Source organism: Streptomyces sp. CB01373 (genome assembly GCF_002803075.1).
Classification (GTDB): domain Bacteria; phylum Actinomycetota; class Actinomycetes; order Streptomycetales; family Streptomycetaceae; genus Streptomyces.
Window position 1 is genome coordinate 160,478 of sequence record NZ_NNBK01000005.1, and the last position, 55,820, is coordinate 216,297.

55 protein-coding genes and 1 riboswitch are annotated in these 55,820 nt (G+C 71.0%); of the genes, 28 read left to right on the forward strand and 27 right to left on the reverse strand.

The window, feature by feature from the left end; translation table 11 throughout:
- Positions 1-251, reverse strand: a 251-nt coding sequence (locus CG719_RS36305; RefSeq protein WP_324838195.1) for an alcohol dehydrogenase catalytic domain-containing protein, incomplete at its 3' end; no start/stop codon positions are given.
- A gap of 156 nt (positions 252-407) precedes the next feature.
- Positions 408-1,631: an NAD(P)-dependent malic enzyme gene (locus CG719_RS09625; RefSeq protein WP_100568115.1), complete on the reverse strand. Its 1,224-nt coding sequence runs from the start codon at positions 1,629-1,631 to the stop codon at positions 408-410.
- Positions 1,632-2,175: 544 nt separating this feature from the next.
- Between CG719_RS09625 and CG719_RS09635 the strand changes: the two genes are divergently transcribed.
- Genes CG719_RS09635 through CG719_RS09645 form a run of 3 tightly spaced genes read left to right on the forward strand, consistent with a single transcriptional unit; the run spans position 2,176 to position 4,897 of the window.
- Complete coding sequence (locus CG719_RS09635; RefSeq protein ID WP_100568116.1) at positions 2,176-3,126, forward strand: ABC transporter substrate-binding protein; 951 nt, start codon at positions 2,176-2,178, stop codon at positions 3,124-3,126.
- A gap of 32 nt (positions 3,127-3,158) precedes the next feature.
- A complete protein-coding gene (locus CG719_RS09640) occupies positions 3,159-4,094 on the forward strand; it encodes an amino acid ABC transporter permease (RefSeq protein WP_100568117.1) in 936 nt (311 codons plus the stop codon).
- Positions 4,095-4,144: 50 nt separating this feature from the next.
- A complete protein-coding gene (locus tag CG719_RS09645; RefSeq protein ID WP_100568273.1) occupies positions 4,145-4,897 on the forward strand; it encodes an amino acid ABC transporter ATP-binding protein in 753 nt (250 codons plus the stop codon).
- A gap of 68 nt (positions 4,898-4,965) precedes the next feature.
- Here CG719_RS09645 and CG719_RS09650 read toward each other — a convergent pair whose 3' ends face one another.
- Positions 4,966-5,742 (reverse strand): class I SAM-dependent methyltransferase, encoded by a 777-nt coding sequence (locus CG719_RS09650; RefSeq protein ID WP_100568118.1) that lies wholly within the window; start codon positions 5,740-5,742, stop codon positions 4,966-4,968.
- Between the two features lie 99 nt (positions 5,743-5,841).
- Between CG719_RS09650 and CG719_RS09655 the strand changes: the two genes are divergently transcribed.
- The gene (locus CG719_RS09655; protein WP_100568119.1) at positions 5,842-6,471 is read left to right on the forward strand and encodes a CGNR zinc finger domain-containing protein; all 630 of its coding nucleotides are present in this window, start codon (positions 5,842-5,844) and stop codon (positions 6,469-6,471) included.
- Here the strand turns inward: CG719_RS09655 and sodX are convergent.
- Complete coding sequence (gene sodX / locus CG719_RS09660; protein WP_100568274.1) at positions 6,375-6,809, reverse strand: nickel-type superoxide dismutase maturation protease; 435 nt, start codon at positions 6,807-6,809, stop codon at positions 6,375-6,377. The genes CG719_RS09655 and sodX overlap by 97 nt on opposite strands.
- A 146-nt stretch (positions 6,810-6,955) precedes the next feature.
- On the opposite strand from sodX, the gene sodN reads away from it, so the two are divergent.
- From sodN to CG719_RS09675, 3 genes are all read left to right on the forward strand, one after another.
- A complete protein-coding gene (gene sodN / locus CG719_RS09665; RefSeq protein WP_100568120.1) occupies positions 6,956-7,351 on the forward strand; it encodes a superoxide dismutase, Ni in 396 nt (131 codons plus the stop codon).
- Positions 7,352-7,561: 210 nt separating this feature from the next.
- Positions 7,562-8,104, forward strand: a complete 543-nt coding sequence (locus tag CG719_RS09670) for a DUF1707 SHOCT-like domain-containing protein (RefSeq protein ID WP_100568121.1) — start codon at positions 7,562-7,564, stop codon at positions 8,102-8,104.
- A gap of 111 nt (positions 8,105-8,215) precedes the next feature.
- Complete coding sequence (locus CG719_RS09675) at positions 8,216-8,845, forward strand: class I SAM-dependent methyltransferase (RefSeq protein ID WP_100568122.1); 630 nt, start codon at positions 8,216-8,218, stop codon at positions 8,843-8,845.
- 225 nt (positions 8,846-9,070) lie between these two features.
- Here CG719_RS09675 and CG719_RS09680 read toward each other — a convergent pair whose 3' ends face one another.
- The 3 genes from CG719_RS09680 to CG719_RS09690 all read right to left on the reverse strand — a co-directional run bounded on the left by CG719_RS09680 (position 9,071) and on the right by CG719_RS09690 (position 12,573).
- Complete coding sequence (locus CG719_RS09680) at positions 9,071-9,700, reverse strand: GNAT family N-acetyltransferase (protein WP_100568123.1); 630 nt, start codon at positions 9,698-9,700, stop codon at positions 9,071-9,073.
- Positions 9,701-9,873: 173 nt separating this feature from the next.
- Entirely contained in the window at positions 9,874-11,040 is a 1,167-nt protein-coding gene (locus CG719_RS09685) for a family 2 encapsulin nanocompartment cargo protein polyprenyl transferase (RefSeq protein ID WP_100568124.1), read from the reverse strand.
- A gap of 126 nt (positions 11,041-11,166) precedes the next feature.
- Positions 11,167-12,573 (reverse strand): family 2B encapsulin nanocompartment shell protein, encoded by a 1,407-nt coding sequence (locus CG719_RS09690; protein WP_100568125.1) that lies wholly within the window; start codon positions 12,571-12,573, stop codon positions 11,167-11,169.
- Between the two features lie 220 nt (positions 12,574-12,793).
- On the opposite strand from CG719_RS09690, the gene CG719_RS09695 reads away from it, so the two are divergent.
- Positions 12,794-13,711 carry a 1-aminocyclopropane-1-carboxylate deaminase/D-cysteine desulfhydrase gene (locus tag CG719_RS09695; protein ID WP_100568126.1) on the forward strand — a complete coding sequence of 306 codons (918 nt, stop codon included), beginning with the start codon at positions 12,794-12,796 and terminating at the stop codon, positions 13,709-13,711.
- Positions 13,712-13,850: 139 nt separating this feature from the next.
- Here the strand turns inward: CG719_RS09695 and CG719_RS09700 are convergent, their stop codons facing one another.
- Positions 13,851-15,446 (reverse strand): Na+/H+ antiporter, encoded by a 1,596-nt coding sequence (locus CG719_RS09700; RefSeq protein WP_100568127.1) that lies wholly within the window; start codon positions 15,444-15,446, stop codon positions 13,851-13,853.
- A gap of 77 nt (positions 15,447-15,523) precedes the next feature.
- Between CG719_RS09700 and CG719_RS09705 the strand changes: the two genes are divergently transcribed.
- From CG719_RS09705 to CG719_RS09715, 3 genes are all read left to right on the forward strand, one after another.
- Complete coding sequence (locus tag CG719_RS09705; protein ID WP_100568128.1) at positions 15,524-15,784, forward strand: UBP-type zinc finger domain-containing protein; 261 nt, start codon at positions 15,524-15,526, stop codon at positions 15,782-15,784.
- Positions 15,785-16,031: 247 nt separating this feature from the next.
- Positions 16,032-16,448 carry an anti-sigma regulatory factor gene (locus tag CG719_RS09710; protein WP_100568129.1) on the forward strand — a complete coding sequence of 139 codons (417 nt, stop codon included), beginning with the start codon at positions 16,032-16,034 and terminating at the stop codon, positions 16,446-16,448.
- A 17-nt stretch (positions 16,449-16,465) separates the two neighbouring features.
- Entirely contained in the window at positions 16,466-17,581 is a 1,116-nt protein-coding gene (locus CG719_RS09715; RefSeq protein WP_199836574.1) for an RNA polymerase sigma factor SigF, read from the forward strand.
- A gap of 56 nt (positions 17,582-17,637) precedes the next feature.
- Here the strand turns inward: CG719_RS09715 and CG719_RS09720 are convergent, their stop codons facing one another.
- Positions 17,638-18,132, reverse strand: coding sequence for a hypothetical protein (locus CG719_RS09720; protein WP_199836575.1), 495 nt, complete (start codon positions 18,130-18,132; stop codon positions 17,638-17,640).
- Positions 18,133-18,248: 116 nt separating this feature from the next.
- On the opposite strand from CG719_RS09720, the gene CG719_RS09725 reads away from it, so the two are divergent.
- Together CG719_RS09725 and CG719_RS09730 are read left to right on the forward strand one after the other, a co-directional pair.
- Positions 18,249-19,217, forward strand: coding sequence for a diacylglycerol/lipid kinase family protein (locus tag CG719_RS09725; protein WP_100568131.1), 969 nt, complete (start codon positions 18,249-18,251; stop codon positions 19,215-19,217).
- A gap of 316 nt (positions 19,218-19,533) precedes the next feature.
- Positions 19,534-19,791 carry a WhiB family transcriptional regulator gene (locus tag CG719_RS09730; RefSeq protein WP_016639615.1) on the forward strand — a complete coding sequence of 86 codons (258 nt, stop codon included), beginning with the start codon at positions 19,534-19,536 and terminating at the stop codon, positions 19,789-19,791.
- A 183-nt stretch (positions 19,792-19,974) separates the two neighbouring features.
- On the opposite strand, the gene CG719_RS09735 is transcribed toward CG719_RS09730, so the two are convergent.
- Positions 19,975-21,441: a sensor histidine kinase gene (locus CG719_RS09735; protein ID WP_100568132.1), complete on the reverse strand. Its 1,467-nt coding sequence runs from the start codon at positions 21,439-21,441 to the stop codon at positions 19,975-19,977.
- A gap of 706 nt (positions 21,442-22,147) precedes the next feature.
- On the opposite strand from CG719_RS09735, the gene nagB reads away from it, so the two are divergent.
- The gene (gene nagB, locus CG719_RS09740) at positions 22,148-22,933 is read left to right on the forward strand and encodes a glucosamine-6-phosphate deaminase (RefSeq protein ID WP_100568133.1); all 786 of its coding nucleotides are present in this window, start codon (positions 22,148-22,150) and stop codon (positions 22,931-22,933) included.
- 106 nt (positions 22,934-23,039) lie between these two features.
- Here nagB and CG719_RS09745 read toward each other — a convergent pair whose 3' ends face one another.
- The 4 genes from CG719_RS09745 to CG719_RS09760 all read right to left on the reverse strand — a co-directional run bounded on the left by CG719_RS09745 (position 23,040) and on the right by CG719_RS09760 (position 27,784).
- A complete protein-coding gene (locus CG719_RS09745) occupies positions 23,040-24,530 on the reverse strand; it encodes a glycoside hydrolase family 3 protein (RefSeq protein WP_100568134.1) in 1,491 nt (496 codons plus the stop codon).
- Between the two features lie 9 nt (positions 24,531-24,539).
- Positions 24,540-25,391 (reverse strand): carbohydrate ABC transporter permease, encoded by an 852-nt coding sequence (locus tag CG719_RS09750; protein WP_100568135.1) that lies wholly within the window; start codon positions 25,389-25,391, stop codon positions 24,540-24,542.
- A complete protein-coding gene (locus CG719_RS09755; RefSeq protein WP_100568136.1) occupies positions 25,388-26,374 on the reverse strand; it encodes a carbohydrate ABC transporter permease in 987 nt (328 codons plus the stop codon). Before CG719_RS09755 ends, CG719_RS09750 begins: the two co-directional genes overlap by 4 nt.
- Positions 26,375-26,497: 123 nt before the next feature.
- Positions 26,498-27,784 carry an extracellular solute-binding protein gene (locus CG719_RS09760; RefSeq protein WP_100568137.1) on the reverse strand — a complete coding sequence of 429 codons (1,287 nt, stop codon included), beginning with the start codon at positions 27,782-27,784 and terminating at the stop codon, positions 26,498-26,500.
- A gap of 462 nt (positions 27,785-28,246) precedes the next feature.
- Between CG719_RS09760 and CG719_RS09765 the strand changes: the two genes are divergently transcribed.
- From CG719_RS09765 to CG719_RS09800, 7 genes are all read left to right on the forward strand, one after another.
- Positions 28,247-29,011 carry a GntR family transcriptional regulator gene (locus CG719_RS09765; RefSeq protein ID WP_100568138.1) on the forward strand — a complete coding sequence of 255 codons (765 nt, stop codon included), beginning with the start codon at positions 28,247-28,249 and terminating at the stop codon, positions 29,009-29,011.
- A 140-nt stretch (positions 29,012-29,151) separates the two neighbouring features.
- Positions 29,152-29,451 carry a DUF3311 domain-containing protein gene (locus tag CG719_RS09770; RefSeq protein ID WP_199836576.1) on the forward strand — a complete coding sequence of 100 codons (300 nt, stop codon included), beginning with the start codon at positions 29,152-29,154 and terminating at the stop codon, positions 29,449-29,451.
- Entirely contained in the window at positions 29,448-31,058 is a 1,611-nt protein-coding gene (gene mctP / locus CG719_RS09775) for a monocarboxylate uptake permease MctP (RefSeq protein WP_100568139.1), read from the forward strand. Before CG719_RS09770 ends, mctP begins: the two co-directional genes overlap by 4 nt.
- A gap of 230 nt (positions 31,059-31,288) precedes the next feature.
- Positions 31,289-32,473 (forward strand): IS701 family transposase, encoded by a 1,185-nt coding sequence (locus CG719_RS09785; RefSeq protein ID WP_100568140.1) that lies wholly within the window; start codon positions 31,289-31,291, stop codon positions 32,471-32,473.
- A gap of 237 nt (positions 32,474-32,710) precedes the next feature.
- Positions 32,711-33,217 carry a GNAT family N-acetyltransferase gene (locus tag CG719_RS09790; RefSeq protein ID WP_100568141.1) on the forward strand — a complete coding sequence of 169 codons (507 nt, stop codon included), beginning with the start codon at positions 32,711-32,713 and terminating at the stop codon, positions 33,215-33,217.
- 62 nt (positions 33,218-33,279) lie between these two features.
- A riboswitch (cobalamin riboswitch) is annotated at positions 33,280-33,416 on the forward strand.
- A gap of 123 nt (positions 33,417-33,539) precedes the next feature.
- On the forward strand, positions 33,540-35,906 hold the full coding sequence (locus tag CG719_RS09795) for a ribonucleoside-diphosphate reductase subunit alpha (protein ID WP_100568142.1): 2,367 nt from the start codon (positions 33,540-33,542) through the stop codon (positions 35,904-35,906).
- A complete protein-coding gene (locus tag CG719_RS09800) occupies positions 35,906-36,919 on the forward strand; it encodes a ribonucleotide-diphosphate reductase subunit beta (protein WP_199836577.1) in 1,014 nt (337 codons plus the stop codon). Before CG719_RS09795 ends, CG719_RS09800 begins: the two co-directional genes overlap by 1 nt.
- On the opposite strand, the gene CG719_RS09805 is transcribed toward CG719_RS09800, so the two are convergent.
- A complete protein-coding gene (locus tag CG719_RS09805) occupies positions 36,832-37,086 on the reverse strand; it encodes a hypothetical protein (RefSeq protein ID WP_100568277.1) in 255 nt (84 codons plus the stop codon). The two genes, CG719_RS09800 and CG719_RS09805, sit on opposite strands and share 88 nt — an antisense overlap.
- A 93-nt stretch (positions 37,087-37,179) precedes the next feature.
- Between CG719_RS09805 and CG719_RS09810 the strand changes: the two genes are divergently transcribed.
- Complete coding sequence (locus CG719_RS09810) at positions 37,180-38,145, forward strand: helix-turn-helix domain-containing protein (protein ID WP_100568144.1); 966 nt, start codon at positions 37,180-37,182, stop codon at positions 38,143-38,145.
- A gap of 21 nt (positions 38,146-38,166) precedes the next feature.
- On the opposite strand, the gene CG719_RS09815 is transcribed toward CG719_RS09810, so the two are convergent.
- The 10 genes from CG719_RS09815 to CG719_RS09860 all read right to left on the reverse strand — a co-directional run bounded on the left by CG719_RS09815 (position 38,167) and on the right by CG719_RS09860 (position 48,422).
- Positions 38,167-39,540, reverse strand: coding sequence for a bifunctional albaflavenone monooxygenase/terpene synthase (locus CG719_RS09815; RefSeq protein WP_100568145.1), 1,374 nt, complete (start codon positions 39,538-39,540; stop codon positions 38,167-38,169).
- Positions 39,537-40,622 carry an epi-isozizaene synthase gene (gene cyc1 / locus CG719_RS09820; protein WP_100568278.1) on the reverse strand — a complete coding sequence of 362 codons (1,086 nt, stop codon included), beginning with the start codon at positions 40,620-40,622 and terminating at the stop codon, positions 39,537-39,539. Before cyc1 ends, CG719_RS09815 begins: the two co-directional genes overlap by 4 nt.
- Positions 40,623-40,922: 300 nt before the next feature.
- On the reverse strand, positions 40,923-41,573 hold the full coding sequence (gene def, locus CG719_RS09825) for a peptide deformylase (protein WP_100568146.1): 651 nt from the start codon (positions 41,571-41,573) through the stop codon (positions 40,923-40,925).
- Between the two features lie 162 nt (positions 41,574-41,735).
- Complete coding sequence (locus tag CG719_RS09830; protein ID WP_100568147.1) at positions 41,736-42,716, reverse strand: tetratricopeptide repeat protein; 981 nt, start codon at positions 42,714-42,716, stop codon at positions 41,736-41,738.
- A gap of 105 nt (positions 42,717-42,821) precedes the next feature.
- Positions 42,822-44,108 carry an HD-GYP domain-containing protein gene (locus CG719_RS09835; RefSeq protein WP_100568148.1) on the reverse strand — a complete coding sequence of 429 codons (1,287 nt, stop codon included), beginning with the start codon at positions 44,106-44,108 and terminating at the stop codon, positions 42,822-42,824.
- On the reverse strand, positions 44,105-45,547 hold the full coding sequence (locus tag CG719_RS09840) for an HD-GYP domain-containing protein (RefSeq protein WP_100568149.1): 1,443 nt from the start codon (positions 45,545-45,547) through the stop codon (positions 44,105-44,107). The genes CG719_RS09835 and CG719_RS09840 overlap by 4 nt, the downstream gene beginning before the upstream one ends.
- A gap of 137 nt (positions 45,548-45,684) precedes the next feature.
- Positions 45,685-45,996 (reverse strand): mycothiol system anti-sigma-R factor, encoded by a 312-nt coding sequence (gene rsrA / locus CG719_RS09845; protein ID WP_100568150.1) that lies wholly within the window; start codon positions 45,994-45,996, stop codon positions 45,685-45,687.
- Complete coding sequence (gene sigR / locus CG719_RS09850; protein ID WP_199836578.1) at positions 45,993-46,688, reverse strand: RNA polymerase sigma factor SigR; 696 nt, start codon at positions 46,686-46,688, stop codon at positions 45,993-45,995. The genes rsrA and sigR overlap by 4 nt, the downstream gene beginning before the upstream one ends.
- A 254-nt stretch (positions 46,689-46,942) precedes the next feature.
- The gene (locus tag CG719_RS09855) at positions 46,943-47,578 is read right to left on the reverse strand and encodes an alpha/beta hydrolase family protein (RefSeq protein WP_100568279.1); all 636 of its coding nucleotides are present in this window, start codon (positions 47,576-47,578) and stop codon (positions 46,943-46,945) included.
- A gap of 28 nt (positions 47,579-47,606) precedes the next feature.
- The gene (locus CG719_RS09860) at positions 47,607-48,422 is read right to left on the reverse strand and encodes an SOS response-associated peptidase (protein WP_100568152.1); all 816 of its coding nucleotides are present in this window, start codon (positions 48,420-48,422) and stop codon (positions 47,607-47,609) included.
- A 50-nt stretch (positions 48,423-48,472) separates the two neighbouring features.
- On the opposite strand from CG719_RS09860, the gene CG719_RS09865 reads away from it, so the two are divergent.
- From CG719_RS09865 to CG719_RS09880, 4 genes are all read left to right on the forward strand, one after another.
- Positions 48,473-49,195 (forward strand): M50 family metallopeptidase, encoded by a 723-nt coding sequence (locus CG719_RS09865; RefSeq protein WP_100568153.1) that lies wholly within the window; start codon positions 48,473-48,475, stop codon positions 49,193-49,195.
- Positions 49,196-49,306: 111 nt separating this feature from the next.
- A complete protein-coding gene (aroA, locus tag CG719_RS09870) occupies positions 49,307-50,623 on the forward strand; it encodes a 3-phosphoshikimate 1-carboxyvinyltransferase (RefSeq protein WP_100568154.1) in 1,317 nt (438 codons plus the stop codon).
- Between the two features lie 10 nt (positions 50,624-50,633).
- Positions 50,634-51,644 carry a ribosome small subunit-dependent GTPase A gene (rsgA, locus tag CG719_RS09875; RefSeq protein ID WP_100568155.1) on the forward strand — a complete coding sequence of 337 codons (1,011 nt, stop codon included), beginning with the start codon at positions 50,634-50,636 and terminating at the stop codon, positions 51,642-51,644.
- A gap of 118 nt (positions 51,645-51,762) precedes the next feature.
- Entirely contained in the window at positions 51,763-52,086 is a 324-nt protein-coding gene (locus tag CG719_RS09880; RefSeq protein ID WP_100568156.1) for a DMT family transporter, read from the forward strand.
- Positions 52,087-52,111: 25 nt separating this feature from the next.
- On the opposite strand, the gene CG719_RS09885 is transcribed toward CG719_RS09880, so the two are convergent.
- Positions 52,112-52,717 (reverse strand): TetR/AcrR family transcriptional regulator, encoded by a 606-nt coding sequence (locus CG719_RS09885; protein WP_100568157.1) that lies wholly within the window; start codon positions 52,715-52,717, stop codon positions 52,112-52,114.
- A 183-nt stretch (positions 52,718-52,900) separates the two neighbouring features.
- On the opposite strand from CG719_RS09885, the gene hisN reads away from it, so the two are divergent.
- Together hisN and CG719_RS09895 are read left to right on the forward strand one after the other, a co-directional pair.
- A complete protein-coding gene (gene hisN / locus CG719_RS09890; protein ID WP_100568158.1) occupies positions 52,901-53,698 on the forward strand; it encodes a histidinol-phosphatase in 798 nt (265 codons plus the stop codon).
- 176 nt (positions 53,699-53,874) lie between these two features.
- Positions 53,875-54,285, forward strand: coding sequence for a CBS domain-containing protein (locus CG719_RS09895; RefSeq protein ID WP_100568159.1), 411 nt, complete (start codon positions 53,875-53,877; stop codon positions 54,283-54,285).
- A 71-nt stretch (positions 54,286-54,356) separates the two neighbouring features.
- Here CG719_RS09895 and CG719_RS09900 read toward each other — a convergent pair whose 3' ends face one another.
- On the reverse strand, positions 54,357-55,808 hold the full coding sequence (locus CG719_RS09900; RefSeq protein ID WP_100568160.1) for a catalase: 1,452 nt from the start codon (positions 55,806-55,808) through the stop codon (positions 54,357-54,359).
- Positions 55,809-55,820 lie beyond the last annotated feature (12 nt).

Below are 55,820 nucleotides of genomic sequence, written 5' to 3' on the forward strand. Positions count from 1 at the left end.
ATCACGGAGTGCAGGACGACCTCGTTGCCGTCCTCGTCGACACCGGCGGCGTCGCAGCCGAGGATCATGGGCAGCTTGTCCTCGGACAGCCCCACCCCCCTCAGCGACCAGAGGTCGTGGTGGTTCAGTGAGGCGGCCCTGACATTGACCGTGCTCCAGCCGGGACGGGCCTCGGGGGCCGGGCGCTCCCCCGACTCCAGGCCGCTCAGCGGCTGGTCGCGGTCGATTCGGGCGGCGTAGACAGCGAACATGACCTTGACCCTAGGGGTGTGCCCCGGCCGACGGAACCACGCACCTCTGTGACGCTCACCCTCTTGCCAGACAGCCAGACACGAGGACGAGGGACGAGGGACGCGGGAAAAGACGAACGGCCCCGTCCGCAGGGGGACGGGGCCGTTCCGGTCGGCTCAGCGACGGGCCACGCCCTCGGCACGGGCCGCGGCGGCCACCGCCGCGGTCACCGCGGGTGCCACCCGCTCGTCGAACGGCGAGGGGATCACGTAGTCCGCAGCGAGGTCGTCGCCGACGACTCCGGCCAGCGCCTCGGCCGCCGCGATCTTCATTCCCTCGGTGATCCGGGACGCCCGCACCTGGAGCGCGCCCGCGAAGATGCCGGGGAAGGCCAGGACGTTGTTGATCTGGTTGGGGAAGTCCGAGCGCCCGGTCGCCACGACCGCCGCGTACTTGTGCGCGACCTCGGGGTGCACCTCGGGGTTCGGGTTGGCCATGGCGAACACGAACGCGCCCTCGGCCATCGACGCCACGGCCTCCTCCGGCACCGTGCCGCCGGAGACGCCGATGAAGACGTCGGCCCCGGCCAGCGCGTCCTCCAGGGAACCGCTGACACCGGCCTTGTTGGTGAACTCGGCCAGCTCGCGCTTGACCTGCGTCAGGTCCGTGCGGTCGGCCGACACCACGCCCTTGCGGTCCGCGACCGCGACATCGCCGATACCGGCCTCGACCAGCATCCTGGCGATGGCCACACCGGCCGCGCCCGCGCCCGAGATCACGGCCCGCAGCTCTCCGATCGCGCGCCCGCTCAGCCGGGCCGCGTTGCGCAGCGCCGCGAGGGTCACGACCGCCGTGCCGTGCTGGTCGTCGTGGAAGACCGGGATGTCCAGACGCTCCTGCAGCCGGCGCTCGATCTCGAAGCACCGGGGAGCCGAGATGTCCTCCAGGTTCACGCCGCCGAAGGACGGCGCGAGACGCACCACGGTCTCGACGATCTCGTCGACGTCGGTGCAGTTCAGCGCGATCGGCACCGCGTCCACGCCGCCGAACTGCTTGAACAGGATCGCCTTGCCCTCCATGACCGGGAGGGAGGCTTCGGGGCCGATGTCACCGAGCCCCAGAACAGCCGTGCCATCGGTCACGACGGCGACCACGGACGACTTCCACGTGTAGTCGTGGACCAGTTCCGGCTGCTCCGCGATGGCGGAACAAACGCGCGCGACGCCGGGCGTGTACGCCAGGGACAGGTCGTCCTTGTCGCGGATGGGCACAGTGGCCTGCACGGCCATCTTGCCACCGCGGTGCAGCGCGAAGGCCGGATCGAAGGAGTCGAGCGGCTCTGCTCCGCCGTCCTGGTCCGTACCGCTGTCGCTGCGAGGATTGACGATCTCCGCTGCCACTTCGTTTTACCCCTTAAAGTTTCATGGTTTGAGGGTTGCCGCTCCTGGTGGGAGCGGGCGGGACCGCGCACGGACCGTGAGTGATGTCTTCGGTCACCTACGCGACGGGCGCGCCGCACACGCGCTCGAGCCCCGGATGAGGGGTGTAAAGAACCTTCTTACCGGACGATCGACGTCAACGACGAGTCCATAACGTCAAGGTCACATGACGGGGACGCGGCACTTGGCCCAATATGGGGACAACTCATCGCCGAATACCCGACAGGGTTTTAACTGCACTCAAACACCATGCAGCGGTGGACCGCATCCTGAGACGGGCCGAAGATCCTCCGGCCGGAAGAAGGCATTCCCGCAGATGGTCCGGCTTTGCCGGAGCCGCTGTGGGCTGTTCGGGGGTCACCCGTTATCCGATTTTGACATGGCGACACCCCTGAATGGAGCAGCCCGAATGGCAAGATGCGGTCAATCACACGAGGTCGCAACACTCGAAGGTGTGTGGTCTCGTCGCCCGTCGGCAGCGCCATCCATCAGCCGGAGGAACACCATGACCACACGCTCCACCCGTCGTACGACCGCCGCGCGCTCCCGGCTAGCTGCGGTCGGTGCGATCGTGGTCACCGGCGCCCTGATTCTCACCGGCTGCGGTGACCAGACCAAGGACAAGTCGTCGGGCAGCTCGGCGAACTCCGCCCCGCTGGCCGACAAGCTCCCGGCCCAGATCCGGGAAAAGGGGTCCATCAAGATCGGCTCCGACATCGCGTACGCGCCGGTCGAGTTCAAGGACAAGTCCGGCAAGGTCGTCGGTCTCGACCCCGACGTCGCGGCCGCCCTGGGGAAGCAGCTCGGGGTGACCCTCGAGTTCGAGAACGGCACCTTCGACGCCCTGCTCACCGGTCTGCGGTCCAACCGCTACGACATCGCCATGTCGGCCATGACGGACAACAAGAGCCGTCAGGAAGGCGTCGACCCCAGCACGGGCAAGAAGGTCGGCGAGGGCGTCGACTTCGTCGACTACCTGACCGCCGGTGTCTCGATCTACACCCGCAAGGGCGACACCAAGGGCATCAACAGCTGGTCCGACCTGTGCGGCAAGAAGATCGCCCTGGAGCGCGGCACGGTCTCCGAGGACCTCGCGAAGTCCGAGGCGAAGAAGTGCCCGGCCAACAAGAAGCTCACCATCGAGCCGTTCGACGACGACCAGCAGGCCCAGACCCGGCTGCGCTCGGGCGGCGCGGACGCGGTCTCCTCCGACTTCCCGGTCGCCGCGTACGCGGTGAAGACCTCCGGCGGCGGCAACGACTTCGAGGTCGTCGGCCCGCAGGTCCAGGCGGCCCCCTACGGCATCGCCGTCAGCAAGACGAACACGCAGCTGCGCGACGCCCTCCAGGCCGCGGTGAACGCGATCATCAAGAACGGCGAGTACGAGAAGATCCTGGAGAAGTGGGGCGTCCAGGACGGTGCCGTCAAGGAATCCGTCATCAACGGCGGCAAGTGACCGCGCCGAGCAGCCGCTGAGAGGCGACACCCGTGACTGCTGACATCGACAAGACGGCGGGGCCCAAGAACACGCCCCCGGCCGGACCGCAGGCCATCAAGGCCATCCCGGTCCGGCACTACGGGCGGTACCTCACCGCCGCCGTCGCGATCGCGATCCTGGTCGCGATCATCTACGCGTTCAGCCAGGGCAGGATCAACTGGCACGCGGTTCCCGACTACTTCTTCGACGACCGGATCATGACCGGTGTCGGCAAGACCCTCCTGCTGACGGTCCTGTCGATGCTGATCGGCATCGTCGGCGGCATCGTCCTGGCGGTGATGCGCCTGTCGAAGAACCCGGTGACCTCGACCATCGCCTGGTTCTACATCTGGTTCTTCCGCGGCACCCCGGTCCTGGTCCAGCTGTTCCTGTGGTTCAACCTGGGCCTGGTCTTCGACTACATCAACCTGATGCCGCTCTACAAGGACACCTGGTCGAACTTCATGACGCCGTTGCTGACGGCGCTGCTCGGCCTCGGTCTGAACGAGGCGGCGTACATGGCGGAGATCTGCCGCGCCGGTCTGCTCGCCGTCGACGAGGGCCAGACGGAGGCCGCCCACGCGCTGGGCATGAGCCACTCCAAGACCCTGCGCCGGATCATCATCCCGCAGGCCATGCGGGTGATCGTGCCGCCGACCGGCAACGAGGTCATCAACATGCTGAAGACGACCTCGCTCGTGGCGGCCGTCCAGTTCTCGGAACTGTTCCGCTACGCCCAGGACATCGGCCAGGTCTCCGGCGCCCCGGTGGAGATGTACTTCCTCGCCGCCGCCTGGTACCTGATCATGACCTCGGTGCTGAGCGTCGGCCAGTACTACATCGAGCGGTACTACGCCCGCGGCTCCAGCCGCAGCCTGCCGCCGACGCCGTGGCAGAAGGTCAGGGCACACCTGACGTCCTTCTCCAGCAGGAAGGTCACGGCATGACCGACAAGCTCACCAAGCAGGACACCACCGTGCGCGACACCGGCGTCGCGATGGTGAAGGCGGAGGACGTCCACAAGTCCTTCGGCCAGGTGGAGGTGCTCAAGGGCATCGACCTGGAGGTCAGGCCCGGCGAGGTGTTCTGCCTCATCGGCCCCTCCGGCTCCGGCAAGTCGACGTTCCTGCGCTGCATCAACCACCTGGAGAAGATCAACGCGGGCCGGCTGTACGTCGACGGCGAGCTCGTCGGCTACCGCCAGCACGGCGACAAGCTGTACGAGCTGCGCGACCGCGAGGTCGCCCTGAAGCGCCGGGACATCGGCATGGTCTTCCAGCGCTTCAACCTGTTCCCGCACATGACCGCGCTGGAGAACGTCATCGAGGCGCCGGTCCAGGTGAAGGGCGTGAACAAGGGCGAGGCCAGGGACCGGGCGGTGCAGCTGCTTGAGCGCGTGGGCCTGGCCGACCGGGCCGGGCACTACCCCTCGCAGCTCTCGGGCGGCCAGCAGCAGCGGGTGGCGATCGCCCGCGCCCTGGCCATGGACCCCAAGCTCATGCTGTTCGACGAGCCGACCTCGGCGCTCGACCCGGAGCTGGTGGGTGACGTCCTCGACGTCATGCGCGACCTCGCCGAGTCCGGGATGACGATGGTCGTGGTCACCCATGAGATGGGCTTCGCCCGCGAGGTCGGCGACAGCCTGGTCTTCATGGACGAGGGCGTGGTGGTGGAATCCGGCCATCCGCGCGAGGTGCTAACCAACCCGCAGCACGAGCGCACGCAGTCCTTCCTGTCGAAGGTGCTGTAGCAGGACGCGAACGGACGAGGGGCGGTACGGGGATCCCGTACCGCCCTTCTCGCATGGGTCCCCGTGCCCTACTTGAGGGCGAGCAGGAGTGTGTCCGTAGGCGAGCACCACACCGGGCGGGCCTCGGCGAAGCCCTGCTCGCGCAGTACGCGCGCGTGCCACGCGGCGGACGGCATGTCGCCGTCGGCGTGCTCGCCGTAGATCTCGAAGCGGCGGGCCGCCGGTCCGGCCAGGACCGGGTCCTTGGCGGCCAGCTGCCACCACTCGGCCCAGTCCAGGGCGCCGGCCCGCTTGGCCTGTTCCATGCGCTCGTGCCGCTGGGCGCGTTCGGCCGCGTTGATCCGGGGCGTGGTCTCGTCGATCATGTGGTCCGCGTTCATGAAGACACCGCCGTCGCGGACGAGCTTCGCGACGTGGCCGTAGAGGGCGGCGAGAGGTTCGCTGTGCAGCCAGTGCAGAGCCGTCGCGGTCAGGACGGCGTCGTAGGAGTCGTACGGCAGCTTCGCCGGCCAGGCGGGGTCCTTGAGGTCGGCGGTCACGAAGGAGACCCGGTCGTCGCCGTCGAAGGTGCCGCGCGCGATGGCGAGCAGCGCCGGGTCGAGGTCGACGCCGGTGCTGGTGGCCCCGGGGAAGCGGGTGAGCAGCCGGGCGGTGATGCTGCCGGTGCCGCAGGCCAGGTCCAGGACGCGCGGGGCGGTGCCGACGAGCGCCTCGACCATGTCGAGCATGATGCGGAAGCGTTCCTCGCGGTCGGGCATGTACCACTCCTGCTGGCGGTCCCAGCTCTCCTGCCACGCCGCCCAGTCGGCCCCCTCCGCGGTGATGCCCGTCCTCGTGTCCGTCATCGCAGCCCTCCCTGTCCACGTCACGTAATACCCTTGAAGGCCAGCCGGCTGTTACCGACCGCTCTCCCGCACCATAGAGCGACCCAGTAAGGACTACAAGTGGAACTGGCCTATTACTCGGATTACGCCGTACGGCTCGTCAACAGCGAGGAACCGGCCCGGGGCAAGGACACTTTGACCTCGGTCGACGCGGTACGGGACCTGTTCGGCGCCAACGCCTCCGCGGCCCGCCGGGCCACCGACGCCGATGTCACGCGCTTCCGCTCGGTGCGGGCCCGGCTGCGCTCTGTCTTCGAGGCGGCCGACCAGGGCGACGAGACGCTCGCGGTGGCCCTGCTGAACTCCCTGCTGCTGGAGTTCCCGGTGAGCCCGCAGATCTCGGGACACGACCACCGCGACGACGACGGCCGCCCGCTGTGGCACATGCACCTGGCGGACCACCCGTCCAACGCGACCGCCGGCTACGCGGCGCTCGCGGCGATGGGCCTGGCCTTCCACCTCACGGAGTACGGCGTCGACCGCCTCGGCCTGTGCGAGGCCGCGCCGTGCCGCAACGCCTACCTGGACACCTCGACCAACCGCTCGCGCCGCTACTGCTCCGACCGCTGCGCGACCCGCGCGAACGTCGCCGCCTACCGGGCCCGCAAGCGCCTCGAGGCCGACCGGTCGGTGAACACGGGCCGGGCCGCCGACAGCACCCAGCGCGCGAGCGCCAGCGGCGAGCGCTGAGTGCGCTTGCGCGGCCGGTAGCGGAACCACACCCTGCCCAGGACCAGGTCCTCGGGCACGGTCCCGTAGTCGGTGCTGTCCCCGCCCGCGTACGCGTTGTCGCCCAGCACCCACCAGCCGCTGTCGCGCCGCTCCGAGGCCCGCTTGACGACCAGCAGGTCCTGCTGGAACGGATGCCGCAGGACCACCACGTCACCGGGCCGGATCCGGGCGCCGTACTGCACCACGAGCCGGTCTCCGTGGTACAGCGTGGGCACCATGGACGGCCCGGTCACCTCGGCCAGCCCGAAGGGCAGCACGGCGCCCCTGCGCTCGGTCTCCTGCGACAGTTCCGGCATCCCCGGCACCTCCCCGGTCACGTTCCTCCACCAGTCTCAGTCTCACCCCGGACTTTTGTCCTAAGCCCTAGGGGGCACTCGCGAAAACACGCCTGGCAGGGAGTAATGTCCCACCTGAGAAGACGATCACGAGGAAGGATGGCTCCATGCTTTCCCGCCTGTTTGCCCCCACGGTCAAGGTCAGCGCGCACTGCGACCTTCCCTGCGGTGTGTACGACCCGGCCCAGGCCCGCATCGAGGCGGAGTCGGTGAAGGCCGTCCAGGAGAAGATGGCCGCGAACGACGACCCGCACTTCCAGACGCGTGCCACCGTCATCAAGGAGCAGCGCGCCGAGCTGGCGAAGCACCACGTCTCCGTGCTGTGGAGCGACTACTTCAAGCCCCCGCACTTCGAGAAGTACCCGGAGCTGCACCAGCTGGTCAACGACACGCTGAAGGCCCTCTCCGCCGCCAAGGCCTCCACCGACCCGGCCACGGGTCAGAAGGCTCTGGACTACATCGCCCAGATCGACAAGATCTTCTGGGAGACCAAGAAGGCCTGATCTTCGATCACGCCCCCGACCCGCGATCCCCTTGATCGCCCGGTCCCCAGGCCCGCACCCGGCGTCCACCGCGACTCGGGTGCGGGCCTGTATCCGCACCTGTGCGTGAACTGGCGTGAACGGTGCGCGTGGTCGGTCGCCTCGTCAGAATCCTTGCCGGCTCCGGGCCTTGGCACGGGTACGTCGCGGGCGCGGCACTAGAGTGGGACGGTGACCTCTCCGCAGGAAGATCGGTTGCCGCTGCTCAGCGAAGACGACCGTGAGACGGCCGTGCGGCGTCTGCGGGAGGCGTACGCCGATGAGCGCGTCTCGCACGAGGAGATGGACGAACGTCTCGGTCGGATGGTCACCGCGAAGACGCACAGCGAGCTCGCGTCGGCCGTGGCCGGGCTCCCGGAGGAGAATCCGGACACCACGTCGACGATCACCGCTGCCGCCGGACGGATCCAACGGCGCGGCTTATGGCGGGTACCTCGGATCCTCAAGGTTGAGTCCGCATTCGGGAAGGTACGCCTGGACCTGTCCCGGGCGGTCATCGAGCATGCGGTCGTCGACATCGAGCTGCTGCTCGGCACCGGCGGGGCCAGGATCACCGTGCCTCGCGACGCGATCGTTGACGTGGAGGGTCTGCGCACGGGGTGGAAGGACCTGCGCTACAAGGCTCGGCGGCCTTCCCGCCCGGGCGAGCCGAAGATCCGAATCTCCGGGGCCATGGAATTCGGACGGTTGAAGATCCGCCACGCGCGACGTTGAGGCCGGTGGCCTGGGGAGGGCAGGTCACGCCCTTGTTCGTCGGACGAGCAGGTCGAGCGGTTCGGCGAGCGGCGAACGGCCTTGAACGGCACGGGTGTTAGCTTCTTCCCCGTGGCGGAACACCAGCACGGGACCAGGGCGGCCTACGACGGGGTCGTCGAGCTCTATGCGTCGATGTTCGCTGATCGGCTGGAGACGCGGCCGTTCACGCGGGCCATGGTCGGCACCTTCGCCGAGTTGGTGCGCGAGACGGGCAACCTGCGGGCAGCCGATGTCGGGTGCGGGCCCGGACATCTGACGGCCATGTTGCACGACTTGGGGCTGGACGCCTTCGGGCTCGACCTCTCCCCGGCCATGGTCGACCACGCCCGGCGGGCCCATCCGGCGCTGCGGTTCGACGAGGCGCGGATGGAGGCCCTGCCGGTCGAGGACTGCGCACTCGGCGGAGTGCTGGCCCACTACTCGGTGATCCACACCCCGCCTGGGGAACTGCCCGCGCTGCTCGCCGAGCAGGTGCGTGTCCTGGCGCCGGGAGGCCTGCTCCTGGTCTCGTTGTTCGGGACCGAGGGACCGGAGCCGGTCCTCTTCGATCACAAGGTGGCGCCCGCCTACAGCTGGCCCGTGGACCGGTTCGCCGAGTTGCTGGCCGGGGCCGGGCTCGTCACGGTCGCTCGGCTGCTCCACGACCCGGCCTCCGAACGCGGCTTCCTCGACGCCCACGTGCTCGCCCGCCTCCCCTAGTGCTGTGACCGGAAAGGTTCACCGGCTCGCGGCGTCCGGTGCGGCACCTCGCCGCGTTGTCGCATCACCCGAGTACATCCAGTACGCGGGCGATGCTCCGCCTTGCGATGTACCGCACCGGACGCCGCGAGCTTTCCGGCAAACCTTTCCGGCCACAGCACTAGAGGGAAGTCCGCGACGACGTCGGGCGCGCGGTGAGCCGTCCCGAGCTCGTGGGTCCGGCGGTCAGTGCCCCCGGCCGGTGACAGGCTCGCGCCACATCGGCCACATCCGGGGGCCGTCCGGGAGGTCGAGGGTGTGGTCGGCGAAGGTGAAGCCCAGGCGTTCGTAGAGCTTCGTGCTGCGCTCGCTGCTGGCCTCCAAGTAGGCGGGCAGGCCCTCGCGGTCGCAGCGGTCGAGGACGTGCTGGACGAGGGTGCTGCCCAGGCCCTCGCCCTGGTGGGCCGGTGCGACGCCGATCATCCACAGGTACTCGTGGGCGCGGTCCGCCGGATGGGAGTCGGCCATCAGCCGGGCGATCTCCTCGACCCGCGGGTTCGCCGGGTCGACGCTCTCGCGCAGCCGTACGGCGTCGTCGGCGTCCTCCGAGCCTCCCCCGCCGTCCGGGCCGTCGCCGTCGGCCGCCGGCATCGACAGCCACAGGGCGCACGCCGTGCCGTCCTCGGTCACGTCGATCCGGCCCTCGGCGAGCACGATGTCGGTGAAGGCGGCCATCAGCCGGTGGTGGGTCGTACGGCGGTACTCACGCTCCGGGAAGACCCAGCCGCTCACCGGGTCGTCCTGGAAGGCCTCGTCCAGCAGCCGCACGACCAGTTCCCGGTCGCCTTCCCCCGCCGCCCGGATCCCCACGCCCATGGTCCGCCCCCTCAACTCAAGTACCGCTCGAAATAAGGGAGTTGAGCCTAGCGAAAGAGGCGGGCCCCGCACACCGTGGGGCAGTGCGGGGTCCGCCGCGCCGGAGCCGCCGGCGGCCGTACGGGGTCAGGAGCCGTACGGGCCCGGTGGCTCCGGGGTCTTCTCCGGCGGGGTCAGCTGGAGCGTCTGGTCACGAACTCGGCCAGGGCCAGCAGTCCGCCGGCGTTCGCCGGATCCGGTACGGCGCGGGCCAGGTCGGCCACGGCCCTGGCCATCCGGTCGGCCGCCTGGGCCTGCGCCCAGTCCCGCCCACCGGCCCGCTCCACCACCAGCGCCAGGTACTCCTCCTCCCCCTCCTGGTGTGGCCGGGCGTACAGCTCGGCCAGTTCGGCCGCGTCCGGGGTGCCGGAGGTCAGCGCGGCGACCACCGGCAAGGACTTCTTACGGGCGGCGAGGTCGGCACCGGCCGGTTTCCCGGTGCGGGCCGGGTCGCCCCATATGCCGATCACGTCGTCGATCAGCTGGAAGGCGAGCCCCGCCTGCCGGCCGAACGCGTCCAGCGCCTCGACCTCCTCCTCCCCCGCCCCCGCGTACAGGCCCCCCACGGCACAGGCGCAGCCGAGCAGCGCGCCCGTCTTGGCCTCGGCCATGGCGAGCACCTCGGCGAGTGTGACCTCGCCGGGAGCGCGCCGTTCCAAGGCGGTGTCCGTCCGCTGGCCCTCGCAGAGTTCGACGACGCAGCCCGCGAGCCGGGCGGCGGCGGCCGGTGACGCCGGATGCGGGTTCTCGGCGAGCAGTCCAAGGGCCAGCGCCTGGAGCGCGTCCCCGGCGAGGATCGCGTCGTTCTCGCCGAACACCGTCCACGCCGTGGGCCGGTGCCTCCGGGTGACGTCCCGGTCCATCACGTCGTCGTGCAGCAGCGTGAAGTTGTGGACCAGCTCGACCGCCGCCGCGGCCCGCGCCGCCACCGCCCGGGCGGGCGGCCCGCCGAGCGCGGTCGCCGCCGTGAGGACCAGTGCCGGGCGGATCGCCTTGCCGCCGTTGCCCGCGGCCGGGGTGCCGTCCGCGTGCTCCCAGCCGAAGTGGTAGCGCGCGATCCGGCGCATCGAGACGGGCAGGGAGGCGACGGCCGCACGCAGTTCGGGGTCGACCGACGCCCGGGAGCGTTCGAGGATCACCGCCGCGTCGTGTCCGTCGGGCGCGGCCGGGCCGCCCGCCCAACCGGGGGCGGCGCGGGGGAGAAGGCTCTCGGCGGAGCCGGGTCCCGCCGGCCGCTCGGCCCCCGCGGGGCGGGGCACGCCGGTCGGGCGCCGCGTCGCCTCCGTCATGAACTCAACCATCCGATCCACATCCGATCCCCCGCGAAGAGACCGCGGACGGTGGCGCTTCCGCAGCCGGAACTGGGCGCGTCCCCCGGGGGTGTACCCGGCCCGGCGGGCCGGGACACCGGGAGCCGGCGCGTGTGGTCAGCGCCAACGGCCGACCTCGATGTTCTCCAGGACTCCCAGCGCGTCCGGCACCAGCACCGCGGCCGAGAAGTAGGACGTGACCAGGTACTTGATGACCGCCTGCTCGTTGATGCCCATGAACCGCACGGACAGGCTCGGCTCGATCTCGTCGGGGATGCCCTTCGCGCGCAGCCCGATGACGCCCTGGTCCTCCTCGCCGGTGCGCAGGGCGATGATCGAACTGGTCCGCGCCTCGGTGACCGGGATCTTGTTGCACGGGAAGATCGGCACCCCGCGCCAGGTGGGGATGCGGTTGCCGCCCATGTCGATGGTCTCCGGGACCAGACCCCGCTTGTTCAGCTCGCGGCCGAACGCGGCGATCGCGCGCGGGTGGGCGAGGAACAGCTTGGTGCCGCGGCGCCGGCTGAGCAGCTCGTCCATGTCGTCGGGGCTCGGCACGCCGTCGTGCGGGTGGATCCGCTGGTCGTACTCGCAGTTGTGGAGCAGGCCGAAGTCGTGGTTGTTGATCAGCTCGTGCTCCTGGCGCTCCTTCAACGCCTCGACGGTCAGCCGGATCTGCTGCTCCGTCTGGTTCATCGGCTGGTTGTAGAGGTCGGTCACGCGTGTGTGCATGCGCAGGACGGTCTGCGCGATGCTCAGTTCGTACTCGCGGGGGCTGGCCTCGTAGTCGACGAAGGTGTGCGGGATGTCCGGCTCACCGCTGTGTCCGGCGGCGAGTTCGACCGCCTTCTCCCCGTACCTGTTGGCGTTCTGGTCGGAGCTCGAGGCCTGCTGCCGGAGGTGGGCGCGCAGCGAGTCGGCGCGCTCGGCGATCTGCTCGACGTCGCGGCGGGACAGCACGAGGACGGTGCACGCGGTGTCCGCGCGGGCCGTGTACTCCCAGATGGCGTCCGGGTCGAGGAGAGCCTGATCGCCGAAGTACGCGCCGTTGGCGAGGACACCGAGGACCTGGTCGTCGCCGTAGGGGCCGGTGCCGACCTTCTGGACCCTGCCGTGCGCCAGCAGGTACACCTCCTCGGCCTGGCTGCCGAAGGAGGCGATGACCTGGCCCGCCTCGATCTCGCGCTGGCGGCAGCGCTGGGCGAGCTCCGAGAGCACGTCGTCGTCCTCGTAGTCCCGCAGCGCCGGCAGTTCGCCGAGCTCGGCCGGGATGACCTCGACGCGGTCGCCCGTCTTCACGAAGGTGATGCGGCCGTCGCCGACGGCGTAGGTGAGCCGCCGGTTCACCCGGTACGTGCCGCCCTGCACGTCGACCCAGGGCAGCATGCGCAGCAGCCAGCGCGAGCTGATCTCCTGCATCTGGGGAACGGACTTGGTGGTGGTGGCCAGGTTCCGCGCGGCCGCGGTGCCGAGGCTCTGCTGCGGCCGGTCCTGCTCCGTGCGGACCTCTTCGCCTACCGACATAGAGAATTGCCCTCCCGCTCATGCCCGGCACGCTCGGCCGTGCATCGATTTGCGTGCGCCAGCCTTCCAGCACGGAGCGTGGTCGTGCTATTACCCGAAAGAGCGGGAATGGATCACTGTCGCCGCGGGCAGAACTTGCGTTTCCCCTTTGCGTGACCAGCGGGTTCGCGGTGCCTCGCCGGCCGTGCCGCTTCCCGGGCCGGGCGGCGACAATGGCCGGGTGACCCGCTCCACCGCCCCCGGCCCCGCTGCGCTGTCCCCCCGGCTGCCCTCGCCCCTCCAGGAGGTCGCCGACGACCGGTTCACCCGTCGTGGACTGCGGCTGCTCCTGAAGCGCGACGATCTGATCCACCCGGAGCTGATCGGCAACAAGTGGCGCAAACTCGCCCCGAACCTGCGGGCCGCGGCCGGACGGACGGTCGTGACCTTCGGCGGCGCCTACTCCAACCACCTGCGCGCGACGGCCGCGGCGGGCCGCCTGCTGGGCCTGCCGACGGTCGGTGTGGTCCGCGGCCAGGAGCTGGCCGAGCGACCGCTGAACCCCTCCCTGGCGCGTTGCGCGGCCGACGGGATGCGGCTGCACTTCACCGACCGGGCGACGTACCGCCGCAAGGCCGAGCCGGAGACGCTGGCGGCCCTGCTGCGGGCCGCGGGCGCCGAGGACGCCCATGTGGTACCCGAGGGCGGCAGCAACGCCCTGGCGGTACGCGGCTGCCGGGCCCTGGGCGAGGAGCTGGGCGAGCACGCGGACGTCGTCGCGCTGGCCTGCGGCACCGGCGGCACACTGGCCGGCCTGGCCGCCGGTCTCGCGCCCGGTCGGCGTGCCCTCGGCGTACCGGTCCTCCGGGGCGGTTTCCTGGCTGCGGACATCGAGGCCCTGCAGGAACGGGCCTTCGGCGCCCGGCGCGGCACGTGGTCGCTCGACGAGCGCTTCCACTTCGGCGGCTACGCCCGTGTCCCGGCCGAACTCGACGCCTTCGCGGAGGACTTCACCGCCCGGCACGGCGTCCCCGTCGAACGCCTCTACGTCGCCAAACTGCTGTACGGCCTGGTCACCCTGGCCGCCGAGGACGCCTTCCCGCGCGGTACGGCGATCGCCGCGATCATCACGGGCACCCCTTTCCCGCCGACAGCCTGAACCGCCCGGCACCACAACGCCGCCACCGGGCCATCACGCCCGTACCCCGGCACCCCGGCACCCCGGCACCCGCCTGAGCCGCCCGGGCCCCTCACTCCCCGTCCCGGCGCCCGCACAACCACCCGGCCCGCCCGTCCCCTCACGCCGCCTCTCGATAGGCAGCCGCCTCCTCCAGGTCGAGCCTGCGCAGCAAGGTGCGCAGCATTTCGTCGTCGATGTAGCGGCCGTCGCGGAGGCGCACGAAGACCTCGCGCTCGGCGCCGATCACGTCGCGGGACAGGCGGCGGTAGGTGTCGTCGACCGACTCGCCGGTCACCGGGTTGGCCTGGCCGAGGCGCTCCCAGACGGAGTTGCGGCGGCGCTCCAGGACCGTGCGGAGGCGGTCGGCGAGCGGCGGGGGCAGGGCGTTGCGCTCGTCGGCCAGGAGTTCCTCCAGGCGGCGCTCGGCGGCCAGGGACGCCTGTGCCTGCGCGTTCGCCTCGGCCAGGGTCTCCGCCCGCGTGTCACGGTCGGGGAACTTCAGCAGCCGGATCAGCGGCGGCAGTGTCAGGCCCTGCACCACCAGGGTCCCGATGACCGTCGTGAAAGTCAGGAAGAGCAGCAGGTTCCGTTTCGGGAAGGGCCCGCCGTCGTGGAGCGTGACCGGGATCGAGAAGGCGATGGCCAGGGACACCACGCCCCGCATCCCGGCCCACGCGGTGACCATCGCGCCCCTCCAGGTGGGATTCTCCTCGCGCTCCCGGATGCGCCGGGACAGCAGCCGGGGCAGGAACGCCGCCGGGTACACCCAAACGAACCGGGCGGCGACGACCACCAGGAAGACGGCGACCGCGTACCAGGCCGCCTCGGGTCCCGAGTACGTCCCGAGGCCCCCGAGGACGACCGGGAGCTGAAGTCCGATGAGGGCGAACACCGACGACTCCAGGACGAACGCCACCATCTTCCACACGGCCTCCTCCTGGAGCCGGGTGGCGAAGTCGACCTCCCAGGCGCGGTGCCCGAGGTAGAGGGCTACGGTGACGACGGCGAGGACCCCGGAGGCGTGCACCTGCTCGGCGACGCCGTAGGCGACGAACGGGATCAGCAGGGAGAGCGTGTTCTGCAGCAGTGCCTCCTTCAGGTGGGTGCGCAGCCAGTGCAGCGGCGCCATCACCACCAGGCCGATGCCGACGCCGCCGATCGCCGCGATCAGGAACTCCCCCACGCCGCCCGCCCAGGTCGCGCCCTCGCCGACGGCGGCGGCCAGCGCCACCCGGTAGGCGGTGATCGCGGTGGCGTCGTTGAGCAGGGACTCGCCCTGGAGGATCGTGGTGATCCGCGAGGGCAGCCCGACCCGCCGGGCCACGGCCGTCGCCGCGACCGCGTCCGGCGGCGCCACCACCGCGCCCAGCACCAGCGCCGCGGTCAGCGGCAGCCCCGGCACGAGCAGGTACGCGGCCCAGCCGACCACGAAGGTCGCGAACAGCACGTAGCCGACGGAGAGCAGCGCCACGGGGCGCAGTTGCGCGCGCAGGTCGAGGTAGGAGCTGTCACTGGCGGAGGTGTACAGCAGCGGCGGCAGCAGCAGGGGCAGGACCACGCCGGGATCGAGGGCGTAGGCGGGGACCCCGGGGACGTAGGAGACCGCCAGTCCCGCCGCGACCAGCAGCAGGGGCGCCGGTACGGGGGTGCGCCGGGCGACCCCGGCCACCGCGGCGCTGCCCGCCACCAGGAACAGCAGCGGCACTACGTCCATGGTCCTCGCCCACCCGTCGTTCGTCGCCCGGCCGCTTTCCGCGCGGTCCCCCGCACGAGCGTCGTAATCTGGCAATCATGAAACAGTGCACGCACGCCGGCACGCTGCCGCACCCGGAGCCCGTGCCCGAGTGCGAGACGTGTCCGGAGTGCCTGGCGGACGGCACGCATCCGGTGCAGTTGCGGCTGTGCCTGTCCTGTGGCCACGTCGGATGCTGCGACTCGTCACCGGGACAGCATGCGACCAAGCATTACAAGGACACCGGGCACCCGGTGATGCGGACCTTCGAGCCCGGCGAGGACTGGCGCTGGTGCTTCGTGGACCACGTGCTCGTGTGACCGGAACCGGGGGACGGTTCGACCGTCTGACGTCTGGGTACGTCAACCCGGCGCCCGCCGTTCCCATTTGGGCCCGCAGACCCCTAGCCACGGAGCGTATCCGTAGCTTTACTATGAGTGACAGCAAGGGTCGGGGCCCCGGGACAGGAAGGCCGGGCGCGCGGTAGCGTCACCGCTGAACCATGTATCGCGTTGTCCGGGGGATGCCCCCGGCCCTGAGAGAGCTTGTACCACCTTGGAGGTGAGGGTGTCCCAGATCGCAGGCGAGCCCGTGGCGAACCAGGACTTCGTGGAGGTCCGGCTGCCGGCTGCGGGTGCCTACCTGTCGGTGCTGCGGACGGCCACGGCCGGCCTCGCGGCCCGTTTGGACTTCACCCTCGACGAGATCGAGGACCTGCGCATCGCGGTCGACGAGGCCTGCGCGATCCTGCTCCAGCAGGCCGTGCCCGGCTCGGTGCTCAGCTGCGTCTTCCGGCTGGTCGACGACTCGCTCGAGGTCACTGTCTCGGCCCCGACGACGGACGGTCACGCGCCTTCGCGGGACACGTTCGCCTGGACCGTCCTGTCCGCGCTCGCGGGCAAGGTCTCCTCCGCCGTGGACGACGACAGGACCGTGTCGATCAGCCTCTACAAACAGCGCGGCGCGGGACCCGGGCCGGCGTGAGGAACGGGGACGGTCCGGTGCGGGACGAAGAGCGCGGCACACGGGAGCTGCCCGAGGGCGGGCCCCCGGCGCGCGCGGACGGGGCCGGGGCTCCGGGCGGGGCCGCCCGGGGCGGTCCGGCCGCGGCCCGGCGCGCGGCGGACGGTATCGACGGCATCCCGGAGCAGGCCAGGCCGCACCCGGAGGACGAGCCGCTGGTCGCCGGCCACGGCGGTCCTCCCCCTCACGGGGACTCCTCCCGTTCGAGCGAAGGCGAGAACGCGGGGAAGGAGGCGAGGGCTCGGGGAAGGGCGACGGGCGGGACGATGAGCGAGCACGAGCGCAACGGCGAGGACGGGTCGCGCGCCGCCCCGATCGTGCACAACGCGCGGCACGACCCTCATGACCGCAGTGGCGCACGTGCGATGTTCGTCCAGCTGCGCGCCCTGCAGGAGGGCAGCCCGCAGTACGCCGAGCTGCGCAACCAGCTGGTCCGCATGCACCTGCCGCTCGTCGAGCACCTCGCGCGCCGCTTCCGCAACCGCGGCGAGCCGCTGGACGACCTCACCCAGGTCGCCACCATCGGCCTGATCAAGTCGGTCGACCGGTTCGACCCGGACCGCGGCGTGGAGTTCTCCACGTACGCCACCCCGACGGTCGTCGGCGAGATCAAGCGGCACTTCCGGGACAAGGGCTGGGCGGTGCGTGTGCCGCGCCGGCTCCAGGAGCTGCGCCTGGCGCTGACCACCGCGACGGCCGAGCTGTCCCAGCTCCACGGCCGCTCGCCCACGGTGCACGAGCTGGCGGAGAAGCTCGCCATCTCCGAGGAGGAGGTCCTGGAGGGCCTGGAGTCGGCCAACGCCTACTCCACGCTGTCCCTGGACGTCCCCGACACGGACGACGAGTCCCCGGCGGTCGCGGACACCCTCGGCGCCGAGGACGAGGCGCTGGAGGGCGTGGAGTACCGGGAGTCGCTGAAGCCGCTCCTTGAGGATCTCCCGCCGCGCGAGAAGCGGATCCTGCTGCTGCGCTTCTTCGGCAACATGACCCAGTCGCAGATCGCGCAGGAGGTCGGCATCTCGCAGATGCACGTCTCCCGGCTGCTGGCCCGCACACTGGCCCAGCTGCGGGAGAAGCTGCTCGTGGAGGAGTAGGAGAAGGAGGGATCGCGGGAACCGGGACGGCCGGGGCGGAGGCCGGCCGTCACCGGCTACCGCTGTCCGCTCTCCCCGGCCCGGCCGGGGCCCTTGATGTCGAGGGCCCGGGTCGTCTCCGGGTTGACGAGCAGCACCAGCGACGTGACGGCCACCACGGCGAGCACGATGCCGGCCGGGATGGCCACGCCGTCGGACCGCAGCAGGTTGTAGGCGACGGGCAGCGCCATGATCTGTGTGATGACCGCCGGTCCCCGGCTCCAGCCGCGGCGCAGCAGCAGTCCGCGGGCCGCGAGCAGCGGCAGCAGCGCGAGCACGAGCACCGTGATGCCGCCGGTGACGCCGGTCTGCCGGTCGCCCTCGGGGCCGGTGGCGCCCGCGACGAGCATCCAGATCCCGCCGACGACCAGCACGAGCCCTTCCAGCCCGGCCAGCGCCGCCGCGTACGTCAGCCGCCGCGGGCGGGGACCTGCGGCATCCGCCGCGTCCGTGGCGTCCGTGGGCTGCGTGTTCTTCGTGGGCTTCGGTGCGGGTTTGCGGTCACTGCTCACTCCAGCAGGGTAGCCGTCGCGGCCCGGACCACCGTGTGCAGGCTCACGCCCCGGCCTCTTACCCGATCCCTACCTCGGGGTGGGGTCGGTACTGTCCGGTAGGTACGCTGCACCTCATGCGTGCACTTCTCGTGGTCAATCCGGCGGCAACCACCACAAGCGCACGTACGCGCGACGTCCTGATCCACGCGCTCGCGAGCGAGATGAAGCTGGACGCGGTCACCACCGAGTACCGCGGCCACGCCCGCGACCTGGGCCGGCAGGCCGCTGACGGCGACGACATCGACCTGGTGGTGGCCCTCGGCGGCGACGGCACGGTCAACGAGGTCGTCAACGGTCTGCTGCACCGCGGCCCGGACCCCGAGCGCCTTCCCCGCCTGGCGGTGGTGCCCGGCGGCTCCACCAACGTCTTCGCCCGCGCCCTGGGCCTGCCCAACGACGCGGTGGAGGCCACCGGCGCGATCCTGGACGCCCTGCGCCTGGGCAGCGAGCGCACGGTCGGCCTGGGTCTGGCCTCGGGCACGCCCGGCACCGACGACGCGGCGGTTCCGGAGCGCTGGTTCACCTTCAACGCCGGGCTCGGTTTCGACGCCGGCGTGGTCGGCCGGGTGGAGCAGCAGCGCGAGCGCGGCAAGAAGTCCACGCACGCGCTGTACGTACGGCAGGTGGTCCGCCAGTTCCTCGGGGAGTCGAGCCGGCGGCGCGGGTCGATCACCCTGGAGCGCGCCGGAGAGGACCCGCTGACCGACCTGGTGGCGGCGATAGTCTCGAACACCTCGCCGTGGACGTATCTCGGCAATCGCCCGATGTACACGTCACCTAAGGCCTCGTTCGATACCGGGCTCGATGTGCTCGGTCTCAGCCGCCTGTCGACCGCCGCGGTTGCCCGGTATGGCACCCAGTTGCTCACTTCGTCCCCCGAGCGCGGACCCCAGGGCAGGCATGCGGCCTCCCTGCACGATCTGACCCGCTTCACCTTGCATTCGAAGGTGCCGCTGCCCCTCCAGATGGACGGTGACCACCTGGGGCTGCGTCGAAGCGTGACGTTCACAGGCGTACGCCGTGCACTGCGTGTGATTGTGTGAGTAGAAGGGGCGAAAGTCCTTTCACTCGAACGTTTAGGCCAGGATCCACCCCATGGAAGTACGGCTGTGACCTAGTCGACACCGAGGAATCAAAAAAAACTTTCCGGAAGGGGTTGTATCCGCCGCTGAGGTTTGCGAGTCTCTACGTGGCGATCGGGGCGGCCCACCACATGGGCCCCAGAGATCACCAGAACCCCTCTACGAATCACAGGACCACGCCAGGGAACCTGGCAGTCGGCCCTTCCCTCGTCGAGGGATTCGTGAAAGCGTTCACATTCACAAGCAATCGCATGTAATACCAAGAGAGGTAGCAGCCATGGACTGGCGTCACAACGCCGTTTGCCGCGAGGAAGACCCCGAGCTGTTCTTCCCCATCGGCAACACCGGTCCTGCGCTGCTGCAGATCGAGGAAGCCAAGGCCGTCTGCCGTCGCTGCCCGGTTATGGAGCAGTGCCTGCAGTGGGCGCTCGAGTCCGGTCAGGACTCCGGCGTCTGGGGTGGTCTCAGCGAGGACGAGCGTCGCGCGATGAAGCGCCGCGCCGCCCGCAACCGGGCTCGTCAGGCCTCCGCCTGACCACAGCCACCCCGCTGACAGCCTGAGCTTGGCGGCGCGTGCAACGAGTACGCATCTCCCGCCCCCGAGCCGCAGCGCGCAGTACCCCCGATGCGCACACAGGACGCAACGAGCGACTGGCCCCGGACCGACCTCGGTCCGGGGCTCTTTGCTGTGCGGGGACCGACGCTCCTGCCGTGCGGGCTACTTGTGCGTCTGCACGGGAATGTCGAGGACCACTCGGGTGCCGCGCTCCGGGGCCGGCACCATGTCGAAGGTGCCGCCCAACTCCCCCTCGACCAGGGTCCGTACGATCTGCAGGCCGAGGTTGCCCGAGCTGTGCGGGTCGAAGCCGTCGGGCAGACCCACGCCGTCGTCCTGGACGGTGACGAGCAGCCGGGCCTCGCGCGAGGTGCCGCCGCGGACCGCGGAGACCTCCACCGTCCCCGTCTCGCCCTCGCGGAAGCCGTGTTCCAGGGCGTTCTGCAGGACCTCGGTCAGCACCATGGACAGCGGGGTGGCGACCTCCGCGTCCAGGATCCCGAAACGGCCGCTGCGCCGGCCGGTCACCTTGCCCGGGGAGATCTCGGCGACCATCGCGAGCACCCGGTCGGCGATCTCGTCGAACTCCACGCGCTCGTCCAGGTTCTGGGACAGCGTCTCGTGCACGATGGCGATCGAGCCGACCCGGCGGACCGCCTCCTCAAGGGCCTCGCGGCCACGCTCCGACTCGATGCGCCGGGCCTGCAGCCTGAGCAGCGCCGCCACCGTCTGGAGGTTGTTCTTGACCCGGTGGTGGATCTCCCGGATCGTCGCGTCCTTGGTGATCAACTCTCGCTCGCGGCGGCGCAGTTCCGTCACGTCCCGGAGCAGCACCAGCGACCCTATGCGTGTGCCCTTGGGTTTGAGCGGGATGGCCCGGAACTGGATCACCCCGTCGTGGGCCTCGATCTCGAACTCCCGCGGTGCCCAGCCGCTGGCCAGCTTCACCAGCGCCTCGTCCACCGGGGCCCGGGAGGGGGCGAGTTCGGCGGTGGTCTCGCCCAGGTGGTGGCCGACGAGGTCGGCGGCGAGGCCGAGGCGGTGGTAGGCGGAGAGCGCGTTGGGCGAGGCGTACTGGACGATGCCGTCCGCGTCCAGCCGGATCAGGCCGTCGCCGACCCGGGGCGAGGCGTCCATGTCGACCTGCTGGTCCGGGAACGGGAAGGAGCCTGCCGCGATCATCTGCGCCAGGTCCGAGGCGCTCTGCAGATACGTCAGCTCCAGCCGGCTCGGGGTGCGCACGGTGAGCAGGTTGGTGTTGCGCGCGATGACGCCGAGGACGCGTCCCTGGCGCCGCACCGGGATGGACTCGACGCGGACCGGGACCTCCTCGCGCCACTCGGGGTCGCCCTCCCGCACGATCCGGCCCTCGTCGAGCGCGGCGTCCAGCATCGGGCGGCGGCCGCGCGGGACGAGGTGGCCGACCATGTCGTTCTGGTACGAGGTGGGACCGGTGTTGGGGCGCATCTGGGCGACCGAGACGTACCGGGTGCCGTCCATGGTGGGGACCCACAGAACCAGGTCGGCGAAGGAGAGGTCGGAGAGCAGCTGCCACTCCGAGACCAGCATGTGCAGCCACTCGAGATCGGAGTCGTCGAGCGCGGTGTGCTGGCGTACGAGTTCGTTCATGGAGGGCACGTCTGCGAGCGTACCCGTGCATTTGTGCGGGCCCGAATCGAGCGGAGGCGGCGGAGGCCGCAAAGGCGCGGGGCCCCCGGAGACACCCGCGGGCCGCGGCGCCTGAGAGGGACCCTCAACCCTCCCGGCACCGCAGCCCGGAGCAGCATCGGCCGCGGGCGTGCGGTCCCGGTCGGCCGAAGGATGAGGAACCGGGGCAGTCAGGGCAGAGAGCTCCGGATCCTCGGTCCGCCTTCCTGTGCGGGGAAGGCGGAGGCTCGTGCGTTCACCTGTCGTGCGCGGGCGGGGCCGCGCGTGTGCGCTCTTCGAGACGTCTCCGCAGCATTCTGGACTAGACCACTTGCCCTGTCCATGCGCGGGACGGTAGTTGTTGTGTTTTCTTCACCGAACGACCGGTCGGCCGGAACTTCCGGATCATCCGGCGTGTCCCCCGCAGCCTAGCCCGCCCCGCTGGGCAGTGGGGCCGGATGGCGGGGGCGATTTCCGTGAGTACCTCGGCTTCCCCCGGCTCACGCCGTCGTACGCCGGTCGCGATCCGGGCCCGGACGTCCGCCCCCGCGGCTTCGGGCACGGGGACGGACGGGCACGGCGCGGCGGGGCCCTACTCTGTTAGATTGGGCGTGGATTGGTCTAAACCACACGACCCCCGTTACCGGGTCCGTCCCCTTCAGATCCACTTCAGATCGGCAGGCCCAGCGTGGAAGTTGTCATCGTTCCGGACGCCAGAGCGGGCGGCGAACTCATCGCCGAGGCGATGGCGCAGCTGCTCCGGCGCAAGCCCGACGCCCTGCTCGGCGTGGCCACGGGCTCCACTCCCCTGCCCGTGTACCAGGCGCTGGCGGCCAAGGTGCGCTCGGGTGCGGCGGACCTCTCGCGGGCGCGGATCGCCCAGCTCGACGAGTACGTGGGGCTGCCCGCCGAGCATCCCGAGTCCTACCGCTCGGTGCTGCGCCGGGAGGTGCTGGAGCCGCTCGGCATCGGGATGGACGCCTTCCTCGGGCCCGACGGCACGGCCGACGACGTCCGGTCGGCCTGCGCGGCCTACGACCGGGCGCTCGCCGAGGCCGGCGGCGTCGATCTGCAACTGCTCGGGATCGGGACGGACGGGCACATCGGGTTCAACGAGCCGTGCTCGTCGCTCGCCTCGCGCACCCGGATCAAGACGCTCACCGAGCAGACCCGCGCCGACAACGCGCGCTTCTTCGACGGCGACGTCGAGCAGGTGCCGCACCACGTGATCACGCAGGGCATCGGGACGATCCTGGAGGCCCGGCACCTGGTGCTGCTGGCCACGGGCGAGGGCAAGGCGGACGCGGTCGCGGCGACCGTCGAGGGCCCGCTGGCGGCCGTCTGCCCCGCCTCGGCCCTCCAGCTCCACCCGCACGCCACGGTCGTCGCCGACGAGGCCGCCGCGTCCAAGCTGAAGCTGGCCGACTACTTCCGCCACACCTACGTCAACAAGCCGGACTGGCAGGGCATCTGACCTTCGGCCCACCCTGACGCCGGCCACCCCCTGGGGGTGGCCGGCGTCACCGTGTCGGCAGCCGTGCGGCTCGGCCGTGGCGAGAGGCCGGTGGGCGGTGGGCGGTTCACGCGCCCGTCAGGATCTCCGCCGCCGCTCTGCCGCAGACGCGGGCCGCGCCGTGGGTGGCGATGTGGAGGGGGCCACGCGGGGGTGCCTGGGGGACGCCCATTTCGATGATCACCGTGTCCGGGCGGGCCGCGAGCAGGGTGTCCAGGGCCGCGGCCATCCAGGGGTGGCGGTGCTCGTCGCGGACGACGGCCACCACACGCCGGGTGCCGGCCTCCTGGAGGGCCGCGCGGCCCGCGTCCTCGCCGGCGAAGCTGCCTGTCCGGGTGCCCGGCAGGAGGCGGCCGAGCTCGGCGGCCACGCCCCACGGGGTCTCGTCACCGACGGCGATGTTGGCGACGGGGGTGAAGGCGGCGACGTAGGGCGGCTCCGTGAGCGGGGTGAAGCCGTCCGCGGCGGTGACGCGCAGCGCGCGCCGGGCCGCCCGCAGTCCGACCTCCGGGTCGGCGGCGTCCCGCGCCCCGGCCCGGTTCCCGGCCGCGGCGGTCCAGCGGGCCAGGGCGCGGACCCGTTCGGCCGCGTCGGCCAGCCGTTCCTCGGGCAGTTCCCCGGAGCGGACGGCGGCGACCAGGGTGTCGCGCAGACCGGTCACGGTCTCGTCGTCGGCCAGTCCGCCGCCCACGCAGATCGCGTCGGCACCGGCGGCGACGGCCAGGACGCTGCCGCGCCGGATGCCGTAGTTGTCCGCGATGGCCCGCATCTCCATGCCGTCGGTGACGATCAGGCCCTCGTAGCCGAGTTCGCCGCGCAGCAGGTCGGTCAGCACCCGGCGGGACAACGTTGCCGGAAGCTCCGGGTCCAGGGCCGGGACCAGGATGTGGGCGCTCATCACGGCCTTGCTGCCGGCGGCGATCGCCGCGCGGAACGGGGCCAGTTCGCGCGCCTGGAGCACGTCGCCGCCCACGTCGATGCGGGGCATCGCGTGGTGCGAGTCCACGGCGGTGTCGCCGTGCCCGGGGAAGTGCTTGGTACAGGCGGCGACCCCGGCGGACTGGAGGCCGGTGACGTAGGCGGCGGTGTGCCGGGCGGCCAGGCCGGTGGAGGCGCCGAAGGACCGTACGCCGATGACCGGGTTGCCGGGGTTGGAGTTGACGTCGGCGGAGGGCGCCCAGTTGAGGTTCACCCCGCACTCGGCCAGCCGCCGGCCGAGTTCGCGCGCGACGGCCTCGGTCAGCTCCACGTCGTCCACCGCGCCCAGCGCGTGGTTGCCGGGGAAGCTGGAGCCGGTGCGCACCTCCAGACGGGTGACGTCGCCGCCCTCCTCGTCGACGGCGACCAGGACGTCCTCGCGTTCGGCGCGCAACTGGGCGGTGAGGGCGGCGAGCTGTTCGGGCGAGGCGATGTTCCGGCCGAACAGTCCGACCGAGGACAGCCCCTCACCGAGGCGCCGGAGCAGCCAGTCGGGGGCCGTGGTCCCGGTGAAGCCGGGCTGGAGGACGGTCAGCGCGTCGCGGGTGAGTGTGTCGGTGCCGCTGGCGATTGTCGTCATCGGGTGGCGTTATCCCTTCACGGCGCCCGCGGTCAGGCCCGCGGCCATCTTGCGCTGGACGAGCAGGAACAGGACGACGATCGGTATGGCCATCATCGTGGCTCCGGCCATCATCGGGGCGTATTCGGTGCCGTGCTTGGTGGTGAAGTTGGCGAGCCAGACCGTCGCGGTCTGGTGCTCCTGGCTGAGCAGCATGAGGGCGTACAGGTACTCGTTCCAGGCCTGGATGAAGCCGTAGACCGAGGTGGCGACCAGGCCGGGGGCCAGCAGCGGGAAGACGACCCGGATGAAGGCGCCGGTGCGGGAGCAGCCGTCGACCATGGCGGCCTCCTCCAGCTCCCGGGGGATGTTGACGATGAAGCCGCGCAACGTCCACACGGTGAAGGGGAGGATGAAGGTCAGATAGGTGATGATCAGCCCGGTGAGCCTGTCGTACTGCCCGAGGTCGTTCAGCAGCAGGAAGATCGGGATGATCATGGCGATCAGCGGCACCATCTGCACCGCCAGGATGCCCACGATCACGACCTTGCGTCCGCGGAAGGCGAAGCGGGAGATGGCGAGCGCGGCCAGCATGCCCACGACCACGCCGATCGCCACCACCGACAACGACACGATCAGGCTGCGGCCGACCGGGCCCCAGAAGTCGGCGATGTCCAGCGCCCGGCGGAAGTTCGCGAGGGAGAGCCCAGTGGGCAGCAGGCTCGGGTCCGGGTCGATGGCGTCCCTGGACGGCTTGAACGCGGTGTTGAGCATCCAGTAGAAGGGGAAGCCGACGATGACGAAGACGAGCAGGCCGAGCAGGTTCCAGCCGAGCCTCGCCCTCCGGCGGCGGGGAGATGCGAGGGTACTCGTGCCGCTCATTCGACTTCTCCGATCTTCAGCATCTGGCGCATGTACACGGCGACCACGCCGAGCAGCAGCAAGACGGTGATCAAGGCGATCGCCGAACCCTGCGCGTAGTCGTTGACCACGAACGCGCGGTCGTAGGAATAGGTGTTGAGGACCTGGAACTCCGCCTCGGGGTGGCCGCCCCGCATCACGAACACCTGCGGGAAGACCCCCATGTCCCAGATCACCGACAGGGTCGTGAGCATCACGATGACCGGCTTGAGGATCGGCAGGGTGACATGGCGGAAGACGCCCCAGGCGCCCGCGCCGTCCAGCCGTGCGGCCTCCTCCAGTTCGCTGGGCACCTGGGTCAGGCCCGCGCTGAGCGTGATGGTGACGAAGGGCACGGCGCCCCACACCACCAGCAGCATGATCACGGCCAGCCCCTCGGGCCCGCTTGCGAACCAGTTGTGGCCGACCATGTCGACGCCGGGCAGCCTGCTGAGCAGCGCGTTGAGGACGCCGTAGTCGGAGTCGAAGAGCCACTTGAAGACGGTGGTGGCCACGATGACAGGCATGCCCCAGCTGGCCACCAGCACGATGTTGATCAGCACCTTCACCCAGCCGGACACCCGCTGCAGCAGCAGCGCGAACGCCATGCCGGCGACCATGGTGAGGACCACACAGCCGGCGGCGAAGACGATCGTGCGCAGGACGACCGCCCAGAACTCACTGTCGCCCAGCACGTTCCGGAAGTTGGCGAACCCCGCCCATTCGGCTGATCGGAAGCCCCACAGCTCCGACTGGCCGAACTTCTGGAAGGAGACCGTGACCAGACGCGCCAGGGGGTACGCCATGACCAGGGTCAGCACCAGCAGGCAGGGCGCGAGCAGCAGCCACGGGGTCGCGGCCCCGCCGGAGGTGCGCTGTCCCCGTGGCCGGTCGGGGACGGCGGGTGGCGGTGCCTGCCGCGGTGGCGGCACCTTGGCAGGGGTGGTCGTGTCTGCGGCACTCATCGCGCGCTCCTCAGCGGTCCCTCAGGTCGTACGAAGGCCAAGCCCCGTACGACCGTGCGCGGGCCGGCGCACGGTCGTACGGGAAGCAGGGCCCCGCTGCGGTCGCAGGACCCCGCGTTCCTGTCACTTGGTGTTGATCACCTTGTCGATCGCGGCGTCCGCCTCCTTGGCGGCCGCCTCGACCGACTTCTTGCCGGTGCCGATGTTCTGCAGCATGGTCTGCAGCACCTGGGCCTTCTCGACCTGACCCCAGCCCGGTGCCATCGGGACGAACCAGTTGGACTCGGCCGCGGTGGCCGGCACCGCCGTCGCGGGGTCGTCCTTCAGCGTCGCGAGGTCGGTCTTGTTGTTGGGCAGGTTGCCCTTGCCCATCAGGCCCTTCTGGCCGGACGGGCCGGTGAACGCGTTGATCCACTCGGCTGCGAGCGTCTGTGCCTTGGACTTCACCGGGACGGCGAGGTCGGAGCCGCCGAGGAAGACCGGCATGTTCTTGCCGGACGGGCCGGGCATCACGAAGTTCTCGTTGTTGTCCTTGAGCTTGCCGGTCTTGTCCTGCTCCGGGTCGGACGCGGCCGCGCCTTCCCAGGCGGCGCCGAAGATCATGCCGGACTTGCCCTGGCCGTAGACGATGTAACGGTCGGACTCGTCCTTGGTCTTGTCGCCGTGCATGTACTTGTCGACGACGTTCTTGAACTCGTTCAGGCCCTTGAGGGACTCGGGCGAGGAGAGGTCGGCCTTCCACTGGCCGCCCTCCTCCTTGGCGATGGAGCCGCCGGCGTCGTAGACGAAGGACATGGCCGCGTACCAGTCGCGCGTGGGCTGGTACCAGGCGTTGAACTTGTCACCCTGCTTCTTCTGAACCTTGTCCAGGTCGGCCGTGAGCTCCTGGTAGGTCTTCGGAACGGACTTCACGCCGGCTGCGGCGATGACGTCCTTGCGCCAGTTGGCGACCCGGCCGCCCGCGTAGTAGGGAACGCCGTAGGTCTTGCCGTCGTAGGTCACCGAGGCCTTCAGGCCGTCGAGCCAGGCGTCGGATCCGGTGAAGTCGGCGGCGTCGACGGGGGCGAAGGCACCCTTGACCATGTACCCGAGCATCTCGGTGTTGCCCATCTCGACCACGTCGGGGGCCTTGTCGGTGGCGAGGACCGCATCGAGCTTGGTGTTCTTGTCCGGCCAGCCGTAGTACTCGTGCTTGATCTTCAGACCCGGGTGCTTCTTCGTCACCGCGTCGTCGGCCGCCTTGACCAGCTCGGGCCAGTTGTTCTGCGCGTCCACGGTGAGCCAGACGGTCAGCTCCTTGGCGTCGGCGCCGCCCTTGCTGGAGCTCCCGCCGTCCTTGCCGCCCCCACACGCCGCGATGGAGACCATCATGCCCGCGATACCGATCGCGGCTACCAGCTTGCGCTTCACGCCACCCTCCTCAGGGATGCCACAAACCCCCCTGCCTCCCCGCGGTTGAGCGACATCCGAGCGTCGGCGTAACCGCCCGTGGGGCCGGGACCTGGACCAATGGTGTAGACCAGTAGGGGGAGCTTGGCCCAGACCAATAGGGCTGTCAAGAGTGCGCCGACCCGCTCAGACGGTCCGTTACGGGACCGCGATATGCAGGGACCTTTCATTGTTCGTCCGGCAAAATGGACGCCCGCGCTCCACTGGACCAGTGGCGACCGTACGCGACCGCCGGACGGGCCTGGCCAGGTGGACCACCCGCCCAGGCCGGAGCTATGGACTAGACCATCCGGGGGCACGACGGTATACAGAGGAGATCACGGAGCGTACGGGTGACCACTCGGCACGCGAAGCCGTGCCACGATGTGAGCCGGGGCCGACGGGACGTCGGCCGCCTCGGCACAGGAGCCGGAAAGGCAGAGCATGAGCACCGACGTCAGCAGTGCGGAGAACGAGGGTGGGGCGACCGTCCGTACCGCGCGCGTGCCCAAGTACTACCGCCTGAAGAAGCACCTGCTCGACATCACCCAGACACTGCCGCCGGGCACTCCGGTGCCGCCGGAGCGGACCCTGGCGGCCGACTTCGACACCTCGCGGACCACGGTGCGGCAGGCGCTTCAGGAGCTCGTCGTCGAGGGCCGGCTGGAGCGCATCCAGGGCAAGGGCACCTTCGTCGCCAAGCCGAAGGTCTCCCAGGCGCTGCAACTGACCTCCTACACCGAGGACATGCGCGCGCAGGGCCTGGAGCCGACCTCGCAGCTGCTGGACGTCGGCTACGTCACCGCCGACGACCGCCTGGCCGAACTGCTCGACATCACCGCCGGGGGGCGGGTGCTGCGCATCGAGCGGCTGCGCATGGCCAACGGCGAGCCCATGGCCATCGAGACCACCCACCTGTCGGCCAAGCGCTTCCCGGCGCTGCGGCGCAGCCTGGTGAAGTACACCTCCCTGTACACCGCACTCGCCGAGGTCTACGACGTCCATCTCGCCGAGGCCGAGGAGACCATCGAGACCTCGCTGGCCACTCCGCGCGAGGCCGGCCTGCTCGGCACCGACGTGGGCCTGCCGATGCTGCTGCTCTCCCGGCACTCCCTGGACCGCGAGGGCCGTCCGGTGGAGTGGGTGCGGTCGGTGTACCGCGGGGACCGCTACAAGTTCGTGGCCCGCCTCAAGCGCCCGCAGGAGTAAGGGCCTTGTGACGGAGTAAGAATCCCGTGGCGGTCCGTGGCGTCATGCGCACGAGGGATTCCGCACCTGTGACACCGTGATCTACATTGCGTGCGCACCGCACGGACGCTCGGTGATCAGCTAGGGGACGGAGTCGCCACATGTCGAATGCCCCGGAAGCCACCAGAGCGGTGGTGACGCCCTTACGGGTCGCCATCGCCCTCTGCCTCGTCGCCCCCTTCGTGGCGCTGCTGTGGGTGGGGTCGTACGCGAGGAAGGACCCGGCCCTCGCCGGGATCCCGTTCTTCTACTGGTACCAGATGCTGTGGGTACTCGTCTCCGCGGTCCTGACGATGACCGCGTACCGGCTGTGGCAGCGTGACCGGCGCACCGCCGGGACCCCCCGGGCCGCCGGGCCGGCCTCCGCCGCGACGGCCGAGGACGGGGGTGCGGTCAAGTGAAGGACGGGGTCAACGGCGTCACGCTCGGCGTCTGTGTCTTCTTCTTCCTGCTCGTCACCGTCATGGGCTTCCTGGCCGCGCGCTGGCGCCGGGCCGAGAACGAGCACAGCCTGGACGAATGGGGCCTGGGAGGACGGTCGTTCGGCACCTGGGTGACCTGGTTCCTGCTCGGCGGCGACCTGTACACCGCCTACACCTTCGTGGCCGTGCCGGCCGCCGTCTACGCGACGGGAGCGGCCGGCTTCTTCGCGGTGCCGTACACGATCCTGGTGTACCCGCTGATCTTCACGTTCCTGCCGCGGCTGTGGTCGGTGTCCCACCGGCACGGATACGTGACCACCTCGGACTTCGTCCGCGGCCGGTTCGACTCCAAGAGCCTGTCGCTGGCGGTGGCGCTCACCGGCATCCTCGCGACAATGCCGTACATCGCGCTCCAGCTGGTCGGCATCCAGGCGGTCCTGGACGTCATGGGCGTCGGCGGCGGCGACAGCACCCACTGGTTCGTGAAGGACCTGCCGCTGCTGATCGCCTTCGGCGTGCTGGCGGCGTACACCTACTCGTCGGGGCTGCGCGCGCCCGCGCTGATCGCGTTCGTGAAGGACACCCTGATCTACATCGTGATCGCGGTGGCCATCATCTACATCCCGATCAAGCTGGGCGGCTTCGGCGAGGTGTTCGCCAAGGCGGGCCAGAAGTTCACCGAGTCGGGTTCGGGCGGGCTGGTCCCGGCGGCGGCCGGCCAGTGGACGTACGCCACGCTGGCGCTCGGCTCCGCGCTGGCGCTGTTCATGTACCCGCACTCGATCACCGCGACGCTGTCCTCGCGCAGCCGCGAGGTGATCCGCCGCAACACGACGATCCTGCCGCTGTACTCGCTGATGCTGGGCCTGCTCGCCCTGCTGGGCTTCATGGCCATCGCGGCGGGCGTGCAGGTGAAGAACGGCCAGCTGGCCATTCCGCAACTCTTCGAGAACATGTTCCCGGACTGGTTCGCGGGCGTGGCGTTCGCGGCGATCGCCATCGGCGCGCTGGTACCGGCGGCCATCATGTCGATCGCCGCCGCGAACCTGTTCACCCGCAACATCTACAAGGACTTCATCCGCCCGCAGGCGACACCGCGGGAGGAGACCCGGGTCTCCAAGATCGTGTCGCTCCTGGTGAAGGTGGGCGCGCTGGTCTTCGTCCTGACCATGGACAAGACGGTCGCCATCAACTTCCAGCTCCTCGGCGGCATCTGGATCCTGCAGACCTTCCCGGCCCTGGTCGGCGGGCTGTTCACCCGCTGGTTCCACCGCTGGGCGCTGCTGGCGGGCTGGGCGGTCGGCATGGTCTACGGCACGGTCGCCGCCTACGGGGTCGCCTCGCCGACGCAGAAGCACTTCGGCGGGTCGGCGAAGGAGATCCCGGGTCTCGGTGAGATCGGCTACATCGGGCTGACGGCGTTCGTGCTCAACGCGGCCGTCTCGGTGGTCCTGACGTTCGTGCTGCGGGCGGTCAACGCGCCCCAGGGCGTGGACGAGACCCGTCCGGAGGACTACACGGCGGACGCCGGCGACCCGGACGTCGAGGTGGAGCTCCCGCCGGCCACGACGGCGGCCCCGCACTAGGGCGTGTTTCGAAGGTGGCGTCGTTCGCCCGGAGGGCGGGCCCCGCGGCGTCTGGTGCGTGCGATCGCAAGGCGGAGGGTCGCCCTCGTACTGGGTGTACGTGGGCGATCCCGACAACGCAGCGAGCGTGCGTGCCAGGCGCCGCGGGGCAGACGGCACTTTCGAAACACGCCCTAGTACTGCAACGGTGTTTGCCGTGACTGCTGGCCAGATTGGTCGTTGGTCTGGTTATGGGTGGGGACCTTGCTGATGTCAGGCTGTGGGCAAGTGAGCTGAATGCTGTGCATGAGCGGTTCGTGCATCGGTTCAACAGGTCGGAGCCGAGGGAGTCGGCACTGGCCTATATGCGGGGACTGATCGCTCCTCTGCAGCGGAAGAACGGCTGGACCTTGGCCGAGGAAGCCGGCCACGCAGGCCCGGACCGCATCCACCGGATGCTGAACCGAGTCGACTGGGACGCCGATGAGGTCCTCAACGACGTGCGTCAGTACGTGGTCGACAACCTCGGTGACCGGGACGCCGTCCTGATCGTGGACGACACCGGCTTCCTGAAGAAGGGGGTGCGCTCGGCCGGAGTGCAGCGGCAGTACTCCGGCACCGCCGGGCGCACGGAGAACTGCCAGATCGGTGTCTTCCTCGCCTACGCGGCTGCCGGCGGCAGGACGCTGATCGACCGCCGCCTGTATCTGCCCACCTCATGGACGGACGACCGCGAGCGGTGCCGCCGGGCCGGCGTCGACGACAGTGTCGGCTTCGAGACCAAGGTGGCCATGGCCAAGGCGATGGTCCGCCGCGCCATCACCGACAAGATCCCGTTTCGGTGGGTGACCGCGGATGCCGCCTACGGTTTCAGCAAGGGCTGGCGGTCCGAGTTGGAGCAGGCCGATGTCTACCACGTCATGGCCACCACCCGACACGACACCGTCGTCACCCGCTGGGCGATCGACCATCCCGTCCACGATCTGTTCCCGGGCCTGCCGCGGCAGAAGTGGAAGCGCCGCTCGTGCGGCCAGGGGGCGCACGGCCCGCGGATCTACGACTGGGCACGTGTGGAGGTCAGGCCCTGGCACCGCGAAGACCGCCGACACTGGGTCCTTGCCCGCCGCAGCGTCAGCCGCCCGCAAGAGATCTCCTACTACATCGCCTACTGCCCAGCCGACACCACCCTGGACGAACTCATCCGCATCGCGGGCACCCGGTGGGCCATCGAGGAATGCTTCCAGACCGCCAAGCAGGAGTGCGGCCTCGACGACTACCAGGTGCGGCGTTATCCCGGCTGGCACCGCCACATGACCCTGGCCATGGCCGCCCACGCCTGCCTGACCGTCCTTCGCGCCCACGCACTCGATGCCGGGAAAGCAGAAACGGATCCTCCCAGCTCATCCACCTCAGCCTCGCCGAGATCCGACGCCTGATAACCCGTCTCACCGACCGCCGCCCGGCATCCGTCGACCACATCCTGCACTGGTCACACTGGCGCCGAAAACGACAACACCAAGCCCGCATCAGTCACTACACACGCCGCGGACACAGCCCCTGAAACTGGCCAGCAATCAGCACAAACACCGTTGCAGTACTAGGACCGGGGGCACGGCAGTGGGCCGCCGGAATCCGGCGGCCCACTGCCGTGCCCGTGCGGCACACTCGGGCGCATGGACTTCGTGATCCGGCCGGCCGAGCCCGGCGAGTACGGCACCCTCGGTGAGATCACCGCCCAGGCCTACCTCCGGGACGGGCTCCTGGACTTCGGTGAGAGCGACGGGTATCTCGGCGAGCTGCGGGACGTGGCCAAGCGGTCGGCCGCGGCCGAGGTGCTGGTCGCGGTGGCGGACGGGGAGGTGCTCGGCGGGGTGACCTTCGTCCCGGGCACCGGCCCCATGGCCGACCTCGCCGGTCCCGGGGAGACCGAGATACGGATGCTCGCGGTCGCGCACGCGGCGCGCGGCAGGGGCGTCGGCGAGGCCCTCGTGCGGGCCTGTACGGACCGGGCACGGGCCGTGGAGGGCTGTGTCCGCGTGGTGCTGTCCACCCAGAGCTCCATGCACACCGCCCACCGCATCTACGAGCGCCTGGGCTTCGTCCGCACACCGGGCCGGGACTGGAACCCGCTCCCCGAGCTGGACGACATCATGCTGCTCACCTACGAGTTGACATTCTGACACGCTCCGGAGTCGGCGCGGCACAACATATGGGGGTGCCCGACTCGCTCAGCACAAGATGTATGCTCGTGCTCAATGTCGCCGCAGGGGAATCCGGTGCGAATCCGGAACTGTCCCGCAACGGTGTACTCGTGCGCGTTTGCCCCCAAGGCCCGCCACGAGCGTCAGTCCGAGGACCTGCCGACAGCGCGCCCGGCCGTCCGGTCCGGGTGCCCTGACGTCCGGGTCTCGCGGAATGGGCCGGTGGACGCGGCGCCGTGTGCGCTCGTGTGCCGCCCCCTGCCCTCGGCGAGGCCCCGTGCCGAGCGAGGGAGAGCTCCACGTGACCATCGCGCCAGCCGACCCGGTTTCAGTCGCAGCCACGGAAACCGACGGTCCAGGTGCCGTACTGCTGCGGACCCTGACCGAGCTGACCGCCGACCTCCCCGACGCCGACCCCGGCCGGGTCGCCGCCGCCGCCCTGCGCGGCCGGTCGGCGCGGGCCGACGAGGCCGAGTTGCGCGAGCTGGCCACGGAGGCGGCCGCCGGGCTCATCTCCGAGGACCCCGCCTACTCCCGGCTGGCGGCCAGGCTGCTGACCCTCACCGTCCGCGCCGAGGCCGCCTCGCAGGGCGTCGCCTCCTTCACCGACTCGGTCGCCGTGGGCCACCGCGAGGGCCTCGTCGCCGACCGGACCGCGGAGTTCGTCCGCGCCCACGCCGACCGCCTGGACGCGATGATCGACCGGGCCGCCGACGACCGCTTCGGCTACTTCGGCCTGCGCACCCTGCACAGCCGGTACCTGCTGCGGCACCCGATCACCCGCAAGGTGATCGAGACGCCCCAGCACTTCATGCTGCGGGTCGCGGCCGGTCTCGCGCAGGACGACACCGCGCGGTCCGTCGACGAGGTCGAGGCGCTGTACGGGCTGATGAGCCGCCTCGACTACCTGCCCTCCTCCCCCACGCTGTTCAACTCCGGCACGCGCCACCCGCAGATGTCGTCCTGCTACCTGCTCGACTCCCCCAAGGACGAGCTGGACTCCATCTACGAGCGCTACCTCCAGGTCGCCCGTCTGTCCAAGCACGCCGGCGGCATCGGCATCGCCTACTCCCGCATCCGCTCCCGCGGTTCGCTGATCCGCGGCACCAACGGGCACTCCAACGGCATCGTGCCGTTCCTGAAGACCCTGGACGCCTCGGTCGCCGCCGTGAACCAGGGCGGCCGGCGCAAGGGCGCCGCCGCGGTCTACCTGGAGACCTGGCACTCGGACATCGAGGAGTTCCTGGAGCTGCGCGACAACACCGGTGAGGACGCCCGCCGGACGCACAACCTCAACCTCGCGCACTGGGTCCCGGACGAGTTCATGCGCCGGGTGAACGCCGACGGGCAGTGGTCGCTGTTCTCCCCTGCGGACGTGCCGGAGCTGACCGACCTGTGGGGCGAGGAGTTCGACGCCGCGTACCGGGCCGCGGAGGCGCGGGGCCTGGCGCGCAAGACCATCCCGGCCCGCGACCTGTACGGCCGCATGATGCGCACCCTCGCGCAGACCGGCAACGGCTGGATGACCTTCAAGGACGCCGCCAACCGCACCGCGAACCAAACCGCGCAGCCGGGCCACGTGGTCCACTCCTCGAACCTCTGCACGGAGATCCTGGAGGTCACCGACGACGGTGAGACGGCGGTGTGCAACCTGGGGTCGGTCAACCTCGGCGCGTTCGTGGCCGGCGGAGACATCGACTGGGAGCGGCTGGACGAGACCGTCCGCACCGCGGTCACCTTCCTCGACCGCGTGGTCGACATCAACTTCTACCCGACCGAGCAGGCGGGCCGCTCCAACGCCCGCTGGCGTCCGGTGGGCCTGGGCGCCATGGGCCTGCAGGACGTGTTCTTCAAGCTGCGCCTGCCCTTCGACTCCCCGGAGGCGAAGGCCCTGTCCACCCGTATCGCCGAGCGGATCATGCTCGCCGCGTACGAGGCGTCCGCCGACCTCGCCGAGCGCAACGGTCCGCTGCCCGCGTGGGAGAAGACCCGTACGGCCCAGGGCGTGCTGCACCCCGACCACTACGACGTCGAGCTGACCTGGCCGGAGCGCTGGGCGGCCCTGCGCGAGCGGATCGCCGCCGTCGGCATGCGCAACTCGCTGCTGCTCGCGATCGCCCCGACCGCCACCATCGCCTCGATCGCGGGCGTGTACGAGTGCATCGAGCCGCAGGTCTCCAACCTCTTCAAGCGTGAGACGCTCTCCGGGGAGTTCCTCCAGGTCAACTCGTACCTGGTGGACGATCTGAAGGCGCTCGGCGTCTGGGACGCCCGCACCCGCGAGGCGCTGCGCGACGCCAACGGCTCGGTGCAGGACTTCGCCTGGATCCCCGAGGACGTGCGCGGGCTGTACCGCACGGCGTGGGAGATCCCGCAGCGCGGCCTGATCGACATGGCCGCCGCCCGCACCGCGTTCCTGGACCAGTCCCAGTCCCTGAACCTGTTCCTGGAGACGCCGACCATCGGCAAGCTCTCCTCGATGTACGCCTACGCCTGGAAGCAGGGGCTGAAGACGACGTACTACCTGCGGTCCCGTCCGGCGACCCGGATCGCGCGCGCCGCCCGGGCGCAGGCCGCCGCCACCGTCCCCGTCCAGCAGGCGGCGCCGGACGCCGACGCGATCGCCTGCTCCCTTGAGAACCCCGAGTCCTGCGAGGCCTGCCAGTAATGACCAGCGAGACCAAGAACCTGCTCGACCCCGGCTTCGAGCTGACGCTCCGTCCGATGCGCTATCCGGACTTCTACGAGCGCTACCGGGACGCCATCAAGAACACCTGGACCGTGGAGGAGGTCGACCTCCACTCGGACGTCGCCGACCTCGCCAAGCTGAGCCCGTCCGAGCAGCACCTGATCGGACGGCTGGTGGCCTTCTTCGCCACGGGTGACTCGATCGTGGCGAACAACCTGGTGCTGACGCTGTACAAGCACATCAACTCCCCCGAGGCGCGGCTGTACCTGTCCCGCCAGCTCTTCGAGGAGGCCGTGCACGTCCAGTTCTATCTGACGCTGCTGGACACCTACCTCCCCGACCCGGAGGACCGCACCGCCGCCTTCGCGGCGGTGGAGAACATCCCCTCCATCCGCGAGAAGGCCGAGTTCTGCTTCAAGTGGATGGACTCGGTGGAGAAGCTGGACCGGCTGGAGACGAAGGCGGACCGCCGGCGCTTCCTGCTCAACCTCATCTGCTTCGCCGCGTGCATCGAGGGCCTGTTCTTCTACGGCGCCTTCGCCTACGTCTACTGGTTCCGCAGCCGCGGCCTGCTGCACGGTCTGGCCACCGGCACCAACTGGGTGTTCCGGGACGAGACGATGCACATGTCCTTCGCCTTCGACGTGGTGGACACCGTGCGCAAGGAGGAGCCGGAGCTCTTCGACGACAACCTCCAGCAGCAGGTCACCGACATGCTGCGGGAGGCCGTCGAGGCCGAGCTCCAGTTCGCCCGCGACCTGTGCGGTGACGGCCTCCCGGGGATGAACACCGAGTCGATGCGGCAGTACCTGGAGTGCGTCGCCGATCAGCGCCTGACGCGCCTCGGCTTCGCTCCGGTGTACGGCTCCGAGAACCCCTTCTCCTTCATGGAGCTCCAGGGCGTTCAGGAACTGACCAACTTCTTCGAGCGGCGCCCGTCGGCGTACCAGGTGGCGGTGGAGGGCACCGTCGACCTGGACGAGGACTTCTGAGCCTCGTCGCGGTTCTCCCTGGCCTCCCGGTCCTGTTGGGCCTGACGGATCTGGCGGTCGGCACGCCGGTCGTGGACGATGCCGATCACGGACGGCAGGACCATGAGGACCAGGAGTCCCAGGACGGCGACCATCGAGATCAGGCCTTGCAGCTGTGTCGTAGTCATGGACACCACTGTGGGGCCGGAAGCTCCTTACCGTGAGTGGCAGGACTGCCGTACACCTTCAAAATCCTGCCACCACGGGGGCACACTGGAGCCATGCTGAAGAACGTGGTCACCGTGCTGCTGGACGGAGTGCACCCCTTCGAGCTCGGCGTGATCTGCGAGGTGTTCGGACTCGACCGCAGTGACGAGGGGCTGCCGGTGTACGACTTCGCGGTCGTCTCCGCGGAGGGCCCGGAGCTGCGCACCCATGTCCCCGGCCTCACCCTCCGGATCCCGCACGGCCTGGACCGGCTGGAGGAGGCCGACCTGATCACGGTGCCGGCCGCCGACGCCGTCACCTCCCGCGGCTACCCGCCCGAGCTGCTCGACGCGCTGCGCCGGGCGGTGGACCGGGGCGCGCGGGTGCTCAGCGTCTGCTCGGGCGTCTTCGTGCTGGGCGCCGCCGGTCTGCTGGACGGGCGGCGCTGCGCGGCGCACTGGAGGCACGCGGACGAGCTGGCCCGGCGCTTCCCGCGGGCGATGGTCGAGCCGGACGTGCTGTACGTGGACGCGGACCCGGTGATCACCTCGGCCGGCACCGCCTCCGGCATCGACGCCTGTCTGCACATCGTGCGCAAGGAACAGGGCCCGGAGGTGGCCAACCGGATCGCCCGGCGGATGGTGGTGCCCCCGCACCGCGACGGCGGGCAGGCCCAGTACGTCGAGCGGCCGCTGCCGAAGTCCTCCTGCGACACGGTCGGCGAGGTGCTGGTCTGGATGGAGGAGCACCTGGACCAGGAGGTCACCGTCGAGCAGCTCGCCACCCGCGCCCATATGTCGCCGCGGACCTTCGCCCGCCGCTTCCAGCAGGAGACGGGCACCACTCCGTACCGCTGGCTCCTGCGCCAACGCGTGTTGCTGGCACAGCGGTTGCTGGAGGCGACGGACGAGACCATGGACACGATCGCGGACCGTACGGGGTTCGGGACCGCGTCGGCGCTGCGGCACCAGTTCGTCCGCGCGCTGGACACCACCCCGAACGCCTACCGGCGCGCGTTCCGGGGCCCGCAGGCCGCCTGAACGCGCGCCGCGCCGCTCAGGTCACCTGAGCACCGGCCGCACCATCATCTTCTGCGGGCGCAGGGTGATGCCGACCCGTGGCGTGCCGTCCGAGCCGGGGACCTCCTCGAAGCGGAACCTCGTCGCCACCGTGGCGGTGAAGAGACTGAGAAGTGCCATCGAGAAATGGTCACTCGGGCACTTCCGGTTACCCACTCCGAACGGGCTCATGGCATATTTCGGTAAGTCCTTGGCGCGTTCGGGGAGCCAGCGATCGGGGTCGAACTCCAGATTGTCCGGATACGAGCGCCGGTCACGCTGGACCGCGTACGGACTGTAGATGATGTCCGCACCGGCCGGAATGCGATAGCCACCGAGTTCGGTTTCGGCCACCGCCCGCCGCGTCAATACCCATACGGCCGGACGCAAACGCATCGTCTCCACGATGACATTGTTGGTGTGCGTGAGCCTGCGGACGTCGTCGAATCCGACGGGGCGGCCGCCGGTCACGGATTCGACCTCCGCACGGATCCGGTCGCCGTGTTCCGGATGTATCGCGAGCACCCGGAGCAGCCACATGATCGTGGCGCCCACCGTTTCGCTGCCCGGGGTGAGTATCGCGACCACCTGGTCGTGGATCTCCTGTTCCCCGATGGGCTCGCCATTGTCGTCCTTCGCCGTCAGCAATGCCGTCAGCAAATCGTCCGGATTCCGACCGGACGCCCGGCGTTCGGCGATGATCTCGTCGACGAGGAGATGCAGATCGGCGAGCGCGCGGTTGAATGCGCGGTTGGCCGGCAGCGGCAGCCGGTACAGAGGTCCGAGCGGCACCACCATCCGCTGGTACATGCCGCGGAAGACGGTGGCCAGCGCCTCGCACAACCGGTCGGCGCACTCGTCCATGTACGCGCCGCGCAGCAGGCAGCGGGCCGCGATGCGCACGGCGATCCGGAAGGCCTCCGAGGCGCAGTCGATGGTCTCCCCGGGCTGCCAGCGCTCGGTCAGCGCGTGCGCCTCCTCCTCCATGACCGGCCCGTAGGCGGGGATCGCGTCGAGCCGGAAGGCGGGCTGGATGGTGCGGCGCTGGCGCCGGTGCAGCGGGCCGTTGGAGGTGGCCACTCCCTCCTTGCCGACCAGGCCCTCCAGGGACTCCCACAGCGGGCCGGAGATGATGTAGTCGGGGCTGAGGGCCAGCGCCCCGGTGAGGGCGGGCGTGGTGACGGCGTACACCGTCTTCGGGCCGAGCCTGATCCGGACGACGTCTCCGTGGTCGCGAAGCTGGGACATGAAGGCCAGCGGATCGCGGACCAGCCTCAGACCGTGGCCGAGAAGCGGCACCCCGCCCCCGGCCACCGGTGGCTCGTGCGGTCCCGGAGCGTCCTGCCGGGCTTCCGGCTGCACTGATTCGGCGGTCATTTCCCACCTGCCCCTTCGCTTTCGACGTACGGGGGTGTGGCCGGGTCCTCCCAGTTGTCGACCCTGTACCGGCCGGATTCGTGGTGGAACCAGTAGACGGAACTGAACCAGTTCCGCATATTGCCGATGCAGGTCCGTACGGCGGCGCTCAGTTCCTTTCCGCGCACCGTGCCGTCCGCGAGGCCGTCGGCGAAAGTCAATCCCGCCTGTTCCGCGGCCAGGAATCCGGATACGCATTCCTCGATGCGCCCGCGCATGTCCGCGATTGCCTCCTCCAGGCTCAGTCCGTCGTGTTTGACGAGACTGATTCCGAGATTGTGCACCTCGTCGCCCGCCAATTCCTTGGGCAGGGAGCACAGATCGTTGTACCAGGCCGCGAATTCCTGACTGAGCAGTGCCGGACGCCGGTACGCGGAATTCTTCCGGACGCTGTCCGGGAGTTCACAGCCGGCGCTCGGTTCCAGCAGGTCGGTCCAGATCCAGTGGGCGAAGGTGAACCGGCGCAGCGCGAGATATTCCTCGACTGTGGGCACGACGTCCCCGGTGCGGTTGCGGAACTCCCGGTCGTACGCGTCGATGACGGCGTGGAAGTGCCGCGCGAAGCGGGCGTTCCACCGGGCCGACGGGAACGAGTAGAACCGCAGCACGCTGTCCGCGAACCCCGCGACCAGGGGGTCCTGGTGATGCAGGTGGTCCTGGGGGGAGTCCAGGGCCGTGTGCAGCGCACGGCACAGTCGCTCCCAGGCGGCGGGCCGGCCGTGGACGACGTCGCGGTCCTGGCGGTCGTCCCAGAGGAAGAACCACGCGCTGAAGTCCGCTATGGCCTGGAGCACCTCGTCGGGGGCGCCGATGTAGTACCCCGCCATGAGGTCGGTGTAGCAGAGGCTGTCGGCGTGTTCCTCGACCTTGTCCGCCGGCATGAGCCGCTTTTCCAGCAGCCAGCCGCGTGTCTTCTCCTGGAGTTGGGGCCAATACTCGTGCAACTGCCTGGGGAACTCGGCCTCGATCACCGGAAGTGCGAGCGATGGTGGGACTGGGACCGCTGTCGTTGTCGATGTGGTGCTGTATGGGAAAGCTGGCACGGACAAACCCCTCTCAGCCGCCGGTGGCGTACACCCCTTCTGTCGTGCCGGGCGCACGCCGTCGCGTATCCCTCACCCCCATTCAGCACCACAACTGACCGTTCTGGGAATGGATTTGCTCCCTTGACCACCACCGGATGCCGTGTATCTCCCCTTGTGTGACTGATTACCAATCAGTAGAAGCGCACAAGGGATCGAATGGTGGCGGACACAAGTACGGCGCCCGACCGGACGTTCCGGTCGGGCGCCGTGCGCGCGAGTCCCTCGCGCCCCAACGGGCTGCGAGGGAACCGTCGTTGCTCAGTCGTTGGCGACCACGGGGTAGCGCGGCTCGTTCTCGGCCATCTGCCGCAGCGCGTCCTTGCGCTCGCGCTTGGAGAGCCGGTCGATGTAGAGGTAGCCGTAGAGGTGGTCCGTCTCGTGCTGGAGGCACCGCGCGAAGTAGCCGGTGCCCCGCACCTTGACCGGGTTGCCCTGCTCGTCCTGCCCTGTGACCTCGGCGTAGTCGGGGCGGGCGAGCGGCGCGTAGGCCGTGGGCACGGACAGGCAGCCCTCGTTGCTGTCGTCCAGCCGGCGCCGCTCGGCGGGCAGCTCCACCAGCCGGGGGTTGCAGACGACCCCCACGTGCCGGACGCCCTCGTCGTCCGGGCAGTCGTAGACGAAGACCTTCTGGTCCACGCCGATCTGGTTGGCGGCCAGGCCCACGCCCTCGGCGGTGTGCTGGCTGGCGAACATGTCGGCGACGAGCTGCTGGAGCTCCTCGCCGAAGTCCGTGACGTCCCTGCACTCCTTGTGCAGCACGGGGTTCCCCACGACAGTGATGGGCCGGGAGGTGCCGCGCTCACGCCAGGCCGTCTCGCGCGCCTCGCCGTCCGCCGAGTCGACGACGTACCCCTCGTCGTCGACGGGGAGCACGCCCGCGTGCTGCTGATCGGTGTCCTGCTGCGCCATGACCGACGTACGCCTTCCTGACAAGAACGGGGAGTGAGTCCTGCTACAGGGTACGGGGCCCGCGCCCCCGGCCGGACCCGCGAGTGTCCGGTATGCGACGCCGCCGGGAGGACCGGCCGGCCACGGCGGGCCCGCTCCCGGGCCCGGGGCGGACCGGCGTCCTCAACAGACCTCTTCCAGGTCCCGCCAGTCCCGCGAGTCCGGGCTGTCGGCCACCCACCCGTCCAGCAGCCCGCGGACCAGGGCCGCCGGAGCGGCCACTCCGCACTCACGCTCCGGCACCCACAGCTGCCCGTCGGTGCGATGCCCGAGCGGTCCGGGGTGCCCCGGCTCGCTGTGGTCGTGCGGGTCGAGGTGCACGCCGTCGCCCTCGTCGGACGGCATCCGCGACTCCGAGCACATCCGGCACAGCAGCCGCACGGACGACGACCAGTCCTCGGCGGCGAAACCGGCGTCGGCGGCGAGCTGCTCCAGCGCGTCCCGGTCGGCCTCGGTCGCGGCCTCCAGCAGGACCACCCAGGTCGGCACCGGGGAGGGCGCCCACAGCTCGATCTCGTCGAACACCGGGTAGGTGTGCCCCGCCGCGGTGGTCCGTTCCCCGTGGGGCACGCCGTCGTGCAGCACGACCTCGCCCCAGCGCCGCCCCGAGGAGGGCAGCGGAATGGACAGCACCTCGATGCGGGCCGGATCAAGACGTCTGCCCCAGACCACCTCGGCCTCGCCCTCCGGCGACAGCCGCACGGCCGCGCTGCCCAGCTCCATGCCCACCGGCTCCCCGGCGGCGGCCGCGCCTCCGGGCACCTTCAGCCCGTACGCCTGCCACGCCCGCCGGGCCAGCGGCCAGTCCTGGAGGGCGGTGGCGGCGATGCCGACGTTCCACCAGTCGGGCGCCCCGCTCTCCTTCTCCAGCAGGGCCACGGCTCGGAGGCCCGCCGCCCTCGCCTGCTCCCAGTCGTGCCGGAACTTGTGCAGCAGGGCGAGGTTGAACCAGGACTCGGCCAGCCAGGGCTCCAGATCGGCGGCGCGTGTCAGCAGCGCGCCCGCGTCCTCGTACCGGCCGTCGCCGATCAGCGTGAACGCCCGGTCGGTGGCCTGCCGCCAGGAGGCGGAGGGCCGGTGCCGTCCCTTGCCGAAGATCCTCACGATTCCCGCCTGCCAGTGCCGTCGAGTGGGCCGGCTTCTGCCCCCGGACACCCTCTCATTCGCATCCAACCACGTACGACTGGAGGGACGCTCATTACCCATGGGTTACCCCAAGGACCTCTCGTTTGGATCCTGCCGGGCTGAGCCAAGCGAAAGACCCCAGGCGGGCAGGGACAGGCTGTCCCGCGACAGCACCCGGCCCAGCGACTCGACCACCTCGGGGGCGTACGCGCCGGCTCCCGCCAGCCGCAGCGCCTCCAGGGCCTTGAGCGGACCGCCGGGCCCGGCGTCGCGCACCTTCTCCTCGTAGGCGTTGACGGCCCGCACGATCCGCGCGGACAGCGGCTGCTCCCGGCAGGGGTCGGCCTGCCGCTCCACCACCACCGCGACCCGGGCATCGACCCCGGTCTGCCGCACCACGGCCCCGCCGAGCAGCGCGATCCGCCGCTGCTCCTCGGCGGGCAGCCCCGCGGTGGCCCCGGCGGGCACCGGATCGACCAGGCTGAGCTGCCCGATGTCGTGCATCAGGGCCGCGTGCTCCAGGACGGTCAGCTCCGGTTCGGCAAGGCCCAGGTCCCGGCCCACGGCCCGGCTGAGCGCGGCCACCCGCCGGGCGTGCCCGGCCGGGGTGTACCCGGCCACCTCGGTGGCCCGGGCCAGGGAGGCGATGGTCTGCCGGTAGGTCCTGCGCACGGCCGCGTACCGCCCGAGGGAGAGCTGGGTGAGCAGCAGCGGCAGCGAGAACACGGGCAGCGCCCACAGCCCGGCCACGGCGACGGCGAGGGCCATCACCGCGCCGGTCGCGCACACCGCCGAACCGATCCCGCGCAGGCCCCGCAGCTCCTCCCGCAGCAGCGGCCCGAACGGCCACCGGGTGCGCCCGTGCGCCTGCGCGGCGGCGAGCACGGCGCCGCACAGCGCGGTGAGCACCAGGAGCGCGAGCAGCAGCAGCGCGTACGCCGGACCGACCCAGTCCTCGAACACCCCTTCGCCGTAGAGGGGTTGGAAGCAGACGGCGGCGAAGGCGACGGTGAGGATCCGCCGCGCCAGGTGGTCGAGCGTCGGCCCGCGCCCGCGCGCGATGTGCGGCACGCCGCCCAGGAGGCAGGCGGCGAGCACCACGGCGACGACCTGGCAGGCGCCGTGGTGACTGGGCCGGCCCGCGTCCGCGCCCAGCAGCGCGTACGACAGCGCCCCTGCGGCGCCGAGCGGCGCGGCCTCCCGGGACTCGGACCCGGTCCACCGGGTCAGCTCGCCGACGAGGACCAGCGCCCCGAAGGCGAGGGCGGCCCCGCGCTCCTCCAGGCCGGTCCACAGGGTGACGGTGAGGGACAGCAGGGCGACCAGGACCGCCGAGCCGCGGATGAGGAGCAGCAGGAGGGGTCTGCTCATCGACGGGCTTCCGGCCGGCCGCCGCGGTCGCCGTCCTCGGTGGCGTACGGCACCGCCGGCCCGCTCACCCCGCCGGATGCCGCGTCCGAAGGGACGGCGGGCGGGCCGTCCGCGCCGCCGGGAGCCGCCGAGGCCGGGCCGGAGGTGCCGGGGACGGCGCGGAAGGGTGCGGGCGGGGCGACGGGCGTACCGTCCTGCGCGGTGACCGCCGGGTGCCAGCCGTACCGGTCCAGGGCCCGGACCAGCGCCGTGACCATCCGCGGGTCGAACTGGGTTCCCGCGCAGCGCTCCAGCTCCGCCAGCGCGGCGGCCACCGGCCGGGCCCGCCGGTAGGACCGGGTGGACGTCATCGCGTCGAAGGCGTCCGCGACGGCCACCACCCGTGCGCACTCGGGGATCTGACCGCCCGTCAGCCCGTATGGGTAGCCCCCTCCGTCGAGCCGCTCGTGGTGGTGCAGGATCGCCGAGCGGGCCTCGCCGAGGAAGGAGATCCCGCGCACCATCTCGTGCCCGTACTCGGGGTGCAGCTCGATCACGCGCCGCTCCTCGGGGGTCAGCGGCCCGTCCTTGCGCAGCAGCCGGGTGGGCACGCCCAGCTTGCCCACGTCGTGCAGGATGCCGGCGAACCGCAGCACCTCGACCCGCTCGTCGTCCATGCCCAGCTCGCGCGCGATCAGCATGGAGGCCTGCCCCACCCGCTCGCTGTGCCCGCGTGTGTAGCCGTCCTTGATGTCGACGGCCTGCACCAGCGCGCGGATGGTGGCCCGGTGCGCGGACCGCTCGCGGTGGTACTGGGCGTACACCCAGCCGGACACGCACATCGGCAGCAGGACGAGCAGCGCGGCGACGGGACCGTAGGGGCTGACCCACAGCACGGCCATCATCAGCCCGGCGAGCCCGTGCACCGCGACGGGCGCCAGCGACCGGGCCAGCAGCCCCTGCCACGCCCGCCGCGCCGGCACGTGCTCGGCCAGCGCGAGGACCCCGCCGTCCAGAGCCGTCAGCACCAGGCAGAAGGCGAGCACGGCGGCGCCCGCGGGCAGGAGGACGTAGGGGAAGTCACAGCCGGCGACGGCGTCCGGGCCGCCGAGCGCCCCGTGCACCCGGGCGGCCGTCCACACCGCGAGGGCGAGCTGCGCGGCCCGCCAGATCCGGCGCAGCCCCTCGGGCCGCCGCCCGGCGCGCGCGAGCAGCACACCCGGCAGCGCGACGACGGCGGCGGCGGACGGCGGCAGCAGGAAGGCGGCCGCGAGCAGTACGGGGTAGAAGGGCCCAACAAGGCTGCGCCGGGCGAACTGCCTGCACCCGGCGTACACCCCGGTGAGCAGGGCGACCGCCCACCAGGAGGTGCGCGTCAGCGGCAGCGGCAGCAGACAGGCCAGGGCGGCGAGGACGGCACAGGCGACATACGCACGGGCCCGCGGGGCAACCGCCTCCATGCCGCCCCTCCCCGGTCATGCCTGTCCACGGTGGGAGCGTAGGGGGCGCGGCGGGGAGCCCACGAGGCCTAGTCCCAGGGATTAGCACGTTCGGGTGAAGGGAGCGGAGCGCCGGGCGGGCGTCCGCGTACGGCGGGTCAGGACTCCTGCGGAGTCACCGGTGCCGCGGTCACGTCATGCTCGGGGACGGTCTGGCCGGAGCGGATGAGATCGATCCGCCCCATGACCTTGGCGCGCAGGTCCGCGGGCACGTCGTCATGCCCGCAGCACCGCTTGACCAGCTTCTTCACGGCCTGCTCCAGGCCGTACTTCTCGAGGCACGGCGAGCACTCCTCGAAGTGGTGCTCGAACTTGGTGCGATCGACGTCCGGCATCTCACTGTCGAGGAACTCGTAGAGGTGGTCGAGTACCTCACCGCAGTCCGTCTCGTGCGGGTCTCCGCAGCTCATGAGCCCGAGCCTTTCGCTTCGTCCGACTCTCCGGCGCCGGCCGGGACCAGTCCGCGCTCGCGGGCGTAGTCCTCGAGCATGCCGCGCAGCTGACGGCGGCCCCGGTGCAGCCGGGACATCACCGTCCCGATGGGTGTCCCCATGATGTCCGCGATCTCCTTGTACGCAAAGCCTTCTACATCCGCGAGGTAGACGGCGATGCGGAATTCCTCGGGGATCGCCTGCAGCGCTTCCTTCACGTCCGAATCGGGCAGGTGGTCGAGCGCCTGCGACTCGGCGGAGCGCAGACCGGTCGACATGTGCGACTCGGCGCGGGTGAGCTGCCAGTCCTCGATCTCCTCGGCGGCGCTGCGCTGCGGCTCGCGCTGCTTCTTGCGGTACGAGTTGATGAAGGTGTTGGTGAGGATCCGGTACAGCCACGCCTTGAGGTTGGTGCCCTCGCGGAACTGGTGGAAGGACGCGTACGCCTTGGCGTAGGTCTCCTGCACCAGGTCCTCGGCGTCGGCCGGGTTGCGCGTCATGCGCAGCGCGGCCGAGTACATCTGGTCGAGGAACTCCAGTGCGTCCCGCTCGAAGCGCGCGCTGCGCTCGGTCGTCGACTCCGCGGATCCGCCCACGCTCGTGCCCCGGCCCTCGGGCTGCTCCGCCTGGCCGTTGTCGGTCCCTGCGTCGGTACCGGGAACCGGACCCACCTCCTCAAGCGACGTCGTGGCACCGAATGCGGTTCCACTCGAATCGGAGGATAGACGACGAGCCGTGCCTGCCGCCGCTCGAACAGGAGCGGTCCGCGCCGCGTGCAGCACCGTCCAGTCCAGGTCAGTGCGGCTGCTGCGGCTCGGGCAAACGGTCGAACCCATGCGGCGGACTCCCTCTCGTGTGACGTCGGCGCCGGGAGCGGCACTTCTGACTCGCTCAACAGCGGGGGTCCGCCGGGCATTCCCGCGGGTCACCCGAGTGACGCGGTCCACTGTGCGACGGCGTCGGCGATGATCTCCAGGGCCCGGTCCTGGGTGATGGACGCCCGCTTCGGGACGGCGAAGCCGTGATCGCCGTACGGCACCTCGACGAGCCGGTAGGAGCCCTCCGGGAACTCCGCGGGGCTGCCGAACGGGTCGTTGCCGCCCTGGACGACGAGCGTGGGCACCCCCGCGCCGAGCAGCTCGTCGGCGCGGGACTTCTCGGGCCTGCCCGGCGGGTGCAGCGGGAAGCTGAGGGCGAGGACGGCGTGCGCGCCAAGGCCGGCCGCCGTACGGCAGGCGACGCGCGCCCCGGCGCTGCGGCCGCCCGCGACCACCGGCAGCCCCGGCCGGGTGAGGGCGGGCCACAGCCCGCGCCAGCCGGTGTCCAGCGTCCTCGGCGCGGGCGCGACCTTCTTGCCGGCCACCCGCCAGGGCTGCTCGACCAGCGCGACGGTGACGCCGTGCCCGGGGAGGGTGCGCGCCAGGGCCTGGAGGTCGCGGGCCTCGACACCGCCGCCGGCTCCGTGGCTCAGGGCGACCACCAGATGTGCCGCGGGGGCCCGGTGCCAGGTGACGCGGGCCGCGCCCGCCTCCGTCTCGACGGTCTCGCTCAGGTCGCTCATGTCCCTCACGTCGCTCGGGTCGCCCACGTCAGAAGAGTGTGCCCTCTGCGGGCGCTGGGAGCTCCTTGAGCAGCTCCGGTCCGTTGTTGCGGACGTTGCTGACGGCCGTGGACACCGGGTAGGCGCGCATCAGGCCGTGGGGCGGCGGGGTGAGCAGCGCGCGCAGGTCGTCCGGGTCGGTACGGGCCGGGTCCAGCCAGGCGTCCCAGCGGTCCGGGGTCAGCATCAGCGGCATCCGGGGGTGGATCTCGGCCAGCGAGCCGGGGCCCTCGGCCGGGGCCACGGCCAGCGGGGTGCTCTCCGCCTCCGTGGTGATCACCGAGCAGGTCACCCACCAGGCCCGCGGGTGGTCGTCGGGCAGGGTGCGGTCCCGCCAGAACTCGTAGAGCCCGGCCATCGCGAAGACCGAGCCGTCCGCCGGGGTCACGAAGTAGGGCTGCTTGCGCGGCCGCTTGCGCCGGCCCTCGACCTCCAGCTCCCGCTCCTGGGTGCCGGTGACCCACTCGTAGTAGCCGTCGGCGGGCACGACGCAGCGCCGGGCTGCGAAGGCGCGGCGGTACGACGGCTTCTCGTGCACGGTCTCCGCGCGCGCGTTGATCATCCGGGCGGCGCCCTCGGGGGACTTCGCCCAGGACGGTACGAGCCCCCACCTCAGCTTCCGCAGCTGGCGAACCGGACCGCGGTCGCCGGCGTCCTTCAGGGGACGGTCCAGGATCACGTGGACCTCCTTGGTGGGGGCCACGTTGTAATCGGGCTCCAGGGTCTCCTCCGGGTCCCACCTCTGGATCTCGAAGACTCCTGCGAGATCCCCGGGGCCGCGACTCGCCGCATACCGTCCGCACATACGTGCAACACTGCCAGACCGCGCACACGGACAGGGAGCTACTCGGACACATGGACAGCCTCGCCGCCACCGCGCTGCCCGATCTCTGGGACCGGCTCGTCGGCACCCAGCCCGACCCCGACCTGTGGGTGGTGATCGCCACCGCGGCCGCCGCGCTCGCCGTGGTCGTCCCGCACACTCTGTGGCGCCTCTCGCGCAACGCGATCACCATCGCGCACGAGGGCGGGCACGGACTGGTGGCGCTGCTCACCGGACGCACCCTGACCGCCATACGCCTGCACTCCGACACCAGCGGCCTGACCGTCAGCCGGGGCAAGCCGCACGGCATCGGCATGATCCTCACGGCGGCCGCCGGCTACACCGCTCCCCCGCTGCTGGGCCTGGGCGGCGCGGCCCTGCTCGCCACCGGCCGCATCACGCTGCTGCTGTGGGTGGCCACGGCGCTGCTGGTGGCCATGCTGGTGATGATCCGCAACGCCTACGGCGCGCTCACCGTGCTCCTCACCGGCGGCCTGTTCCTGCTGGTGTCCTGGCTGACCGGACCGCAGGTGCAGGCGGCGTTCGCGTACGCGGTGGTCTGGTTCCTGCTGCTCGGCGGGGTGCGCCCGGCCTTCGAGCTCCAGGCCAAGCGGGCACGCGGGGGCGCCGGGGACTCGGACGCGGACCAGCTGTCGCGGCTGACGCACGTCCCGGCGGCGCTGTGGCTGTTCCTGTTCCACGCGGTGTCGCTGTGCTCGCTGATCGGCGGCGGCCGGTGGCTGCTGGCGGGCTGAGGCGATCCCTCCGGCCTCCCTCGATACGTCCGCCGGCGCCGTGCGGCGGGCGTGTGTGCCGGGCGTGAGGGCGCAGGCGGGGGACTCGGAACAGGCTCTAAGGTGGGGACCATGGCCCCGAACCCCGCACATACCGCCCTCTGGCCCGCCCCGCACGCGAGCGGAGCCGTCGACGCGACGGTCCACGTGCCGGGGTCGAAGTCCGTCACCAACCGCGCGCTGGTGCTCGCCGCCCTCGCCTCCGAGCCGGGCTGGCTGCGCCGCCCCCTGCGCTCCCGCGACACGCTGCTGATGGCCGGCGCGCTGCGGGCCATGGGCGTCGGCATCGACGAGGGCGTCGGGCCGGACGGAACCGGGGAGGCCTGGCGCGTGATCCCCGCGGGGCTGCACGGCCCGGCCACCATCGACGTCGGCAACGCCGGCACGGTGATGCGCTTCCTGCCGCCGGTCGCCGCGCTGGCCGACGGCCCCATCCGCTTCGACGGCGACCCGCGCTCGTACGAACGCCCGCTGGACGGCGTCATCGACGCGCTGCGCGTCCTGGGCGCCCGGATCGACGACGACGGCCGCGGCGCGCTGCCGATGACCGTGCAGGGCAGCGGCGCGCTGGACGGCGGCCCGGTGGAGATCGACGCCTCGTCCTCGTCCCAGTTCGTCAGCGCCCTGCTGCTGTCGGGGCCGCGCTTCAACCAGGGCGTGGAGGTCCGGCACACCGGGTCGTCGCTGCCGTCGCTGCCGCACATCCGGATGACGGTCGACATGCTGCGGGCGGTCGGCGCCCAGGTGGACACCCCCGAGTCGGGCGGCGAGCCGAACGTCTGGCGGGTCACCCCGGGCGCCCTGCTCGGCCGGGACCTGACCGTGGAGCCCGACCTGTCCAACGCCCAGCCCTTCCTCGCGGCGGCGCTGGTGACCGGCGGCAAGGTCGTCGTCCCCGACTGGCCGGCCCGGACGACCCAGCCGGGTGACCGGCTGCGCCAGATCTTCACCGAGATGGGTGGTTCCTGCGAACTCACCGACTACGGCCTGGTGTTCACCGGTTCGGGCGCCGTGCACGGCATCGACGTGGACCTCGGCGAGGTCGGCGAGCTGACCCCGGGCATCGCGGCCGTCGCCGCGCTCGCGGACTCCCCCTCGACCCTGCGGGGCGTGGCCCATCTGCGGCTGCACGAGACCGACCGCCTGGCCGCGCTGACCAAGGAGATCAACGAGCTCGGCGGTGACGTGACCGAGACGGCCGACGGCCTGCACATCCGCCCGCGCCGCCTGCACGGCGGGGTCTTCCACACGTACGAGGACCACCGCATGGCGACGGCCGGAGCGATCCTCGGCCTGGCGGTCGAGGGCGTGCAGATCGAGAACGTGGCGACCACGGCGAAGACACTGCCCGACTTCCCCGACCTGTGGACCGGGATGCTCGGGGCGTAGGGAACACGTCATGCGCCGCTACGGCAAGCACACCGACGAGGACGACATCCGCAGCCGCCCCAACCGCAAGGGCAACCGGCCGCGCACCAACATCCGCCCCAAGCACGAGGGTGCCGCCGAGGGCCTGGTCCTCACCGTCGACCGGGGACGGCTGACATGCCTCGTCGACGGCAGCCCGATCATCGCGATGAAGGCCCGCGAACTGGGCCGCAAGGCCGCCGTCGTGGGCGACCGGGTGGCCCTGGTCGGCGACCTGTCCGGGAAGAAGGACACCCTCGCGCGCATCGTCCGCATCGAGGAACGCACCTCGGTCCTGCGCCGCACGGCGGACGACGACGACCCCTACGAGCGCGTGGTCGTCGCGAACGCCGACCAACTGGCCATCGTCACCGCGCTCGCCGACCCCGAGCCGCGCCCGCGCCTGATCGACCGCTGCCTGGTGGCGGCGTACGACGGCGGTCTCGAGCCGCTGCTGGTCATGACCAAGTCGGACCTGGCGCCGCCGGACAAGCTCCTGGAGCTGTACGGGGACCTGGACATCCCCTACGTCGTCACCAGCCGTGCCGAGCTGGACGACGGCGCGGCGGCGGACCGGGTGCGTGAGCATCTCGACGGGAAGGTCACGGCGTTCGTCGGCCACTCGGGCGTGGGCAAGACGACCCTGGTCAACGCGCTGGTGCCGGAGGACCGACGGCGGGTGACGGGGCATGTGAACGCGGTGACCGGCCGCGGCCGCCACACCACCACCTCCGCGCTCGCGCTGCCGCTGGCGGGCGGGGACGGCTGGGTCGTGGACACCCCGGGCGTACGGTCGTTCGGGCTCGCGCACATCGATCCGTCCCGGGTGATCCACGCCTTCCCCGACCTGAAGCCGGGCACCGAGGGCTGCCCGCGCGCGTGCAGTCACGACGAGCCGGACTGCGCCCTGGACCCGTGGGTCGCCGAAGGGCACGCGGACCCGGCCCGGCTGTACTCGCTGCGCCGGCTGCTGGCCACGCGGGAGCGCAAGGAGGGCGACTGACCTCCGCGTTGTTTGGGTGCGGCGCGGTCCGGCAAGTGCATAATCGCACGGAGCCGGATCATGACCTGCCCCAAGCACGACGAAGCGGTCACGGCACGCGGACGCTCGGGAGGACTGCATGGCGTGGCTGCTGGTGATCGTCGCCGGGTTGCTCGAGACCGGCTTCGCCGTGTGCCTGAAGCTGTCGCACGGGTTCACCCGGCTCTGGCCGACCATCGCCTTCTGCTGCTTCGCCCTGGGCAGTTTCGGGCTGCTCACCCTGTCCCTGAAGAAGCTCGACGTGGGCCCCGCGTACGCGGTGTGGACCGGCATCGGCGCGGCGGGCACCGCCATCTACGGCATGGTCTTCCTCGGCGACCTGGTCTCCACGCTGAAGATCGTCTCGATCAGCCTGGTCATCATCGGGGTGATCGGGCTCCAGCTGTCCGGTTCCGCGCACTGACGCGACGGCGCCGAGCCCGGCCGGGTCAGGCCAGGTGGCGCGGGAGCGCGCCGCGCGCCAGGCCGGCGACCCCGCCCCGGTCCGGCGGCGCGGCCACGCACGACAGGGCGAGGCGGATCACCAGCTCGCAGGCACGGGCCAGTTCGGCGGTGTCGGCCCTGGGGGTGCCGGGGGCGGAGAGCAGGGTCGCGGCGCGGTCGCGGACGATCGCCACGAAGTCGCCGGGCGACGGCAGCGGGCCGTCGGCCCGGCGCTGCGCGGGAACCGCGCTGGAGGACGGCACCGCCGACAGCGTGGGCGAGGGCAGCCGTTCGCTCCAGCAGCCGGTGAGCATCGCCTTCACCAGCACGTTGTCCCGGGCGGCGGACACCGTCCACTCGGCGGCGGCGGTGAGCCGCTCGCGCGGGTCGGCGGGGGTCACCAGGGCTCGTTCGACCCCGGCGAGATAGCCGTCCGCCTCCCGCCTGACCAGGGCCCGCGCCAAACCGTCCTTGCTGCCGAACTCGTTGTACAGCGTCTGCCGGGAGACCCCGGCCGCCGCGGCCACGTCGACCATGCGGACCGCGGACCACGGCCGCCCTGTCAGCGCCGAGTAGGCGGCGTCCAGCAGGGATTCCCGCGCTGCAGGCATCTTCGCCTCCCTGGGGCGAGCGGCTGTGCGCCCAGATTTGACGCCCCCGAACGCACTGTCAAGGGTCCGTGACGGCACGTGTGCGCCAGGGAGGTACCCACCCGCGCGTCCGCCCGCAGGGGGCGTCCCGGCCCGCTCCGCCCCCCGTGGCCCCGGGCCGCCCCGGGCGGATACGGTTCTGGCATGCCGGACTACCTCGACGACCTGCGCCTGGCCCACGTCCTCGCGGACGCCGCCGACGCCGCGACCATGGACCGTTTCAAGGCACTCGACCTCAAGGTCGAGACGAAGCCGGACATGACCCCGGTCAGTGAGGCGGACAAGGCGGCGGAGGAACTCATCCGCGGCCAGCTCCAACGCGCCCGCCCCCGCGACGCGGTCCTCGGCGAGGAGTACGGCATCCAGGGCACCGGCCCCCGCCGCTGGGTCGTCGACCCGATCGACGGCACCAAGAACTACGTGCGCGGCGTCCCGGTCTGGGCCACGCTCATCTCCCTGATGGAGGCCGGCGAGGGCGGCTTCCATCCCGTCGTGGGCCTCGTCTCCGCCCCCGCCCTGGGCCGCCGCTGGTGGGCCGCGAAGGGCCACGGCGCCTTCATGGGCCGCAGCCTGGCGCAGGCGAGCAGGCTGCGGGTGTCCCGCGTGGCGGACCTCTCGGACGCCTCCTTCGCGTACTCCTCGCTCAGCGGCTGGGAGGAGCAGGGCCGCCTGGACGGCTTCCTCGATCTGACCCGCGCGGTCTGGCGCACCCGCGCCTACGGCGACTTCTGGCCGTACATGATGGTCGCCGAGGGTTCGGTCGACTTCTGTGCCGAGCCGGAGCTGTCCCTGTGGGACATGGCCGCGAACGCAATCATCGTGACCGAGGCCGGCGGCACCTTCACCGGCCTCGACGGCCGCCCCGGCCCGCACAGCGGCAACGCCGCCGCGTCCAACGGGCTGCTGCACGACGAGATGCTGGGGTATCTCGGCCGGCGCTGACGGGTGACGGGCAACGCCTGCGCGCGCCCCCGCCGGACCGCGCACGCCCCCTTGTTGACCCGCGCTTTGCCTGAGACTCTGGGAGTTCCCCCCTTGTGAACTTGTGCAGTGTCCGAGAGGCGGCTCAGCCGCCGGGCACGCACCAGCCGGATTCCCCGAGGAGGTGGCTCCATCCCATGCTCGTCCGCGACGCCATGAGCACGGTGGTCCTCACCATCGGTCCCGCACACACCCTCCGACAGGCGGCGGCCCTGATGTCCGCGCGCCACGTCGGCGCCGCCGTCGTCCACGACCCCGACGCAGGTGGCATCGGCATCCTCACCGAACGCGACGTCCTCAACTCCGTGGGTCTGGGCCAGAACCCGGACACGGAGCGCGTGCACGCGCACACCACCACCGACGTCGTGTTCGCCGCGCCGTCCTGGACCCTGGAGGAGGCGGCGGGCGCCATGGCCCGCGGCGGCTTCCGGCACCTCATCGTCCTGGACCACGACGAGCCTGCGGGCATCGTCTCGGTCCGCGACATCATCCGCTGCTGGGCGCCGGTCCGGCAGCACGCGGCGGCCGCGGGCGCGGGCACGGCCTGAACGCACGCCGGCGGGCCGGGCCCCCGAAGGGACCCGGCCCGCCGTCCGCGACAAGCGGTCCAGTGCTGGAGTCAGCCGCGCAGGGCCTGGACCGCGGCCTCCAGCCGCTTGCCGAAGTCGTAGTCCGCCTGACGGAAATTGCTGATCGCCCGCTCGGCGATGTCCTCGCGCGAGACCTGCGCGATGGCGCCCGCAAGATTGCCGATCAGGCGCTCCTTCTCCTCGTCCGACATCAGGCGGTAGAGGTTGCCGGCCTGGACGAAGTCGTTGTCCTCGGCGTGGACCGGCGCCTCGTGGTCACCGGTGACGCCGGTGACCGGCACGGGCTGCCACAGCGGCCGGTCCGTCTGGAACGGCCCGCCGAAGCTGTTCGGCTCGTAGTTCTTCGCGCCCTTGTGGCGGCCGTCGTACAGGTAGCCGTCACGGGAGTTGGTGCGCGCCTCGGTGGCGTGCGGACGGTTCACCGGCAGGTGGTCGGCGTTGATGCCGACGCGGTAGCGGTGGGCGTCGCCGTACGCGAAGAGGCGGCCCTGGAGCATCTTGTCCGGGGAGGGACCGATGCCCGGCACGAAGTGGGCGGGGCTGAAGATCGACTGCTCGACCTCGGCGAAGATGTTCTCCGGGTTGCGGTTGAGCTCCAGCTTGCCGATCTCGATCGGCGGGTAGTCCTCGTGCGGCCACACCTTGGTGAGGTCGAACGGGTTGAAGCGGTAGGCCGCCGCGTCGGCCGCCGGCATGATCTGCACCTGCACGGTCCAGGACGGGTACTCGCCGCGCTCGATGGCCTCACGCAGGTCGCGCTGGTGGGAGTCGGGGTCCGCGCCGGCGAGCACGGCGGCCTCGTCGGCGGTGAGGCTCTTGATCCCCTGGTCGGTCTTGAAGTGGTACTTGACCCAGAAGACCTCGCCGGCCTCGTTGTTCCACTGGTAGGTGTGGGAGCCGTAGCCGTTCATGTGGCGGTACGACGCCGGGATGCCGCGGTCGCCGAACAGCCAGGTCACCTGGTGCGTCGACTCCGGGGACAGACCCCAGAAGTCCCAGACGTTGTCGGCCTCCTGGCTGCCCGTGTAGGGGTCGCGCTTCTGGGTGTGGATGAAGTCGGGGAACTTGATGGCGTCCTTGATGAAGAACACCGGGGTGTTGTTGCCGACGAGGTCGTAGTTGCCCTCCTCGGTGTAGAACTTCAGCGCGAAGCCGCGCGGGTCGCGGACCGCGTCCGCGGCGCCGAGGTTGCCGGCCACGGTCGAGAAGCGCAGGAAGGTCTCCGTCTGCTTGCCGACCTCGGAGAGGAACGCGGCACGCGTGTACCGGGTGACGTCGGCCGTGACCGTGAAGGTGCCGTAGGCGCCGGCGCCACGGGCGTGCACCACGCGCTCCGGGATGCGCTCGCGGTTGAAGTGGGCGAGCTTCTCCAGCAGGAGCTGGTCCTGGACGAGCACCGGGCCGCCGACGCCCGCCGTCTCGCTGTTCTGGTTGTCGGCAACCGGAGCACCGGCCTCCGTCGTGAGCGGCCCCTGGGTCACGTCGCCTCCTGC

Excerpts from the sequence above, each read along its gene's own strand:
- CG719_RS09815 (WP_100568145.1), bottom strand. The coding sequence starts at position 39,540 with ATGACCGCCGAATCAGTGCAGCCGGAAGCCCGGCAGGACGCTCCGGGA.
- CG719_RS09650 (WP_100568118.1), bottom strand. The coding sequence starts at position 5,742 with ATGACGGACACGAGGACGGGCATCACCGCGGAGGGGGCCGACTGGGCG.
- CG719_RS09800 (WP_199836577.1), top strand. The coding sequence starts at position 35,906 with ATGACCAGCGAGACCAAGAACCTGCTCGACCCCGGCTTCGAGCTGACG.
- CG719_RS09865 (WP_100568153.1), top strand. The coding sequence starts at position 48,473 with ATGGACAGCCTCGCCGCCACCGCGCTGCCCGATCTCTGGGACCGGCTC.
- CG719_RS09680 (WP_100568123.1), bottom strand. The coding sequence starts at position 9,700 with ATGGGCGTGGGGATCCGGGCGGCGGGGGAAGGCGACCGGGAACTGGTC.
- CG719_RS09860 (WP_100568152.1), bottom strand. The coding sequence starts at position 48,422 with ATGTGCGGACGGTATGCGGCGAGTCGCGGCCCCGGGGATCTCGCAGGA.
- CG719_RS09755 (WP_100568136.1), bottom strand. The coding sequence starts at position 26,374 with ATGAGTGCCGCAGACACGACCACCCCTGCCAAGGTGCCGCCACCGCGG.
- CG719_RS09880 (WP_100568156.1), top strand. The coding sequence starts at position 51,763 with ATGGCGTGGCTGCTGGTGATCGTCGCCGGGTTGCTCGAGACCGGCTTC.
- CG719_RS09735 (WP_100568132.1), bottom strand. The coding sequence starts at position 21,441 with ATGAACGAACTCGTACGCCAGCACACCGCGCTCGACGACTCCGATCTC.
- CG719_RS09730 (WP_016639615.1), top strand. The coding sequence starts at position 19,534 with ATGGACTGGCGTCACAACGCCGTTTGCCGCGAGGAAGACCCCGAGCTG.
- CG719_RS09645 (WP_100568273.1), top strand. The coding sequence starts at position 4,145 with ATGGTGAAGGCGGAGGACGTCCACAAGTCCTTCGGCCAGGTGGAGGTG.
- CG719_RS09685 (WP_100568124.1), bottom strand. The coding sequence starts at position 11,040 with ATGGTTGAGTTCATGACGGAGGCGACGCGGCGCCCGACCGGCGTGCCC.
- def (WP_100568146.1), bottom strand. The coding sequence starts at position 41,573 with ATGGCGCAGCAGGACACCGATCAGCAGCACGCGGGCGTGCTCCCCGTC.
- aroA (WP_100568154.1), top strand. The coding sequence starts at position 49,307 with ATGGCCCCGAACCCCGCACATACCGCCCTCTGGCCCGCCCCGCACGCG.
- CG719_RS09885 (WP_100568157.1), bottom strand. The coding sequence starts at position 52,717 with ATGCCTGCAGCGCGGGAATCCCTGCTGGACGCCGCCTACTCGGCGCTG.
- CG719_RS09690 (WP_100568125.1), bottom strand. The coding sequence starts at position 12,573 with ATGTCGGTAGGCGAAGAGGTCCGCACGGAGCAGGACCGGCCGCAGCAG.
- CG719_RS09785 (WP_100568140.1), top strand. The coding sequence starts at position 31,289 with ATGGGTGGGGACCTTGCTGATGTCAGGCTGTGGGCAAGTGAGCTGAAT.
- CG719_RS09770 (WP_199836576.1), top strand. The coding sequence starts at position 29,152 with ATGTCGAATGCCCCGGAAGCCACCAGAGCGGTGGTGACGCCCTTACGG.
- CG719_RS09835 (WP_100568148.1), bottom strand. The coding sequence starts at position 44,108 with ATGAGCAGACCCCTCCTGCTGCTCCTCATCCGCGGCTCGGCGGTCCTG.
- CG719_RS09765 (WP_100568138.1), top strand. The coding sequence starts at position 28,247 with ATGAGCACCGACGTCAGCAGTGCGGAGAACGAGGGTGGGGCGACCGTC.
- CG719_RS09635 (WP_100568116.1), top strand. The coding sequence starts at position 2,176 with ATGACCACACGCTCCACCCGTCGTACGACCGCCGCGCGCTCCCGGCTA.
- CG719_RS09700 (WP_100568127.1), bottom strand. The coding sequence starts at position 15,446 with ATGGACGTAGTGCCGCTGCTGTTCCTGGTGGCGGGCAGCGCCGCGGTG.
- hisN (WP_100568158.1), top strand. The coding sequence starts at position 52,901 with ATGCCGGACTACCTCGACGACCTGCGCCTGGCCCACGTCCTCGCGGAC.
- CG719_RS09750 (WP_100568135.1), bottom strand. The coding sequence starts at position 25,391 with ATGAGCGGCACGAGTACCCTCGCATCTCCCCGCCGCCGGAGGGCGAGG.
- CG719_RS09725 (WP_100568131.1), top strand. The coding sequence starts at position 18,249 with ATGCGTGCACTTCTCGTGGTCAATCCGGCGGCAACCACCACAAGCGCA.
- CG719_RS09805 (WP_100568277.1), bottom strand. The coding sequence starts at position 37,086 with ATGACTACGACACAGCTGCAAGGCCTGATCTCGATGGTCGCCGTCCTG.
- CG719_RS09705 (WP_100568128.1), top strand. The coding sequence starts at position 15,524 with ATGAAACAGTGCACGCACGCCGGCACGCTGCCGCACCCGGAGCCCGTG.
- rsgA (WP_100568155.1), top strand. The coding sequence starts at position 50,634 with ATGCGCCGCTACGGCAAGCACACCGACGAGGACGACATCCGCAGCCGC.
- sodX (WP_100568274.1), bottom strand. The coding sequence starts at position 6,809 with ATGCCGGAACTGTCGCAGGAGACCGAGCGCAGGGGCGCCGTGCTGCCC.
- rsrA (WP_100568150.1), bottom strand. The coding sequence starts at position 45,996 with ATGAGCTGCGGAGACCCGCACGAGACGGACTGCGGTGAGGTACTCGAC.
- CG719_RS09810 (WP_100568144.1), top strand. The coding sequence starts at position 37,180 with ATGCTGAAGAACGTGGTCACCGTGCTGCTGGACGGAGTGCACCCCTTC.
- CG719_RS09840 (WP_100568149.1), bottom strand. The coding sequence starts at position 45,547 with ATGGAGGCGGTTGCCCCGCGGGCCCGTGCGTATGTCGCCTGTGCCGTC.
- CG719_RS09745 (WP_100568134.1), bottom strand. The coding sequence starts at position 24,530 with ATGACGACAATCGCCAGCGGCACCGACACACTCACCCGCGACGCGCTG.
- CG719_RS09855 (WP_100568279.1), bottom strand. The coding sequence starts at position 47,578 with ATGAGCGACCTGAGCGAGACCGTCGAGACGGAGGCGGGCGCGGCCCGC.
- sodN (WP_100568120.1), top strand. The coding sequence starts at position 6,956 with ATGCTTTCCCGCCTGTTTGCCCCCACGGTCAAGGTCAGCGCGCACTGC.
- CG719_RS09790 (WP_100568141.1), top strand. The coding sequence starts at position 32,711 with ATGGACTTCGTGATCCGGCCGGCCGAGCCCGGCGAGTACGGCACCCTC.
- CG719_RS09895 (WP_100568159.1), top strand. The coding sequence starts at position 53,875 with ATGCTCGTCCGCGACGCCATGAGCACGGTGGTCCTCACCATCGGTCCC.